Below are 55,948 nucleotides of genomic sequence, written 5' to 3'. Positions count from 1 at the left end.
GAGAAGGTGGAGGCGCAGGTACGCATCGGCTGCGTCCAATGGCGCATCATCGAGGTTGATCTGTGTTGTGAGAACCTCCTGAGTGACGCCGCGAAGGGCGTCGGGGGCTGCGACTGCAGCCAACTCCGCGCGCAGCGGATCATCGCTGCCTTCCAGAGCGCCGAGAACGGGCTGCGGATACCAGGCATCCAATACGGTTCCGTCCTCGGCTACGGTAGCCAGCCCGACACCGGATGCGGTTCGGCCGGCGGGCACAGAGGCGGTCAGGGGAGCGGATGCGGTTTCAGTCATGGCCTCCATTCTACCGAGAGCCTTCCGGGGATCCTGCAACCTCGCGCCCAGTACGCGCTTCCTGGGCTCCCAAACCTCGCGCGCTCGGCCCGGGACCCTCGCCCAGTACGCGCTTCCTGGGCTCCCAAACCTCGCGCGCTCGGCCCGGGACCCTCGCCCAGTACGCGCTTCCTGGGCTCCCAAACCTCGCGCGCTCGGCCCGGGACCCTCGCCCAGTACGCGCTTCCTGGGCTCCCAAACCTCGCGCGCTCGGCCCGGGACCCTCGCCCAGTACGCGCTTCCTGGGCTCCCAAACCTCGCGCGCTCGGCCCGGGACCCTCGCCCAGTACGCGCTTCCTGGGCTCCCAAACCTCGCGCGCTCGGCCCGGGACCCTCGCCCAGTACGCTTGGAAACATGACGGCTTCCGAAATATTGACACTCGACCCGACCGCCGATGTCGCGCAGCTCACGGCGGACATCATGGATATCGAGAGCGTCTCGGGGAACGAGAAAGCGCTCGCCGACGCCGTTGGGGCAGTGCTCCGGTCCTGTGAACACCTTGAAGTTGTCCGGGAGGGTGACTCGCTGATCGCCAGAACCAATCTGGGGCGGCAGGAGAGGGTAATCCTTGCCGGACACCTCGACACCGTTCCCCTCCCGCACGTGCAGGGTTCGCGAGGGACCGTGCCAAGCAGGTGGGAAGGCGACGTTCTCTATGGACGCGGTGCCACCGACATGAAGGGCGGAGTTGCCGTGCAGCTTGCCCTCGCAGTTGCGCTTACCGAACCCTCACGGGACGTCACCTACGTGTTCTACGACCACGAGGAGGTGGAAGCTTCCTTGAGCGGCCTGGGCCGATTGGTAGGGAGCTTTCCGGAGTGGTTGCAAGGCGACTTCGCGGTGTTGCTTGAACCGACCAACGGAACGGTCGAGGGCGGTTGCAATGGCACCGCCCGTTTCGACGTTACGACGACGGGGCGAGCCGCCCACTCTGCGCGCGCATGGATGGGGGAGAACGCAATTCACGGAGTTGCGGAGGTGCTGGTGAGGTTGCGGGACCACGAGCCCGCGACGGTAACGGTTGACGGACTGGATTTCCGCGAGAGCCTCAACGCGGTGCTGATCACAGGCGGAACGGCGGGGAACGTGATTCCGGACCGCGCCGTCGTCGAAGTGAACTACCGCTTCGCACCCGACAAGACGCCCGAACAGGCGGAGGAATATGTCCGCAGTCTCTTGGAGGGCTTCGACGTTGTTCGCACTGACGCCGCTGCCGGTGCGCGTCCTGGCCTGAACCACCCTGCAGCAGCGGAGTTTGTTGCGGCGGTCGGCGAAGAACCGAAACCGAAGTACGGCTGGACCGACGTCGCACGGTTCAGCGCAATGGGAATCCCAGCTGTGAACTTCGGTCCGGGAGACCCACTCCTGGCCCATTCCGATGATGAGCACGTGCACGCCGATGCGATCCGTGCCTGCCTTAAGGCGTTAAACGAGTGGCTCGCCTGATCCCGAAGGTCCAGACGAGCCATCCAATTACAGCTGCGTTCAGCTAAGCTGCTCCGACACCTGTTCCTGTATTCGTCGGATCAGCGACGAGCACTTTTTCGTTCTTGTCCTTGCGCGTCTTTCCTCCGGTCCTGAAACTCAGCAGCCGGGATAGCTTGGTGGCAAGAGAGGTCAGCAGGAAGTTGATGATGATGAAGATCACCGCAGCAACAATGAGTGACTGGAAAATGTTTCCCTCACCCGAGCCAAGGCGCCGCGCATAGGCGAGTAGCTCGGAGTAGGTGATGATGTAGCCGAGCGCAGAGTCCTTCAGGATCACCACGAACTGGCTGACCAATGCCGGCAACATGGCGACCAGCGCTTGCGGGATCTCAATTGCACGCAGCGATTGCGTTCGCGTCATACCAATCGCGAGTCCAGCTTCACGCTGACCCTTGGGAAGGTTGTGGACGCCCGACCGGACCAGCTCCGCAATGACCGATCCGTTGTACAGCGTAAGGCCGAGAATTACTGCAACGAAGGGTGAGTCCTGGGGGCGGAAAATACCGAAGTTGCCTAGCAGCAGCCAGAAGAAGATCATCATGAGAAGCACAGGTACCGCGCGGAAAAACTCGACTACGATCCCGCTGAACCACCGAATCGCGGCCACGTGAGACAGACGTCCTAAACCGAAAATCAGGCCGAAGATAATCGAGGTCACTACGGAAATTGCTGCCGCACGGAGTGTGTAGAAAAGTCCCTCAAGCAGGAAGAACCGCCAAGTGTCCCATTCAAGGAACGGGCTCCATCGTTCCGGTGCAAACTGGCCCTGGGCAGTCAGGGCCACAATCAGATAACCGATGAGTCCGACAATAATGATCGCACCAATAATGTTGCCGATCAGGATGTTGCGGCGGGATTTCGGCCCCGGCGCATCGAAGAGAACCTGCTGTGCGCTCATCGTGCCACCGCCAGTTTCTTTGAAGCCCAGGTAGTGAGCAGGCCGATTGGAATTACAAGAATCACAAATCCAATTGCGAAAGTGAAGAAGATTGGATAGATCACGTCGGAACGGAACTCGATCATTTCCTTCATGACCGTCGAAGTCTCAATTGCAACGGACCCTGCGGCTGCGACCGTCGAGTTTTTGATAAGGGCGATCAGCACGTTGCCAAGCGGCGCAATTGCGCCGCGGAAAGCTTGCGGCAGGATGACAAGCCGGGCGGCTGGCATGAAGCTCAGGCCGATCGCACGGGCTGCTTCCGCCTGACCGAGCGGGACGGTATTCACCCCGCTCCGGATAGCTTCGCAAACAAAGGCCGCGTGGTAAATAGCGAGCCCGAGGATCGCGATGCGGAACAGGCTTACATTGAGGTCCTCATCGAGCGTGAAGCCGAGCTGACCAAACAGGCCAAGGAAACCGAAGGCGAGGATGATGGTCAGCGGGGTATTTCGGAAGACGTTGACGTAGGCCGCGCCAAGCCACTGCAGACTGGCTATGGGCGAGATCCGCATGAGTGCCAGCAGCGTGCCTAGCAGGAACGACCACAGTCCGGCCCAAAGGGTCAGTTGAATGTTGACCCAGAATGCCCCGAGGACATCGTATTCGACCAGGAGGGACAGGTAGTCCTCCATTATTCGGCCTCCAATGCATAGACGAGCGGTGGGACAGCCGTAGCTGCCCCACCGCGATTAGTGTCAATCAGGCGCAGTCATCCGGCGTCGGCGGGTTCAGTTCCGCGTTCGGCTCGTAGTCCACACCTTCGAGGTTGTTCTGCAGGGCCTCTTCCCAGGCGCCCTCTTCAATCATCTTCTCGATTGCGGCGTTGATGTCCGAGCACAGCTCGCTACCCTTGGTGAGCCCTACGCCGTAGCGCTCTTCTGAGAAGGTATTGCCGACGACCTTGAAATCTCCACTTTCCGCGTTGGCAGCAAGCCCAGCGAGGATAATGTCATCGGTTGTAACGGCGTCGATCGCGCCGCTCGCCATGACCGAAACACACTCGGCGTAGCCTGGCTGCTCCACGAGGTTGACCCCGGGGTACTCCTCTTTGATTTTGGTCGCCGAGGTGGAGCCGGTCACGGAGCAGAGATTCTTGCCCTCGAGGTCTTCTGGACCCGAGATGTCGCTGTCAGCGGGTACCAGCAGGTCCTGGCCAGCTATGAAATAAGGGCCCGCGAAGTCGACGGTCTCCTTGCGCGTATCGGTGATCGAGTAGGTTGCGAAGATCATGTCGACCTGCTCGTTGGCGAGCATGTTCTCTCGGTTGGCCGAAGGGGATTCGACCCACTCGATCTGATCCTCGGTGTACCCAAGCTCACCTGCAACGTACTTGGCGACGTCCACGTCGAAGCCGGTGTAGGAGCCGCCCTCGTCGAAGCCGAGTCCTGGCTGGTCAAACTTGATGCCGATGCGGACCGTCTCACCGCCGGCCTCGCCGCCGCCTTCGCCGCCGCCTTCACCGCCGCTCTCGCCTCCGCCGCCGCAGGCGGACAGGGTCAACGCCGCAGCTGCTGCCATTGCTGCGGCTGCATATCGTGTTGTTCGCATGATTTCTCCTCGCGTTCTTTCCTGATTGAAATTCGTAAGTAGTCAGTGGGCCAGGATCTTGCCGAGGAAGTCCTTGGCGCGATCACTCCGGGGGTTGGTGAAGAACTCTTCCGGCTTGGCCTGCTCAACGATCTGGCCGTCCGCCATGAAGATCACGCGGTCCGCAGCCTTCCGGGCGAAGCCCATCTCGTGAGTGACCACGATCATGGTCATGCCTTCCTTGGCGAGCGCCACCATGGCGTCGAGGACTTCGTTGATCATTTCCGGGTCCAGTGCTGAGGTCGGCTCATCGAAGAGCATGACCTTCGGTTGCATCGCCAGGGCCCGTGCAATTGCCACGCGCTGCTGCTGGCCGCCTGAGAGCTGCGCCGGCAGCTTCTGTGCCTGATTGTCGACGCCGACCCTCTTCAGCAGCGACATGGCGAGTTCCTTCGCGGCATTGCCCTTCATACCTTTGACCTTCACCGGCCCCAGGGTCACGTTCTCGAGGATCGACTTATGCGCGAACAGGTTGAACGACTGGAACACCATTCCGACGTCGGCACGCAGTTTGGCCAATGCCTTGCCTTCAGCCGGGAGTTCCTTGCCGTCTATGCGGATCTCGCCGTTGTCGATGGTCTCGAGACGGTTGATCGCACGGCACAGAGTGGATTTCCCCGAGCCTGAGGGACCGATGACCACCACGACCTCGCCGCGCGCGACCTCAAGGTTGATGTCCTTGAGCACGTGCAGTTCACCGAAGTGCTTGTTGACTTTCTTGAGCAAGACGAGTGGCTGTGCTGACGAGTCGGGTGCGGATGCGGACGGGCTCGACTGTGGGTCACGGGTCATACCTAGAATGTAGCGAAAGATTACCCGCTGGCAATACGCCGCTTGATGCAAACCGGGAATCGTGATTCAAGAGCAACCAAAACAGATCCGCACCCACGGACCGCTAGCCTTGAGTTCATGAGTCCTCACATCGGTAACGAGAACCAGCAGCCCGGAGCTTCGAGCGCCCCCACCCGGCGGCGAGGCCAGGTGGAACTTCGACGTGATCAGGCCAAATCGATGCAGTCCGACCGCTATCTTCTGGACTCCGAAGAGGAAACCCCCTTCACCAAGACGGATCCCTGGCGCGTCCTGCGCATCCAGAGCGAGTTCGTGGAAGGGTTCGGCACGCTTTCCGAGCTGGGACGCGCCATCAGCGTCTTCGGGTCTGCGAGGACACCTCGGGACTCGCCGTACTACGCAGTTGGCGAGGAAGTGGGCCGACTGCTCGTCGAGGCCGGTTACGCAGTGATCACGGGTGGGGGCCCAGGCGCGATGGAGGCTGCCAACAAGGGTGCCTGCGAAGCCGGCGGGATGTCTGTGGGCCTCGGCATCGAGCTTCCCTTCGAACAGGGGATGAACGAGTGGGTGGACCTTGGCATCAACTTCAGGTACTTCTTCGCCCGCAAGACCATGTTCGTGAAGTATGCGCAGGGCTTCGTTGTGCTGCCAGGCGGATTCGGGACTTTGGACGAACTGTTTGAGGCGATGACGCTGGTGCAGACACAGAAAGTGACCTCCTTCCCCATTGTGTTGATCGGAACACAGTTCTGGGGCCCGCTGTGGGATTGGGTGCGAAATACGCTCCTAGCCAACGGAATGATCTCCGAAAAGGACCTCTCACTTGTCCATCTCGTTGACGATCCCGCCGAGGCCGTTCGTCTGGTCCTGGCTGACACCGCGGCGCACAGCGGCCCCTGACCATGTCAATCTTCCTGGTGTTGGTCGCCATTCTGATCGTCGGTGCGACTGCCTTCTTCGCAGTGGGAAGGAACCGCGCAGGCAACGCTCCCGCCAGCGTGCGGGAGCCCGGCGTCGTTCCCGGTCTGGTGGAACCGACACCCACGCTGCCCCCAGTACTGCTGCCAGAAAATCCCACAGCGGACGATGTAGGCCGGATCCGCTTCTCACTTGGGCTCCGCGGATACCGCATGGACCAGGTCGACGAAGTTCTTGACCGCCTCGCCTCCGCGCTGGAAGAACGGGACGAGCTCATCACAGTCCTGCGTGAAAAGCGGAGCCCGGGACAAAGCGAAGTACAAGACGAGCCGCAGGACCGGGAAGAGGAGAGCCCATGACAGCTGTGACCGGCAGCGACGGCCGCCTGCGCTGCGGCTGGGCCGTCTCCAGCAGCGACTACGAGCTGTACCACGACACCGAGTGGGGCCGTCCGGTCAACGGCGAGGCCGCACTGTTCGAGCGGATCAGTCTGGAGGCATTCCAATCAGGCCTCAGCTGGATCACTATCCTGCGCAAGCGTGAGGCCTTCCGTGAAGCCTTCGCCGGGTTCAATCCGCAGGCGGTCGCGGGATTCGACGACGACGACGTCGCCCGCCTCCTCGCCGACGCCGGCATAGTGCGCAACCGCGCAAAAATCCTCGCCACAATCGCCAACGCGCGGGCCCTCCTCGCGCTACCGGAGGGGACTACCCTCAGCGGTATCCTCGCAGCACACCAGCCGGCTCCAAAAGCGGCGCCCGCTGGTCTCGCCGATGTCCCCGCCGTCGTGCCGGAGTCCGTGGCGCTGGCCAAGGCGCTGCGTTCGCACGGATTCCGATTCGTGGGGCCCACCACTGCCTATGCCATGCAGCAGGCCACCGGGTATGTGAATGACCACCTCGCCACGTGTTGGGTGCGGGACCGTGTTGCGTTCGGTTCCTGACTCGGCCATTCAGGCACGCCTCCTGGCGGTGGGCCAACGGCTCGCGAAGCTTCCCTGGTGGGCCCACGTGCTGTTCATCTACGCAGCCGCCCGGGCGTTCTCCACCATCGTGCTCGGTGCTGTGGCCTCACGGCAGGTTCCGAGCCCGTGGGCTTCAGCGTCGCCCGGTTATGTGGAGTTTGTGAACTTCTGGGACAGTGGCTGGTACGAGCGCATTTACGACGGCGGATATCCCACCGAACTGCCACGCGGTGACGACGGCGAGGTACTCCAGAACCAATGGGCCTTCTACCCGTTGTTTCCCGCCTCCGTACGATTGGCTTCCCAACTCACGGGAGCAGGGTGGAATCCCACCGCGCCGATTCTCGCCGCGGTATGCGGGGCGCTCGCAGCGCTTGTCATCTACCGCATCTTCCGACTGCGGGCCGACCATCGGGACGCCCTGTGGGCTGTGGCGTTGGTGGCCTTCTTCCCGGTGTCCCCGATACTCCAGATCCCATACGCGGAGTCATTGCACCTGATGCTCCTGGCAGTAGCGCTGTATCTGGTGGTCACCGAGCGGTACCTCTCGGCAATTCCTGTGGTGGTGCTGATGTGTCTCGCACGGCCGGCCGGGGTTCCGTTCGCCGCGATGCTCGGACTGTTACTGCTGGCACGGCTCATGTTCCACCGTGCGGAGACGGCGGCGCTGATCCGGTTGGCTTGCCTCACCGTGTTCTCAGGCCTTGCGGCGCTGGCGTGGCCCTTCGCAGCCTGGGTCGCAACCGGTGTACCGGACGCCTACGTGCAAACCGAGACGGTGTGGCGGGGCACTCACCTGACGGTGTTTGTGCCGTGGGTGGACGTGTCAGTCGAACTGCTGGGGCCGGTGCTTGGGCCGATCACCCTCGCCCTTGTCGCGGGCGGATTTATCGGCGCCCTGCTGTCTCCCGCGGGCCGGCAGCTGGGCCTGCCACTTCAGCTCTGGTGCGGGGCCTATCTCCTGTACCTCGCGGCGTTCTGGAACCCGCAGACCAGCACCTTCCGCGTCCTGTTGCCGCTGTTCCCCCTTGCCCTGGTCGCGGTACTGGCATCCACTTCGCGGGCGTACCGAGGGCTTGCCGTCGCCGTGTTCGCCTGCCTGCAGGTGGTTTGGGTGGCGTGGCTATGGGCCTATTTTCCGATGTTCGAAGGTGCGGACCACTCACCCTGACGGTGTGATATGCACCGCAGGGCGATTCGCCCGGCGCGCAGTTGTACGGGATAATAGGAACGGATGAGCGTACGGGGGATCACTCCACCGTGCATTGTTGACCGCGGCTTACGGCCGCGCACTGTGGAAGGAATACTCTTAATGGCTGCGATGAAACCGCGTACCGGTGACGGACCCATGGAAGTCACCAAAGAGGGACGCAGCCTGATTATGCGGGTTCCGATCGACGGCGGCGGACGCCTGGTCGTGGAGCTCAACGCAGAAGAGGCGGGCAAGCTCAAAGACTGCCTGCTCACGGTCACAGAGTAAAGGGCGAGGCCCCGGCTTGAGCGCCAGCGAAAGTTGGGAGCCCGGTAGTCGCTAACGGGCGAGGGCACCGGGGTAGTCGCTGACGGGCGAGGGCACCGGGCTTGAGCGCCTGAACGCTGGAGGCCGGTAGTCGCCAGAACCAGCAGCCGCCCAGTGGGAGAACTGCTAGGACAGTATTTTGACGGCCATCTGCAAGCCGTTCCCGGCAGGCAGGAGCGCAGACACTAACTGTTCATGGGACCTGAGCGTCTTTCCGACCTGGCGCAGTGTGTTGGTCGATGCTTCGCGGACAGCGGGATCTGCCACCTTTCCGCCGTCGAGCGCGTCATTGATCAAAAGCATTCCGCCGCCTTTGAGCAGACGAACCGCCTGCTCGGCGTAGACCGGCAAGCCCGCTTTGTCTGCGTCGAGAAACACCAGATCGTAGGCGGCATCCGTAAGGCGGGGAAGGACATCCGCAGCCCGCCCTGAGATTGTCCGTGTGCGGTTACCGGGAATTCCTGCTTCCGTGTAAGCCTCTCGTGCGGCACGCAAATGGTCGACGTCTGAATCGATCGTCGTGAGCACCGAATGTTGGCCCATGCCGCGTAGCAGACAGACGCCCGAGACCCCAGCGCCCGATCCTACCTCGACAACCGTCATAGCCTTGGAACCCGCAGCAAGAACGGTCAGTGCTGCTGCAATACCCGTGCTTACGGGTGTCACGCCGAGCTCGTAGGACCGGTCACGCGCGCGCAGCAGCACATCGTCCTCAACTGGCAGGCCTTCCGTGTAGGTCCAGTTGGCCTGCTTCTCCGTGCTCATGAGATTCCGTTCTGTTCAGGAGGATGGAATGGAAGGGGTCGCGCTGCATACGCAAGCGGATTTGTCTTCAGCCTACTGCCGTGGACCGCCGGCACCACGCATCACCGCGCCCTGCTGCTACTCCAGGATCTTCCAGCTACCTTTCAGGTGCATTCGGCAAAATATAGGACGCAAGGCATCCAACAGAGGCGACGCCCCGAATAACTAGCGGAAGGTCGCGGACCTGCAGACTTGCGGGCCGCGCACCAGCTCCCGATTCGAGGGTGAGAGGAGAGAGTCGATGTCTACTTCCCGCGCAGCGGCCAATACAGTCACCACCGGCGAGCAGGATCCTAACGAGGTTGCCTGGGTGGCGCCGTCCTGGGAGGAAGTTGTCCGAGACCATTCCCCCAAGGTCTATCGCCTTGCCTACCGGCTGACCGGCAACAAGTACGACGCGGAGGACCTCACACAGGAAGTGTTCGTACGCGTCTTCCGTTCGCTCGCCAACTTCAAGCCCGGAACCCTTGATGGCTGGCTTCACCGCATTACCACCAATCTCTTCCTTGACCAGGCCCGGCGCAAGAGCCGCATCCGGTTCGACGGCCTCGCGGACGATGCCGAGAGCCGCCTGCCCAGCACCCAGCCGAGTCCGGAGCGCAGTTTCGAGTTCAACAACCTGGACCTGGACGTGCAGGCGGCGCTGGAGGAGCTGCCGCCGGACTTCCGGGCAGCCGTTGTACTCTGTGACCTGGAGGGCCTGGCGTATGACGAGGTGGCTCGCGTGCTTGGCGTGAAGCTCGGAACGGTCCGCTCGCGTATCCACCGTGGCCGGACAATACTCCGGGAGAAGTTGGCACACCGTGATCCCCGCCAAGTCCCGCCCAGCACCACCCGGCTGAACCTGCCTCGGATCGCGGGTGCCCGCTAGGTCCATGCGCCATCCAACGCGTTTTCTCACCGACTACGTCGCCGGTGAACTCGGACCTGTGCGCCAGCGGGCCATCGAGAAACACCTCCTGCAATGCCGACAGTGCAGCCATGCCGTCGAGCAGGAGGCAAGTGTCCGGCACCGTCTCCAGAACGCTGCGACCCCTGACCCTTCAGCCGACCTCTGTGAGCGCATCCTGCTGCAGGCTTCGGATGACTCGAATGCGGCTGGCGGCCCTTCGGCCCGGCCCGGCTCGGAACGGGAGCAGGGCCATCGCGTTCTGAACCCGTCTTTTGCCCACCGTCACCGCACCGCCCTGGCCATCGGTGGAGGCATGGCCGTTGTGACTGCTGCTACGTTGACGGCGGCCTATGCGCTCGGGTCGGAGATTCAACCCGACGAATTCGTCGCTGCGGGAGGTACAGCAGCTGTCTCAAATAGCTGGGAATCTATTGCCGCACAAACGCCTGCATCTCTTTCCGAACCCGAGATTGAACAGCTCCGCGATGACGGATGGTTCTGTCCCGAACTGAAAACAATGGGTTTTAACCTGATTGGCGCGGAAGCGTTGACGGTTGACGGCCGTCCAACGCTGCAGTTGAAGCTTGACGACGGTGAGCACACGCTGACCATCTTCGAGCAGCGCGGCCAGTCGTCAGGTGCAGCGGATGCCGTACCCGTCAACGGAGCAACCGGCAACACTGTGGTGGAGGACGGATTCGAGGAGGTCGGGGGAACCCAGCGGACTGTCTGGGTGCATCCCGGCCGTTCATGGCAACTCGTAATCGACTCCGGCTCCGTAACTTACACAGTTGTTTCCACGCTGCCCATAGCAGACATGCCAAGGACTGTGAGCCAGCTCATGCTTACCGAGCATTCGCAACTCGCTTACTCCCGCCCGGACACCCCGGACGATCCACTGAGCCGCATCCTGCGTGGGCTGGAGAAACTGGCTCGGCCCTCACCGTGACGTAAATCGCTTCCGCCCGTCGTAAGCAGGTAGGCTTCTTCCGTGTTGGGAATCAATGGATACGAGTTCCTCTTGTTGGCGCTCATCGCTGTCATCGTCCTTGGTCCCGAACGTCTGCCCGAATACGCTTCGCAGCTGGCCCAGCTTGTGAAGGGCCTGCGGCGCATGGCCACCGGAGCCCGGGAGCAGCTGCGGGATGAAGTCGGCTCGGATTTCGACGACGTCGACTGGCGGAAACTGGACCCGCGCCAGTATGATCCACGGCGCATCATCAAGGAGGCGCTCCTCGATGACCTTGAGGACGCCATCAAACCAGTGAATGATAATGCTCCCGAGCCGCAGCAGAAATCAATCGGCTCCGCGTCTGTTCCTGGAACCTCTACTTCGACGGCAGCTCCCCGGCTTTCGGCCGGTCAGGCGGCGCCTTTCGACGCCGAAGCGACCTGACCCTCTTCCTGACGAGGAGCCGCTCACGCCAGCTTCGGTGTTACCTTCAGCAGCTTGTCGCTGAGCCCACGGGGCCGGCGGGACAAGTTTGCAGCAATCTGCTTGAGTTCCAGGGCAGCTGGGGAAGACGGTCCGAGAACAACAGGGTTGCCGCTGTCGCCGCCCTCACGGAGGGCGGGTTCCAGTGGAATATGCCCCAACAGCCCGACGTCGTAGCCCACGGTCGATGTCAGCCTCCGAGCAAGTTCTTCACCGCCACCCGAGCCGAAGATCTCCATCCGCTCCCCGCCGGGTAACTCCAGCCAGGACATATTCTCGATCACGCCGGCCACTTTCTGGCCGGTCTGTACCGCCATGGAGCCGGCACGTTCTGCGACGTCAGCGGCAGCAGTCTGGGGCGTCGTAACGACGAGGAGTTCGGCGTCCGGAAGCAGCTGCGAAACGGAAATCGCGATATCCCCGGTTCCCGGCGGCAGATCCAGGAAGAGCACGTCCAGGTCACCGAAGTACACGTCACCGAGGAACTGTTCCAGGGCACGGTGCAGCATCGGACCACGCCAGGCGACCGGCTGGTTGCCCTCTACGAACATGCCGATCGAGATCGCCTTCACCCCGTAAGCTACGGGCGGCAGGATGAGTTCATCCACGCGGGTGGGAGATTGCGTGATTCCCATGAGTGCGGGGACGGAGAAGCCGTAGACGTCGGCATCGACAATGCCGACCCTCAGTCCGTCCGCCGCCATCGCCGTCGCGAGATTGACGGTAACGCTGGATTTGCCGACCCCGCCCTTTCCGCTCGCAACCGCGTACACCCGCGTGAGTGAACCGGGGTCATTGAATGGGATTCGCCGTTTGCCCCCGGCTCCCCGCAGCCGTTCCTTCAGGTCATCCCGTTGTTGCTGCGACATGACGCCCAGCTCAACCGACACCCGGGTTATCCCGTCGATGCCCGCAAGCGCACCCTCAACATCGCGTGTGATGGTCTCACGCAGGGGACACCCTGCGATAGTGAGGAGAACGCGGACGACGACGGCGCCGTCGTCGTTCACTGTAACGCCCTCTACCATCCCCAGCTCAGTGATGGGGCGGCGAAGCTCGGGGTCGATCACGCCGGACAGGGCGTCATGGACTGTGGCTTCCAGTGTCACTGACTGTCCCTCCGCGGCGGAATTTTGGGCAGGACGGCGGTGGTGTCCGATACCCTGCGCTTGGGCTTGCGCTGGGTCGGGGATTCCTGGCCGTCCGGGGACTCCAGGAGTTCCTCAAGAACTGACCTTAGCTCCGAGCGAACGAAGTCGCGGGTGGCGACTTCGCGCAGCGCAATCCGGAGTTCGGCGATCTCGCGCGTGAGGTACTCCGTATCCGAGAGATTCCGTTCGGCGCGCTGCCTGTCCTGTTGGAGGGAGACGCGGTCGCGGTCATCCTGGCGGTTTTGCGCGAGAAGCAGCAGGGGAGCGGCGTACGAAGCCTGCAGCGACAGCATCAGCGTCAGCAGCGTGAATCCGATGGCCGCGCTGTCGAACCGCCATTCCTCGGGTGCCCAGCTGTTGAATGCGAGCCAGACCGCCACGAAGACGGTCATATAGAACAGGAACTGGGGTGTTCCCATGAAACGCGCGAAATTCTCGGTGGCGCTGCCGAAGGCGTCCGGGTTCGGCCGCAATCGGGGGAGCCATCTCTTCCGGCTCTCCCGCGGCGTGTCCAGTCCGCTTGCCACGGTTCTGCTCTTCTCAGCCATTCAAACCTCCCCGCGAACTATCGGGCGTTATGTCCTGGGCACGCCAGTCTTCCGGAAGCAGGTGGTCCAGGACGTCATCTACAGTCACCGCCCCCACCAGGCGGCCGTCGCTATTAACGATCGGCAACGAGTTCAGGTTGTATGTGGCGAGGATTCGCGAAACCTCGCTGATCGTCGCCTGGTCGCCCACCGGTTCCAGATCGGTGTCCACGATGTTTCCCAGCGGTTCAGGAGGCGGGAAACGAAGCAACTGCTGGATATGGACGACACCAAGGTACCGGCCGGTCGGAGTCTCCAGCGGTGGCCGGCAAACGAAGATCGATGAAGCCAGGGCAGGCGTAAGTTCCTCCCTGCGCACGTGCGCCAGGGCCTCCGCGACGGTTGCCTCCGGTGGAAGGATGACCGGGACCGTTGTCATCAGCGAACCCGCTGTATCCTCCTCGTATTCGAGCAGGCGGCGGACGTCTTCGGCGTCGTCCGGTTCCATCAGCTGCAGAAGCTCTTCCTTCTGCTCCTCGGGCAGTTCGTTCAGGAGGTCGGCGGCGTCGTCCGGGTCCATTTCTTCCAGGACGTCTGCCGCGCGTTCGCGGTCCAGTGAGGACAGGATCTGCACCTGGTCATCATCCGGGAGCTCCTGAAGGATGTCCGCGAGCCGCTGGTCCTGAAGCTCACTCGCCACCTCGATGCGGCGCTTTTCGCTCATCTCATGCAGGGCATCGGCGAAGTCGGCTGCCTTCAGATCGTCATGCTGGGCGACGAACTGTGTGGCGGCCTGGGGCTCGGCGGAGTCGCCGTGGAACGCATCAAGCCAGTCGATGATGAGGCGCTCGCCCCTGCGAAGCCCCCGAAGCCGCGACTGCCCGACGCCGCGCCGGATGAAGACCTGGGAAACATGCCAGTCCCCGGAGCGGTCCTTTTCCATGGCGATGTCTTCGATGGTCGCTTCGCCGCTGCCGTCCCGGAGAGTGATCCGGCGGTCGAACAGCTCAGCGACAACAAGCTGTTCCGCACCGCGCTGGTCGAAACGGCGAAGGTTGACCAGGCCGGTACAGATGATCTGGCCGGCATCGATCGAGGTGACACGGGTCATCGGAACGAACACGCGCTTCTTACCGGGAACTTCAACGACGAGCCCAACCACCTGCGGTGTATCGCCCGGGCCACGGTCCAGTACAACGGCATCCCGAAGGCGGCCGAGACGATCGCCCAGGGGGTCGAAAACGTCCAGGCCCAGCAGGCGTGCCACAAAAACGCGCGTCGGATTGCTGCTCACATGCCTAGGCTACTGCCGTTGCCACGCTGGCGCCGTATTGCGTGACAGCACCCACACCGCGGCGCCCGGCCCGATCCAACGGGGACCGGTGCGAGTTCACTGCGAGCGATACAGCAACACAGTGGCCCGGATCTAGGCAAGAATGAAAACATGTCAAACGTTCTTGGACGCACTGCTTCGCGGGATGAGAGCCGTACCCTCCCCAAAGGCGAAACCATCGGCCGGTACAGCTCCTACCTGGATGCGCAGAAAGCCGTCGACTATCTGGCGGACAGCAAGTTCCCCGTGCAGCAAGTCTCCATCATCGGCAATGACCTCAAGACCGTGGAACGGGTGACGGGTCGGCTCAGCTACCCCAGGGTGGCGCTCGCCAGCGCCGCCACCGGTGCCTGGTTCGGTCTCTTCGTCGGGTTCATCCTTACGCTCTTCGGCGGGGACTCGACTTACCTGCCGATCATTTCGTCGATGGCGCTAGGTGCCGTGTTCTGGGTACTCTTCGGCGTGATCGCCTATGCCTTCCAGCGCGGCAAGCGGGACTTTACCTCGACCAGCCAGGTGGTTGCCACGAGCTATGACGTGATCGCGGACCCCTCGGTTGTTGGGGAAGCCCGCCGCATCCTTCAGCAGTTGCCTATAAACGGCAGCCCTGGCAACAGTGCGGGGAACGGTCAGGTCTGGGGTGACCGCACGCAGCAGCCACAGACACCTCAGCAGCCTCCGCAGCGCCCCGAGGGGTGGGGAACCCCTCCGGGACAGCCTCCAGCTGAGCCACCGGCTAACCCCCAGGAACCGGGCCAGCAGGACGGGCTCAGGCCCGAAGATGGCGCGCAGCAGGACCCGGCGAAGCCTGCCACCCGCGGCCAGTTCCCCGACCTGCCCGATGGGCGGCCGCAGTACGGCGTCCGTGTGCCGCAACAGCCAGGGGACCGTGAGCAGGACGCCAACGCCACTACTGGCCAGGACGAGCAGCCGCGTAAGAACTGATCATCAAGACAAGCGGACGGGCAGCCAATCGGCTGCCCACCCGCTTTGTTTGCAGGTCCGTTCGAACCTATTCGCCCGTGGGGCTGAAGATACCGGCCATCCAGGCTTCGACGTCGTCCGCTTCCCTGGGTAGTGCGGCGCTGAGATTGACCGGGCCGTCCGCCGTCATCAGGATGTCATCTTCGATGCGCACACCGATGCCACGGTATTCCTCCGGAACGGCGAGGTCCTCTTCCTTGAAGTAGAGGCCGGGTTCGATGGTGAAGACCATGCCCTCGGTCAGAGTTCCGTCAAGGTACAGCTCGCGCTTCGCCTGTGCGCAGTCGTGCACGTCCATCCCGAGGTGGTGGCTGGTGCCGTGCGGCATCCACCGGCGGTGGTGCTGGCCCTCGGGTGCGAGCACCTCTCCGAGTGATACCGGCAGAAGTCCCCACTGGTCCAGGCGTTCCGCAAGGACGGTGATCGCGGCCTGGTGCACTTCGCGGAACCTGGTACCGATCGTGGCTGCGGCGAAGCCGGCATCGGCTGCGTCCAGCACCGCCTGGTAGACCTTCCGCTGGATCTCCGAGTACTTCCCGCTCACGGGCAGGGTGCGGGTGATGTCGGCGGTGTACAGACTGTCAGCCTCCACACCGGCGTCTAGGAGCAGCAGCTCGTCAGCCTTGACCGTGCCGTTGTTGCGGATCCAGTGCAGGACTGTCGCGTTGTTTCCCGACGCCGCGATGGTGTCATAGCCGAGATCGTTACCCTCTTCACGGGCGCGGGCAAAGAAGGCGCCCTCGATGACGCGCTCTCCGCGCGGGTGCGAAATGGCGCGCGGAAGTTCCTTGACTACTTCGTGGAAGCCATTCACGGTTGCCGCCACGGCCTTGCGCATCTGCTCGACTTCCCACTCATCCTTGATGAGCCGGAGCTCGGACAGTGCCTCGGCCAGCTTGGCATCGAGCTCATCGGATGCTTCAAGGTCCACCCCGGTGTTGATCCGGGACGTGTCAACCAGCGCGTCCGCGTTGAGGTCAACTTCGCGCAGCAGGCGGACACGGATGCCTCCCACCTCAACAACTCCGGCGTCCTTGGTCACCGCGGTCTCCAGGTCGGCAAGGTCAGCTGTCTCCAGCGACAGCAGCGCCCGGACCTCAGCCCTGGACAGCCTGGATCCGATCCAGAACTCGCCGTAGCGGGCGTTCGCGTAGAACTCGGCGCTGTCCCTGCCGGCCAGTTCCCGGAAGTAGAGCGTGGCGTGGTGGTTGCCGCCGTCGTCGCCCTTGCCTTCCTCCGTGGGCTCGAAGACGAGGACTGCATCCGGCTCGTGGTCAACGCCCAGGCCCGTGAGGTGTGCGAACGCCGAATGCGGCCGGAAACGGTAATCGGTGTCATTCGACCGGACCTTCAACGGGCCGGCGGGAATGACCAGGCGCTCGCCCGGGAAGAGCCGGGAAATCTTCAGCCGACGCTGCGCTGCGTAGCCTGCAACTTCCGACTCCGCGGGAAGTTCGGTGGCCTTCGGTGCCCACTTTGAGCCCATGAAGGCTTTGAAGGCGTCGGAGTCCGGCCGCTGTGAGCGGTTCTCGTTGCGGCTGGAAAGGGGCTGTTCTTCCGGCGTGACGGGGGTCGCGTCTTCGCCGTTGCCCGGAGCTGTGGTGGTCGCTGTGGATGGGGTGTTCTCTGCTGTACTCACCGTTCCATCGTCTCACTGGGGGCTTGGCGGGCAAAACCCTCCAGACCGGTCCACCGGGCAAAACACTCAGGTAATTGCCAGCGGATCCTGACGGGAATTCCATCGATATTTTCCTTCGGGGCACCCGGAGGCTTTGTAAGGTAACCCGGGGGCTTGCGAACAGCGCAAGGAACTGGAAGCCACACACCGAAGGACTTATGCCACCGAATACGCCCAGAGCGCGCAACAAGCCACTGGACGGACTGAGAGCCGTTGCTGTTGCGGCCGTCGTCGCCTACCACCTCGTTCCGGCAGGGCTGCCCGGGGGTTTTCTGGGTGTGGATCTGTTCTTCGTCCTCAGCGGTTACCTCATCACCGGGTTGGCGCTGGAAGAGCTACGGATAACCGGCCGCCTCGACCTCGCACGGTTCTGGATTCGACGTCTCCGCCGGATTGTTCCCGCACTGGTTCCCGTGGTCCTCGTCGCCTTCACACTCGTGCTGCTCTTTCCCACCGAGGCGGACCGCACGCTCAAGAGCCAGGCCGCCGGCGCCGCGACTTTCAGCACAAACTGGGTGCAGCTCGCATCCGGTGGTTCGTACTTCGCGGAATCGGAGCCTCCGTTGCTGCTGCACCTGTGGTCCCTCGCGGTGGAGGAACAGTTCTATCTGCTGTGGCCGCTGCTTCTGCTGCTCCTATGGAAAATCGGCGGAGGCCGGATTGGGGCTGCACTTCCGTTGTGGGTGGCATCGCTCGCACTGGGCGGGGCCGTGCTGAGCGCCCTGGCGATGGGTCTTCAATACACGCCGGGCGCCGATCCCAGCCGGTTGTACTTCGGGACCGATACCCATGGTTTCGGTCTGCTCCTCGGTGCCTGGCTGGCGCTGGCCGCCGGGCGTACCACCGTGGTCGTCCCACCGGCGACCGCACGGATGGTGCTTCCTGCAGCCCTGCTGGGGCTCACGCTGTTCTTCCTGATCCTGCACGACGATGGCGCTGCCGCGTACCAGGGCGGCATGTTCGCCTTCAGCGCCGTGTCGGTACTCGTAGTGGCGCTACTGCGCAACGCAACGGGTCCCGCAGCGAGTTGGTTGGCGAGCGCGCCGCTGCAATGGGTGGGCCGGCGTAGCTACGGAATCTATCTGTGGCACTGGCCATGGACGGTGCTCGTGAGTGGCTGGCTGCCCGCCGGCGCGGATCAATGGGCTGCCGCCGTCGTCGTACCACTCACGCTGATGTGCGCTGCCGCCAGCTGGCGCTATCTTGAGCAGCCGGTCCTCGCTCACGGGCTGAAGGGCTCTGTAAGGGGCGTCCTAGGTCGCTGGCGTGGCGGAAGCGTCCAGCCTGCCCTGGTGAGCGGAACCGCCGCCATTGCCTCGGTATCGGTCCTGGCAGGTACGGCGGTTGCCGTTTCGCCTCCCTCGACGCAGCTCGAGGAACAGTTGGAAGCAGGACAGGCGGCAGCACGGCAAGCGGCAGCGGCGGTGAAACACACGCCTTCACCGTCCGCAGCTCCGGTGCAGCCCGCTCATCCGCAGCACCCGCCGTCGTCCCCCAAGCCGCCCGGATCCGAACACGCTGTGCTCGACGGCTCGGCCATGACCGCGCTGGGCGACTCGGTCATGCTCGCCGCGGCGCCGCAGCTGGTAGCGCAACTGCCCGGGATCGATGTGCGTGCCGAGGTCGGCCGGCAGATGGGTGAGGCTCCAGCCCTGGTTGAGGCGCTGGAACGTGAGGGGTTGCTGAGGCAGGTTGTCGTCGTCGGGCTCGGCACGAACGGCGATTTCGATCCGTCGGTACTCGATGACCTTGCGCGGGCTGTCGGCCCGGACCGACGGCTGATCCTGGTGACGGCACACGGACCGCGGGACTGGGTTGGCGCGGTGAACGACAAGCTACGCTCCTTTGCTGCAGCCCGGCAGAACGTGGAACTCCGCGACTGGAACCAAGCAGCCGGCGAGGTCCAGGACTTTGCCGACGACGGAATTCACCCGGGGCCGCACGGAGGCCAGGTCTACGCTGAGCTCGTGCGTTCCGGACAATGACTTAGGAGTTGTCCGACGTACAGTTGTTTGGTGAGAATCGACCTGCACACCCACTCGACGGTGTCCGACGGCACCGAAAGCCCAGCGGACGTGGTCCGCGCGGCCGCTGCCGCAGGACTCGACGTGGTTGCGCTCACCGACCATGACTCGACAGCCGGTTGGGCGGAAGCAGGCCGCGCAAGCAGGGAACTGGGGTTGGCGCTCGTGCCCGGAATGGAGGTGTCCTGCCGGACGGACACCGGCATCAGCGTCCATGTGCTGTCCTACCTGCATGACCCCACCCATCCGGCGCTCCTCGCGGAAGTGGAACGTTCCCGGGACGCCCGCCTGACCCGGGCCGAACGGATGGTGGAGAAACTTGCCGTGGACTACCCAATTTCCTGGGCGCACGTGCTCGAGCACGTAGCTGTTGGCGCGACGATCGGCCGGCCACACATTGCGGACACGCTGGTTGCGCTTAAGGTTGTTGCCAGCCGGAGCGAGGCCTTCGCGCATATCCTCAGCGCCCGGTCACCGTACTGGGTGAGCCACTACGCACCGAACCCGGCTGACGCCGTCGAACTGGTCCGCGCTGCGGGCGGGATCCCCGTGTTCGCCCATCCCGTCGCCTCCTCACGCGGACGTATCGTGGACCGCGGCGTCACGGAGGAGATGATCGGCGCAGGACTCCTGGGGCTGGAGATCGAGCACCGGGACAACCCCGACGAGGGCCGGGGCGAGCTTCGCGCGATCGCCGCGCAACACGACTTGCTGGTTACCGGATCGAGTGACTATCACGGCACGGGAAAACCCAACCGGTTGGGCGAGAACCTGACACGGCCCGAGGTCCTGTCGCGTATGGAGCAGCTCGCGACCGGTAGCCGCGTCATCCGGTAGCGGCCGGCTCCTCGTCCGCTGGCTGAACGGCTCCGCACCAGGGGGCAAGCCGGTTTTCCATGACATCAATGGCCTGGCGGTTACTGTCGATGCACACGAACCGCCGTCCAAGTTTCCCGGCCACAGCGCCCAGCGTTCCGGAGCCGGCGAAGAAATCGAGCACCCAGTCCCCGGGCCTGCTGCTGGCCGTCACGGCGCGCCGGATGAGGCCCTCGGGTTTCTGGGTGGGATAACCCGTTTTCTCCCGCCCGGTGGGGGAGACAATGGTGTGCCACCAGACATCCGTTGGCAGCTTGCCGAGGGCAGCCTTCTCCGGGGTGACCAGGCCGGGCGCCATGTACGGCTCCCTGTCGACGTCGGCGTTGTTGAAGTAGTAGCGATCAGGGTTCTTCACGTACACGAGGATGTTGTCGTGTTTGGCCGGCCACTTGCGGCGCGCACGGGCACCGTAGTCATAGGCCCAGATGATCTCGTTGAGGAAGCAATCCCGCCCGAACAATGCGTCAAGCATGACCTTCGCGTAGTGCACTTCCCGGTAGTCCAGGTGCACGTAGAGCGTGCCGTCATCGGCCAGGAGCCGCCACGCCTCGGTGAGGCGTGGCGCGAGGAACTCCCAGTAGTCCTCGAAGGCGTCGTCATAGCTGGCGAGAATCCCCTTGACGGTCGAATAGCTGTGCCCTTTGAAGCCGACGCGGTCTCCGGCGCCGGGCGCACTGCGCACCATGGAGGTCTGCTGCCTGCGCTGCGAGCGGCCCGTGTTGAACGGCGGATCCACATAAATCATCGTGAATGCACCGTCCGGCAAACCGGGAAGGTACTCGGCGTTATTGGCCTCCACAACGAGGTTTGGCCCGTCCGGCCGCCAGGCCGGAGGGGCCGCCGCATCCTGCACGGGGCTTTAGGCCTCGGGAGCGGACTTGGGAACTACCTCGCCGTTACGACGGCGGGTGCGGCTCCGGTTCCGCTTCGGACGGTCAGCAGGTTTGGAAGCCTCGCCCTCGGTGCGTTCCTCGCCATTTGTCCCGGGTCCACCCGATCGACGACGGCCGCCGCCATTCTCCGCGGAGCCGCCCTGCCGGCTGCGGCCTCCGCGTCCACTGGACCCGGAGCCTGAAGCCGAACGGTTCTTCTTGCCGGTCTCGCCGAGATCCTCGATCTTCTCCGCATTGATGCCGGCGAGGGTGCGCTGGCTTCGGGGAAGCCGGCCTTTGGTGCCTTCGGGAATGTCGAGGTCGGTGTACAGGTGCGGGGAGGATGAGTAGGTTTCCACAGGCTCTGCCTGATCCAGGCCCAACGCCTTGTTGATCAGGCCCCACCTCGGCACGTCGTCCCAGTCCACGAACGTGATGGCGGTGCCCTTCTTGCCGGCACGGCCGGTGCGGCCCACCCGGTGAAGGTACGCTTTCTCATCCTCGGGGCACTGGAAGTTGATGACGTGGGTAATGTCCTCCACGTCGATGCCGCGCGCTGCAACCTCTGTAGCCACCAGCACATCGATCTTGTCGCCACGGAACGCACGCAGCGCCTGCTCACGCGCACCCTGTCCGAGATCGCCGTGGATCGCGCCGGCAGCGAACCCGCGGTCAACGAGTTCCTCCGACAGTTTCGCGGCGGTCCGCTTGGTCTTGGTGAAGATGATGGTCCGGCCGCGACCCCGAGCCTGCAGGATCCGTGCGACCACTTCGTCCTTGTCCAGGTTGTGCGCGCGGTAGATGACCTGGCGGATGTCCTTCTTGGTGGCGCCGTCGTCCTCCGGGTCCGCCGCGCGGATGTGCGTGGGGTGGGACATGTAGCGGCGGGCCATCGCGACCACCGGGCCGGGCATGGTGGCTGAGAAAAGGAGCGTCTGGCGTACCGAGGGAGTAGCCGCCATGAGCGTTTCGACGTCCGGCAGGAACCCGAGGTCCAGCATTTCGTCGGCCTCGTCCAGCACAACGATGCGGACGTTCTTCAGGGACAGAATCTTCTGGCGGTACAGGTCGATCAAGCGGCCGGGGGTGCCGACTACAATCTCCGTGCCCCTCTTCAGGGCCTCAACCTGTGGCTCGTAGGCGCGGCCGCCATAGATGGTCACGATGCGGGCGTTGCGCTTCTTCGCGGCCTTCGTCAGGTCATCCGCGACCTGCACGGCCAATTCGCGGGTTGGAACCACCACGAGTGCCTGCGGGGCTCCCGGAGCGGGGAGGCGGTCATAGCCTTCGTCGGACGGGCCGACGACGCGCTGAAGCGCGGGGACACCGAATCCCAGGGTTTTGCCGGTGCCGGTCTTCGCCTGGCCGATGATGTCGTGGCCGTCAAGGGCGATCGACAGGGTCATCGCCTGGATGGGGAAGGGGTGCACAATGCCAGCGTCGGCAAGGGACTCGACGATGTCGGCGCGGACCTTGAAATCCGCGAAGGTCTCGGCCGCTTCATGGTGGGGTTCTTCGGTGCTGACCAGCGTTTCCTCGACGAAGATTTCGTCGTCGCTGTTGTCCGCATGGAGGTGATGATTGTCTGTGGTCACTCTTACTACCGTTCAATTAGGCACTGCTGCCGCCGGGCTCAACGCCGGGCCGGTCACGGCCCGCCGGAGCAGGGTGGAACAGGGCGTCCAGTGGAAGCCGATCGCGGGCTATCAACTGCGGCCCGGAAGCGGATCGGTCCGCTTCGAGCTGGGAAACTCAAGATCGCGTAGGTATTGCGGGTCGGTTTGCGCCGGTAAGCCGCATGTTGGGAACGAAAGTTCCTGGAACTGCGACGGACCGGGAGTGCAAGCAAGAATTATTACTGAAACGACCGGGCATCCATTACTACGCAGTCAAGTCTACCCTGCTGCCCGCTTGCTTTCCGACGACGGCGCCTCCTGAGTCGCGCCTTCCGCCAGCTCAAAGCGAACTTCCCGCCGGTCGATGTCCGCAGCCACCAGCCGAACCCGGACTTCCTCACCGGCCGTCATCACGCCGTCGCAGCGTCCTTCGACCGCGGGCTCGGCAATCTGGATGACACCGTGCGGACTCCCGTTCCCGTTGTTGTTTCCGTTTTTGCCGCTGGTCCCGTTGGGCGGGTTGGGCGGTTTGGACCCCGTGATCACGACGGCGGGAAACTCCTCCCCTACGCGATTGCTGAGCAGTGCGGCCTCAACCGCGGCAATCGCGCCGCTCTCCAGCCGCGACGCCAATTGGTTCGACGAAGACATCAGAGAATTCAGTTCAGGAAGCGCATCCCGCACCCAGGAGGGCACATCCCGTCCGGCGCACAGCGCCTCACACGTGATGAGGACAAACCGGTCTACGAGCCGCCGTAGGGGAGCGGTGGTGTGGGCGTAGGGCGCAGCGATGGCCGCCTGCTCCACGGCTTCCGGGAGTTCGCCGTCGAACGCGGTGTAACCCGCCCCCCGGAACAGGGAAGCCGCCGCGTGCATCAGGGAAAGCTGCCGCGGGTCGGTGGTGTCCAGGCTGCGCAGGAACTCGCCGTAGGGGAGATCGTGCGGCCAGGCACGTCCCAGAGCACGCGCCTGGTGCCGGAAGCGGGCGAGCGAGGTTTCATCCGGTGCCGGCATGGTGCGCAGGATTCCCACACCGCCCTTGAGCATGATTTCCGCAGCCGCCATCCCGGTCATCAGGGAAAGCTGGGCATTCCAGTCCTCCGCAGGCAACGGGGGACGAGCGAGAATGAAGTACCTCTCGCCGTCGTGCGCGATCTCCTGTTCGGGGAGGTTGAGGCTTGCTCCTCCACGTTCCTTTTCCAGCCCGATCCGCAGGTTTCCGATCTCCTTGAGCAGTGTGAGGTTCTCGGCGGCTCCGCCTGAATCGATGTCCTCCTGCACCTGCTCATAAGTCAGCTGTGCGCGGCTGCGGATCACAGCGCGTTCGACGACGACGGACTCCACTCGGGCGGCGGCATCGAGGACGAACTCCCAGACGTACGCCGAACGGTTGCGACCGGGTAGCAGGCTGGCGGCATCCTCTGCAATGACTTCCGGATGAAGGGAGATTCGACCGTCGGGCGCGTACATCGTCTGGCCCCGCCGTCGTGCTTCGGCGTCGATGGCGCCTCCCGGTGCAACGAAAGAGGGCACATCCGCAATGGCGTACCAGACACGGTAGCCGGCCGCATGCCGTTCGAGGTGGAAAGCCTGGTCCAGATCGGTGGAACCGAGCGGGTCCACGGTGATGAAGCCCAAAGCGGTCAGATCCCGCTCCGGCAGCACCTGCTGCTCCACAGCCCGCTGTGCCTCCTCGCGCACCTCCGGCGGGAACTCGGCGTGCAGCTCCAGTTCTTCCCGGAGGCCCTCGAGCGCAGCGGTGAGCTGGGATTGGGAATCCCGGTTGCTCAGATCCAGATGCGAATACGGCACAAATCAAACCCTAATACACGTCATCCACGTGCTGACGCGCCGTCTGCGCCACATTCCGCAGAACCCGCACCAAATTCCACTCAGCGCACCGGCTCCGACGGGTTCGCACAGCACAGGTACCCTTAAGCGCATGGCAGCTTTGGACTCGCAGACCCCGACGGCGGGACCATCCGCACGCACCACGGGAATAACGTCCCCGGACATGGGCACCCTGAACAGGTTCGTCGTCGACCTTTTCGGCGTCATGGCCTACGGAGAGCTCTCAGCCTTCGAGCGGCTGTCCTCGGATGCACGGTTCTCCCCGACGCTGCGTGACAGGGCAGCGCTGGGACGCCTCGCCGTCACGGAGTTCGAGCACTTTGAGATGGTCAGTGCGCATCTGGCCGGACTCGGCGTCGATGTGGAGGAGGCGATGCGTCCCTTCCAGGGGTCGATCGATTCCTTCCACGAGCGCACCCGTCCAGCAGACTGGTACGAGTCCCTGATGAAGGCATACGTCATCGACGCAATCTCGGGTGACTTCTACACGGCGCTCGCCGGCCGCCTGGATGAGGCTACCCGCGAACTCATCGGCCGCATCCAGTCGACCACGGAGCAGGGGGGACTGCTGCAGTCACGGTTGAAGGCCGCGCTGGCCGACGATCCTCGGCTGGCCTCCCGGCTGGCCCTGTGGGGGCGTCGCCTCGTGGGCGAGGCGCTGACGCAGGCCCAGCGCGTAGGGATCGAGCGGCAATTCCTCGGCGGGCTGCTCTTCCAGGGAACGGCCGAAGACCAGGAACGCGAGACCGTCCAACTGTTCGCCCAACTGACACGCAACCACTCACGACGGATGAGCGCGCTCGGCCTGACCGCCTGACCCGCTCACGAGAGTATTTACTCGGGAAGTTCAGCCCTGATCCGTGCCGCCGCCTCCGCAGGGTCATCGGCTTCGGTGATCGCGCGAACGACGACGACGCGCCCCGCCCCGGCTTCGACCACCTCGCCGATATTTCCCAGGTCAATCCCGCCGATGGCGAACCACGGTTTCAGCTCCCGGCCCTGCTCGGCGAGCGATGCCTCAAGACTGGCGGCAGAACGGACCAGATCCAGGCCGACCGCGGCCCGCCCGGGTTTGGTCGGGGTCGCCCAGACGGGCCCGGTGCAGAAGTAATCCACTTCCTTGTTCGACGCTGCGGCCTGGACCTGCTCGGGTGAGTGCGTTGAGAGCCCCAGCACACCGCCGTCGTGCAGGAACGGCTGCGCAAGGGCAGGAGGCAGGTCTCGCTGACCGATATGAAGGACGGGTGCGCCGCTGAGGGCAGCGATGTCTGCCCGGTCATTCACACCCCACAGCTTCCCGTGTGAAACCGCCGCCGCGCGGAGGACCTCAAGGAGCTCAAGTTCCTGCGCTGCCTCAATGGACTTGTCCCGTAGCTGAATGATGTCGACGCCGCCGGCAAAGGCGGCATTGACGAAGTCGCCGAAGTCCTGCTGTTTTCCGCGGGAATCCGTGCACAGGTATAGCCGGGAGGTTATCAGTTGCATACCACCTACAATAAAGGGGTACTGCGGGAGCCGCGGTGTCCGGACACGGGCACACTGGCTGAGAGGGCGTTCGGCGCCGACCGCGTTGTGAGAACAACGAACCTGATCCGGGTCATGCCGGCGTAGGGAAGGGCCTTTCTTGGAAGCTTCAGTGGATGTCGCCGTCGTCGGCGGTGGAATCGTGGGCCTCGGCATCGCCTGGGAGGCGGTTCGCAGGGGACACTCGGTGACCCTGATCGATCCGGCTCCGGCAACGGGTGCCACCCGTGCCGCGGCAGGGATGATCGCACCCGCCAGCGAGCTGCACTACCGCGAGGAACACCTCCTCGAACTCACCATGGACTCCGCCCGCAGGTATCCCGAGTTCATCACTTCACTCGCCTGGACCGGGATTGACCCCGGCTACCGCAACACCGGCACGCTGGTGCTCGCCGTGGATGGCGCCGATCGTCAGGCGCTCGCGGACCTGCGGACCGTACAGTCCGCGCACGGGTTGGACGTCGAGCAGATCTCGGTGCGTGAGGCGCGCCGTAGCGAGCCGATGATCGGACCCGCGGCAACCGGAGCATTCCGCGCGGGGGAGGATCACCAGCTGGATCCCCGCAAGCTCGCAGCGTCCCTGCACTCCGCTGTCTTAGCGCGCGGAACCATTCTTGCGGCGACCGCCAGCGCACTGGAGCGGAACGGCGATCGCGTGATCGGGGTGAAACTGCACGACGGCGGTACAGTGGCGGCACGCCACACCATCGTTGCGAACGGGCTGGCTGCCTCTGAACTTACGCACCTGCCCGTTCAGCTGCCCATGCGCCCGGTGTACGGCGACATCTTGAGGCTGCGTGTACCGACGTCCCTCCAACCCCTGCTCACCCATACCGTTAGGGGACTGGTCCGAGGGCACGCCGTCTATCTGGTGCCGCGCGCCGACGGAACGGTGGTCCTCGGCGCAACGATCCGTGAGGACGGCAGCAATGCAGTGTCGGCCGGCGGCGTGTACCAGTTACTGCGTGATGCACAGCAGCTGGTACCAGCGGTGGCAGAGCTGGAACTCGAGGAGATCCTGTGCCGCGCCAGGCCGGGCACGCCGGATAACGCACCACTGCTTGGCGGCGTGCCCGGGGTGGACGGACTCCTCATTGCCACCGGGTTCTTCCGTCACGGGGTTCTGCTGACTCCGGCGGCTGCGGCTCTCTGCGTGGACCTGCTGAAGGGCAAACCGGTACCACCAGGAATCGAACGCTATCGACCGGACCGGTTCGGGAAAGGACAACAATGAACATCACACTCAACGGGAAGGCTTCCGAAACCTCGGACGCAGACCTGCTGGCGCTGGTCTCGAACGTCACCGGCAGGAAGCTTGCTCCAAGTGGCCAGCCGATCGACGGCGCGAGGCTCGGGCTGGCAGTTGCAGTGAACGCCACAGTGGTTCCGCGCAGCCAGTGGGCAGAACGAGAGCTTACCGAAGGCGACGACGTTGAACTCGTCACCGCAGTACAGGGAGGATGACATGCAATCGATCCAGACAGAACTCACAACCGATGCGCTGGTGATTGACGGTGTGCCACTTGGCTCGCGGTTGATCATGGGGACCGGCGGAGCGCCCAGCATCGATGGACTCGCCGATGCGCTGGCCGCCTCCGGAACGGAACTCACCACGGTGGCAATGCGGCGGTACAGTCCGCAAGCCGGAGCCTCGCTGTTCCAGTTGCTCAGCGAGCGTGGCATGCGGATCCTGCCGAACACGGCCGGCTGCTTCACAGCCCGCGAGGCTGTGCTCACCGCCGAATTGGCACGGGAGGCGTTGGAGACGAACTGGGTGAAGCTGGAAGTGATAGCCGATGAGCAGACGCTTCTGCCCGATGCGGTAGAACTCGTTGAGGCCACGGAATCGCTGGTGGCCCGCGGCTTCACAGTGTTTGTCTACACGAACGACGACCCGGTGCTTGCCCTGCGGCTGGAACAGCTTGGCGCCGCCGTCGTTATGCCTTTGGGCGCTCCCATTGGAACCGGGCTGGGGATCCTCAATCCGCACAACATCGAACTCATTGTGTCCCGGGCTTCCGTGCCGGTGGTGCTCGACGCCGGTATCGGGACTGCCTCGGATGCCGCCCTCGCCATGGAACTTGGCTGTGACGCCGTGCTGCTGGCGACCGCCGTTACCCGGGCCCAGGACCCGGTAGCTATGGCCGCTGCCTTCCGGCATGCCGTCATCGCAGGGCGCCTGGCCGCGGGGGCAGGACGTATACCCAGGCGCGAGCATGCACTTGCGTCATCACCCTTCGCTGATCGGGCGGACCTTTAGGGGACCTGCCTCAGCGCTGTTTGAGGATCGCGGTCATGGCGTCGGCATCGGCTTTCTCGCGGTGCCGGCCAAACCACCAGGCCGCCACCACAGTCAGGGCGAGTGCAGCCACCAGCGGGAGTAGCCAGGCCAGCCAGAACAGTTCCGGATGATAGCCAAGGCCAGCGAACTGCAGGATGATCCACATCAGCAGCGCCGATCCCAGGCACACACCCGGCAAGAGGAACAGCCCGTACCGGTGGTGCCTTCGATCGGCGAACCAGACGCCGAACCCCAGTGTGATGGCGACGCCTGTAACGACAATCAGTGAAACCATGACAGCCAACCCTGGAACGTCCGTTAGAGAGCGCCGAACCCAATGCGACGGGACTCGGGCTCCCCGATCTCCACGTATCCGAGGACACCCGAGGGCACAATCACCTGCCGGCCCTTGGAGTCGGTCAGGCGAAGCTCAGCGCCGCCGTTCATAGCCTTGGACACAACATCCGCGACCTCGTCCGCCGTCTGGTTCGATTCCAGGACGATCTCACGGTTGACGTTCTGGACGCCGATCTTGATTTCCACAGCTGGGCCTTTCTGATTGTCGAGATGAATAATTCCTAAGCACCTTGGTTGCGGGCGCCAGGAGCACTTCCTGCGCCGCCGTACCCAAGGGAAATCTAACTCACATTTCCTTGGGGAACCGGCTGATTCCGCGCCAAGCTAAACGATAGATGAGCTCGCTGGCGGCATCGATGTCCAGGCTGCCGTCCGTCTCGAGCCAGTACCGGGCACTCACCTGAGCCATACCGGCCATTGCCCGGCCCAGAAGCGTTGCCTCCAGATGCGAAAGGCGGGTATCACCCGAAATTACTCCAGCGATCGCATCGGCGAAATGGGCGTTGAATTCCTCAAGCCGGCGGCTCACATCCGGATCATTATTGAGATCCGACTCGAAAACGATTCGGTGTGCCTGACTGTCCTGGGCAATGAACTGGAAATAGGCGCGCATAGTGGCGTGCACACGCTGCTTATTATCAGTGGTTGACTGCAAGGCATCCACCAGCAGCTCGGTCAACGAGGCCAGATGGCTCTCCAGCAGGGCCAGGTACAACTCTCTCTTGCCAGGGAAGTGCTGATACAACACGGGCTTGCTGACCCGCGCCACCTCCGCTATTTCGTCCATGGCTGCGCCGTGATAGCCGTTCGAGACAAACACCTCGTGGGCGGCGCGCAGCAGTTGGCGTCGTCGCTCATCCCGCGGCAGCCGCATGGCTTTGCCGCTCGCCGGTGCTTCTGAGCTCACGTGTCCAGGGCTTTCGGTTGTCTGACTCGGGTCCGCCGTTTGAAAGCGGCGGTGCGTTCCAGTCTACCCGCGCGTAACAAGTAAGAAGTCCCGACGGCAGAGATCCGTTAACCCCGCGCGTGCCCGGTTTGGGAGGTGCCCAGCGCAAGGTTGCGCGACGGCGGCTGACAGGGCATACATTGAACCATGAGCTCTTTGAACGGCGCCCCGGGTCCTTTGGTTGAACCCGCCGGCGAACTCACCCGCGAGGAAACCGAGCGCTACTCCCGCCACCTCATTCTTCCCGAATTCGGCATTGAGGCGCAGAAGCGCCTGAAGAACGCGCGCGTGCTGGTCATTGGAGCGGGAGGCCTCGGTTCGCCCGCGCTGCTGTACCTGGCGGCAGCCGGTGTGGGCACACTCGGAATCGTGGACGACGACGCCGTGGACGTATCCAACCTGCAGCGGCAGGTAATCCATGGAATGGGTAACGTTGGGCAGGCCAAGGCGCTGTCCGCGGAGCAGAGCATCTCCGAGCTCAACCCGCACGTATCGGTGATTCGGCATGAGGTGCGCCTGGACTCAGGCAACGCACTGGATATTTTCCGCGGCTACGACGTCATACTCGACGGTACGGACAACTTCGCAACGCGCTACCTTGTGAGCGACGCCGCTGAAATCCTCGGCAAGCCCTATGTGTGGGGCTCGATCCTCCGTTTCGACGGCCAGGTGAGCGTGTTCTGGCCGGACCCGTCGGTTGGCGGGCCGAGCTACCGCGATCTCTACCCGGAAGCGCCCCCGCCCGGAGCGGTGCCATCCTGCGCCGAAGGCGGCGTGTTGGGCGTGCTCTGCGCGCAGATCGGCTCGGTCATGGTCAACGAGACGATCAAGCTCATTACCGGAATCGGCACCACCCTGCTGGGACGGGTGCTGGTCTTCAACGCACTCGACATGACCTGGCGCGAGCTGAAGGTGCGCCGCGACCCTAATGCTGCAGCGATCACCGAGCTGACAGACTATGAGGCCTTCTGCGGACTGGCTCCACCGGCAGGCGGGGTTGACGACGGCGTTCCATCCGTCACCGTTGCCCAACTGGAGGAGCTGCTTCAGCAGCGGGCAGCGGGAAGCCGCGAGTTTGACCTGATCGATGTCCGCGAACCGGGGGAGTATGACATCGTCCGCATCGACGGAGCCACCCTGATTCCACAGAACCGGATCCTGACCGGAGACGCCGAGATTGATCAGGAGCGGGAAGTGTACGTCCATTGCAAAGCCGGAACCCGGTCGGCCAACGTGGTGCGTCACCTGCGTGAACGCGGGGCACGGAAGGTCTATAACGTTGACGGCGGCATCCTGCAGTGGGTGCGCGAGGTGGAGCCGGAGAAACCGGTGTACTAGGAGGACCGGCACTGAGCGGCCATAATATCGGCAGTTCAGTACTGCGTTCTCAGGCGGAGTCCGCCCGCGCTTCCTCGTTCTGCTGAACCGGGCACCCCTGCTGAGCCGTATCCGTGGCGGCTTCCTCGGGCTCGATGCCGTACAGGGCCTCAAGGGCTGCCGTGTATTCTTCCTGGCGGCCCTCAGCGGCCAGTTCACGTGCCCTCACGGTGGGGACGTGGAGAAGCTGGCGCACCATACGCCGCAGGGCGAACTCGACTTCCTCTGCCGCAGCCGTGCAGCCGTGCTGCGCGCGGACGCGTGCCATCTCCGCGTCGAGTACCTGTTGTGTGTGCTTGCGCAGCGCCACGATCGCGGCGTCAACCGAGCGCGCAGTAACCTGCTCCTGGAACGCGTTGGCGGCCTTGGACACCAGAACACCTGCCTGGCGCAGGGATTCGGCCTGTTCCTCGGGCGCGGCGAGGCGAACGGACTCAAGGGTGATGAGTTCGACGTTCTCCACGGTGTCAACTGCAGGGTCGAAGTCGTGGCTCAGGGCAAGGTCCACGATGACCAGGGTGCGCGCCACGCCCGCACGGAGTTCACGGATGTCGGAGGCTTCCACGCGGCGTTCGCTGCCACTGCAACCGATGACGATGTCGGCCTCCCGGAGTGCCGCCCGCACGCTTTCGTCCGTCAGGGCTGTTCCGCCACGGCTGGCAACGAAGCTTTCGGCGCGGCCGGATGGCGAGAAGACAGCGATGTCCGTGCAGCCGCGCTCCCGAAGCAGGGCCATCGTGGCGCCGGCATAGGCACCGGTGCCGAAGACCACAACCGACTTGTCATCCAGGTTGGGGGTGCTGGAAAGATCAGCTGCGAGGTCGAGCGCCACCGAGACGATCGACCGGCCCCTGCTGCCGAGCGCGGTTTGGGCGCCTACATCCCGTGCGGTCCGCGAGGCGGCCTGGAACAGGCGGACAAGCCCTCCGCTGGCTGTTCCGGAGCCCTGCGACTCGATCAGGGCACGGCGGACCTGCCCCGCAATCTCACGTTCGCCGACGACCGCAGAATCGAGACCGGAGCTGACACTGAAGAGGTGGCGCGGAACGTCCTGGCCGGTAAGGGTGGTGAAGGAACCTGAAACGGTGGTCTTGGGGAGCCCGGATTGCGCGCTGATCGCTGTAATGATGGAGGAGCGTGCGGCTTCGATGTCCTGTTCGGAGGTCGCTTCCCCGTAAATTTCGAGGCGGTTGCACGTAGCCAGCGACACGGCCCCGGACAGTGCCGCGCTGTCTTGAAGCGCGGACGATGCCACCTGGGACGCCCCGACGCTGAGGCGGGCAACGGTCTCCAAGTCGATATCTGAGTGGGTCGCAACCAGGGAGAAGTAGTTCACAGCCCCTCCAGCATAGCCAAGATGGCTGCCCTGCCCCTAATAGGCAAGCCTTAGTCCCAAGGTCTTCCCAAGCCGTCAGTTTCCCTGCTTTTCCGCATGATCACAACGAAATTACTGGCTCGCGGAGATGGAACGCAATGGTGTACGGCGAGTGATTTCGGACACCAGGAGTGGGCGCAGTTATCCAAGCGCAGCGAACTTCGGCAGAATCAACGTATGACCCTCAGCCCTTCACACCCGCTCCTGGACGGCCGCACGTCAAACTCGCCGCTCGTCGAGTCGTATCGCGGCAACCTCCCCTCCCGCCGGCCGGTGTGGTTCATGCGGCAGGCGGGACGCTCACTGCCCGAATACCGCGAATTGCGTGAGGGCACCGCAATGCTCGATGCCTGCCTCAACCCGGACATGGCTGCCGAGATCACGCTGCAGCCGGTCCGGCGGCACGACGTTGACGCAGCGATCTTTTTCTCTGACATCGTGATCCCACTCAAGCTTGCCGGCGTCGGCGTCGACATCGTTCCCGGAGTAGGACCGGTCCTGGACAAGCCGATCCAGACGGCTGCGGACGTCGCCGCGCTTCCTGAACTCACGGACGAAGCCCTCGAACCGATACGCGAGGCCGTCGCGAAAACAGTTGCGGAGCTCGGAAGCACGCCCCTGATCGGGTTCGCAGGCGCGCCCTTCACGCTCGCCGCCTACATGGTTGAAGGAAAGCCTTCGAGGGACCATCTCGGGCCGCGCACCATGATGCACGCTGACCCCTCGACCTGGAGTGCCCTCACTGAATGGGCGGCAGATGCCTCCGGTCGTTTCCTGCGGGCACAGCTTGAGGCCGGTGCGAGTGCCGCACAACTTTTCGACTCCTGGGCGGGCTCCCTGGGCCTCGCGGACTACGTGGAGCACGTGGCGCCCGCCTCAACCCGGGCCCTGGATCACGTACGGGGACTCGGAGCGCCGCTGGTGCACTTTGGTACCGGCACCTCGGAGCTGCTCGTGGCCATGCGCGACGTCGGAGTGGACGTAGTCGGCGTGGACTATCGGCTGCCGCTGGATGAGGCCAACCGACGGCTGGGAGGTTCGGTCGCGTTGCAGGGCAATATCGATCCGGCCCTGCTGTCGGCGCCATGGGAAGTCCTGGAAGCGCACGTCCGTTCAGTGCTCGACGCCGGAGCGTCAGCGCCCGGCCACGTGGTCAACCTCGGCCACGGAGTGCCGCCGGACACCGACCCCGAGGTGTTGACGAAGGTCGTCACACTGATTCACTCGGTGCCGCCGGCACGATGAGCCGCCAGCCCGCTGCCAACCTGGCGCCCGCCGTCGTCGTCATCGGCGGGGGCATTGCCGGCCTGTGCGCCGCGCACGAGCTCACCAAAGCCGGCCTGGCGGTTCGTGTTCTTGAGTCCGCGCCGACTTTCTGCGGAAGTGTGGGCAGCCACGAGCTGGCCGGCCTTACGCTCGACGCCGGTGCCGAGTCCTTCTCGACGCGATCGGACACCGTTCCTTCCCTCGCGCGCGAGCTCGGTCTCGGCGCCCTGGTGCGCAGCCCCAATCCTGTGGGCGCATGGCTCTACCTCTCGACCCCTGGCGGCGAACCCTTCGCGATGCCACTTCCCAAAACCGGGCTGCTTGGCATCCCGGCGGACGTGCGCGACCCGGAGCTGACCCGGCTGATCGGTCGTGCAGGCAGCGTCCGTGCCGCACTCGACCGTGCACTGCCGTTGGGCGGCCTCCTGAACGAGCAGCAGCTCAGCCTCGGTGCGGTGGTGCGGGCGCGGATGGGGGCCGAGGTGCTGACCCGGCTTGTCGCGCCCGTTGTGGGCGGCGTCCTTTCGGCAGATCCTGACGACCTCGACGTCGACGCCGCCGTACCGGGCCTGCGTGCAGCCATGCGCAAATACGGTTCACTGGGGGCGGCCGTCGGCGCGATGCGGAAGGCAGCACCCGCAGGTTCGGCCGTAGGCGGCCTTGAGGGCGGCATGGGGCAACTTGCGTCCGCGCTCGCTGTGAGGCTGGAGCGGGACGGCGCGCAGCTGACCTCCTCCGCCCCGGTGCTGGAGCTCAGCCGGGGCGCGGGCGGCTGGACCGTCAGGATGGACACGCAGACCCTCAGTGCGGACGCCGTAGTGGTGGCGACGGACGGCCCCAGCGCCGTCGATCTTCTTTCGCCCACGCTTATGGAGCTTGAGGCCGACCGGCCGGCGGTGGTGCCCGGTGTTGCGCTGGTGAGCCTGGTTGTCGACGTACCTGAGCTTGACGCCGAACCACGAGGAACCGGCGTCCTGGTTGCAGCAGGCAGCCCCGGTGTACGGGCGAAGGCGCTTACCCATGCCACCGCGAAATGGCCCTGGCTGGCCGAGCGAACCGGGCCGGGCAGTCATGTGCTGCGGCTCTCCTACGGCAGGGCCGGGGAGGACCGTACGGCGCAGGAAACGGATGCCGAGCTGTTCCAGGCAGCACTGCACGATGCCTCGATGCTGCTCGGCGTCGAGGTGGGGGAGGCCGACGTCGTCGACTGGGATGTTGTCCGCTGGAACAACGCGCTGCCGCATGCAACGCTCGGCCACCGCGACCGCGTGGCCCGCATCAGGGCCGTGACGGCAACCCAGCGCGATCTGGAGGTCACCGGTGCCTGGCTGGCCGGGACCGGGCTGGTTGCGGTTATTGACGACGCACGCAAGCGCGGCGCGGCCCTCGGACGGCGGATGGCCGCGCGGTAGCACCGCTCTGTGTGACATTGATAACCTTCTACAGGCTGTAGAACCCATCAATTTTCGAATTAGCCGCTGACAGGAGCAGACTGGATTCATGAGCGAGATTGCAGGCCCGGCCGCCACCAACACAACCTCCCGCACCGATTCCACATCGGCTTCCACTTCCGGCGACGACGCCGCAGCGACGCAGTTCTTCACTCTCTGGACCGTATTCAAGCGCTCGGCAGGAACACCGGACGACGGCGCGGCGCTGGAAGCCGCTGTCACTGAACTCGACGGCGCCCAGGTTACCGTCCGCGGCTTCTACGACGTCTCGGCCATGCGCGAGGACGCGGACATCATGGTCTGGCTGCACGGGTCCCGCGCCGAAGACCTGCAGGCCGGGGTGAGGACCCTCCGCCGCACGGCAACCTTCGCCGGTGCCGAGATCGCGTGGTCCGCCATGGGCGTTCACCGCGATGCTGAGTTCTCCAAGAGCCACTCGCCTGCCTTCTCCCGCGGTGTCGAGCCGAGCACCTGGGTCTGTGTCTATCCGTTCGTTCGTTCCTATGACTGGTACATCCTCCCCAGTGAGGAACGCCGCGAAATGCTGTACGACCATGGGATGAAGGGCCGCCAGTACCCGCAGGTGCTTTCCAATACGGTGTCGTCCTTCGCACTCGGCGACTGGGAATGGATCCTCGCTCTGGAGGCCCCCGAGCTGGTCGACCTGGTGGACCTCATGCGCCACCTTCGTGAGACGGAGGCCCGCCGCCACGTCCGTGAGGAAATCCCGTTCTACACCGGCCGACGCATCGACGCCCGTGAGGTTGCCGAGGTGCTTCGATGAGCACGCACACTTTCCATCCCCTCGACGGCGTCGATGAAAACGGCCGCATGGCGCCCAAGAAGTACGACGCCATCGTCCTTGCCTCCTTCGGTGGGCCGGAAGGGCAGGAAGACGTCATCCCCTTCCTGCGCAACGTCACCCGCGGCCGGGGCATCCCCGACGAACGACTCGAAGAGGTATCCCACCACTACCGGGCCTTCGGCGGTATCAGCCCCATCAACCGGCAGAACCGTGAGCTCCAGGCTGCCATGGAGGCAGAACTCGCCCGCCGGGAAATTGACCTGCCGGTGTTGTGGGGCAACCGAAATTGGGAGCCCTTCATTGCCGACACACTCAAGGAAGCGTACGACGCCGGTTACCGCCGCATCCTCGCCGTCACCACGAGTGCCTATTCCTGTTACTCCAGCTGCCGCCAGTACCGCGAGGATTTGGGGATGGCGCTCGTGGAAACGGGCCTTGACGGCCGGCTTGAGGTGGACAAGGTCCGCCAATACTTCGACCATCCCGGCTTTGTCGAGCCCTTTGTTGAGGGCGTGACAAGCGGCCTCGCGTCGGTGCGGGCCCGGCTTGCGGCGGACGGCGAGTCCGATGCGCCGATCCACATCATGTTCGCTACCCATTCCATTCCCACCGGGGATGCCGAGGCTGCAGGCCCTCGAAATGCCGACGGCGGCCCCGCCCTCGAAGACGGCGCCTACGTGGCGCAGCACCTGGCGACGGCGCAGTCCGTACTCGACCGTGTACCGGAAGCTGCCGACTGCGAATGGTCCCTGGTCTACCAGTCCCGCTCCGGTGCACCCCACATCCCGTGGCTCGAGCCGGACATCAATGACGCACTGGGCGATCTTGCTGCCAAGGGCGCCAAGGGAGTGGTCATTGTGCCGCTCGGTTTCGTGAGCGACCACATGGAAGTGGTCTGGGACCTTGACACTGAAGCACTCGCGACCTGCGCCGAGCTCGGTCTGACTGCTGAGCGCGTGCCTACACCGGGGACCCATGCCAAGTTCGTCTCGGGTTTGATCGACCTGGTGAGTGAGCGCACAGCGGACAGCACAATCCTCGACCGCCCGGCTACCACGGACCTGGGGCCCTGGTTTGACGTGTGCCGCCCCAATTGCTGTGCGAACCGGCGCGGTGAGAAGCCCACAGTGGCGGGGGCGGACTCGACGGTCGGTCTTCCTGAAGCAGGACGGGCATGAGCAAACCCGTCCGGGTGGGAACCCGTGCCAGCGCGCTGGCACTGACCCAGACCACCACCGTGGCGGAGTCGCTGGCCGCTCTTGGCGGGTTCGACTATGAGCTGGTGCGCGTCAGCACCACCGGGGACGTCAACCGTGCCTCGCTGTCCCAAATCGGCGGAACCGGTGTATTCGTCGCCGCCCTGCGCGAAGCGCTGCTCGATGACACCTGCGATATCGCGGTGCACTCACTGAAGGACCTGCCAACCGGCCAGGCGGAGGGCCTGAGCGTGGCCGCCGTCCCTGAACGCGCCGACATTCGTGACGCCCTGTGTGCCCGTGATGGACTGACGCTCGCCGGACTTCCCGTGGGAGCGAGCGTGGGTACGGGTTCGCCACGACGGGCCGCGCAGCTCCGGGCAGCCCGTCCAGATCTCTCCGTGATCGATATCCGCGGCAATGTGGATACGCGGCTTGGTCGTGTGGCGGGGCTCGTAGAGGGCGGGCCAGGCGACCTCGACGCCGTCGTCCTGGCCGCAGCGGGCCTGTCCCGCCTCGGCAGGCAGGACGTCATTACGGAGTTCCTGGATCCGGCGCTTATGCTGCCCGCGCCGGGCCAGGGCGCGCTTGCCGTCGAGTGCAGGACCGACGACGCCGGTTCCTCACCATTTGCGGACGCACTCCGACAGTATGACCACCTGCCCACCCGCCTCGCAGTCACCGCGGAACGGGCTGTGCTCCGGCGGCTCGAAGCGGGTTGCACTGCGCCGATCGGCGCGCACGCGGCGCTGACCGACGGTTCGCTGATCCTGGAAGCTGTCGTGTGCAACTCCGACGGCAGCCGCCTGCTGCGGCGCACCCGGAGAACGCCGGAAGCCACCGTTGAAGGCGCCGAGGCGCTCGGTGTCCTGTTGGCGGAGGAGCTGCTCGATTCCGGCGCAGCGGAGATCGCCGGGCTCACGGCCTGATCCATGACCGCCGATACCGGCAGGGCTGCACTGGATGGGGTACGGGTGGCGCTGCTGCGCACCCCGGAACGCGGCGCAGCCATGGCGGAGGAACTCGAACGCAGGGGAGCGGACACTGTCCTGGTGCCGCTCATCGCCTGGGAGTTCCCCGAGGACACTACCGAGTTGGATCGCTTCCTCCGGGCCGCGTCCACGTATGACTGGGTTGTACTGACCAGCGTGACCACCGTCCGGGTGCTTCACCGGCGCGCACTCGTGCTCGGGACCGAGCTGTCCGAGTTGCTTCGCGGCGTCCGGGTTGCCTGCGTCGGATCGGCTACGCGCACTGCCCTTCGGGAACTGGGCGTGTTGGCAGCCGTAGTGCCGGCAGTGGACCAATCAGCGTCAGGCCTGTTGGAGGCACTGCCCGCGCACCCGGCCCGGGCCCTGCTGCCGCAGTCCGACCTCGCCGCAGCAACACTGGGCGAGGGACTAGAGCGGCGCGGCTGGACCGTTGACGCCGTGACAGCGTATGCAACCGTCGACTATCCGGCCGCGGCAGATCGGCGTGTTCCGGATTCCGGGGAACCAGGGGAGTCCGGGAAACCGCGAACTGAACTGGCCGGTGAAGAACTTGTTCGTGAGATCGCGGCGGGGACTATCGACGTCGTCGTCGTGACCTCTCCCAGCACGGCTGAGCGCCTGCATGCCATCATGGGAGAGTTGCCCGTTGGGCTTGTGACAGTCGCAATCGGCCAACGCACCGCGAACGACGCCGCGGCGATTGGCCTGCGGATAGACGCGGTGGCTGCTACGCCGGGGCCTGCCGGTATCGCGGATGCGGTGAGTGCCGCCGTCGCCAATCAACCAAGGAAAGGGTAACGCCATGAGCTTCCCCCAGCACCGGCCGCGCAGGCTGCGTTCCACGAAGGCGATCCGGCGGCTTACCGCCGAGCACCGCCTCAGTGCTCCCGACCTGATCCTGCCCGCGTTCATCCGCGAAGGATTGACCGAACCTGTGGCCATTTCGTCGATGCCGGGCGTGGTGCAACACAGTACCGAAACGTTGAAGCGGGCCGCCGCGGAAGCCGTCGGGCGCGGAGTGGGCGGAATCATGCTCTTCGGCATCCCCGCCGAGCGCGATGCGACAGGTAGCGCCGGACTGGATCCGAACGGGGTGCTGAACCGGGCGATCGCGGACGTACGCGCCGAAGTCGGCGATGATCTGGTGGTCATGAGCGACGTATGCCTCGACGAGTTCACGGATCACGGCCACTGCGGTGTTCTCGCCGCCGATGGCACGGTGGACAACGATGCCACGCTGGAACTCTACGGACAGATGGCCGTAGCGCAGGCGGATGCCGGTGCCCACGTACTCGGACCCTCAGGCATGATGGACGGCCAGGTCGCCGTGATCCGCCAGGCCCTTGACGCGGCCGGCCATCAGGAGACCGCGGTGCTCGCGTATGCCGCCAAGTACGCCTCGGCGTTTTACGGGCCCTTCCGGGAAGCAGTGGATTCCCAGCTGACCGGAGACCGCCGCACCTACCAGATGGACGCCGCGAACCGTCGTGAGGCGCTGCTGGAGGTGGAGCTGGACCTTGAGGAAGGTGCTGACATGGTCATGGTGAAGCCGGCCATGAGCTACCTCGACATCGTCGCAGACGTTGCCGCCATGTCTCCCGTACCTGTCGCGGCTTATCAGATCTCCGGCGAGTACGCCATGATCGAGGCCGCCGCCGCGAACGGCTGGATCGACCGCCGTCGTGCAATTGAGGAATCGGTGCTCGGCATCAAGCGTGCCGGGGCACAGATGATTCTCACCTACTGGGCATCGGAACTGGCCGTCTGGCTGAAAGAGAGCGAGTAATGACAACTTCCGAGGAACTTTTCACACGCGCACAGACGCTCATGCCCGGCGGCGTCAACTCGCCGGTGCGGGCCTTCGGCTCGGTCGGCGGGACGCCGCGCTTCCTCGTCTCGGCGCAGGGGCCCTACGTCACGGACGCGGACGGACGCGAGTACGTGGACCTCGTCTGCTCCTGGGGGCCGGCCCTGCTGGGTCACGCACACCCGGCCGTCCTGGAGGCGGTTCACCAGGCAGTGGACCGCGGACTCTCCTTCGGCGCTTCGACGCCGGCCGAAGCGGACCTCGCGCAACTCGTCCAGGAACGTGTTCCCGCCGTCGAGCGACTCCGCATGGTGTCCACCGGTACCGAAGCGACGATGACCGCTGTCCGGCTCGCCCGCGGGTTCACCGGACGTAACCTCGTCGTGAAGTTCGCGGGCTGTTATCACGGGCACCTCGATGGGTTACTCGCCGCCGCAGGCTCGGGCGTTGCGACGCTCGCGCTGCCCGGTTCGGCCGGCGTAACGGACGCGACGGCCGCCGAGACGCTGGTCCTGCCCTATAACGACGTCGACGCCGTCGAAGCCGCTTTCCGGGAGCACGGCCCTGCAATCGCCGCCGTCATCACCGAGGCAGCGCCGGCGAACATGGGCGTGGTGGAGCCGGCCCCTGGATTCAATGCCGCACTGTCACGGATCACCACCGAACATGGTGCGCTGCTCATCGTGGACGAGGTGCTGACGGGGTTCAGGGTCGGAGCCGGCGGATACTGGGGGCTGACTGGACGCCATGAAGGCTGGACACCGGACCTGTTGACGTTCGGCAAGGTCATCGGCGGTGGATTGCCGGCCGCAGCCCTCGGCGGACGTGCCGAGATCATGGACTATCTCGCTCCGCTGGGACCGGTCTACCAGGCGGGCACCCTCTCCGGGAACCCACTTGCGATGGCTGCGGGAGTCGCCCAGCTGACCCACGCTACAGATGAGGTCTACCGGCACATCGATGCCCGGTCGCTGGAACTCTCCGGTGCGTTGTCCGAGGAACTGAACCGCGCCGGCGTCGACCACTCCATCCAGCGTGCCGGCAACCTCTTCAGCGTCGCGTTCGGGACCTCTGCACGGGGCGTCACCAATTACGCCGACGCGCAGGCGCAGGAGACTTTCCGGTACGCCCCGTTCTTCCATTCCATGCTCGACGCCGGTGTGTACCTGCCGCCGTCGGTCTTCGAAGCCTGGTTCCTCTCTTCGGCGCACGACGACGCCGCGATGGAGCGGATCCTTAGCGCGCTTCCCGCCGCAGCACGGGCAGCCGCAGCTGCCGGAGCAACGCCACCGGGGGTCTAGCCCACCGGGTGTCCAGTAGGCTTCTCCGAATAAACGAACGGCCGGTGGCTGCTCTTCACGAGCAGCCATCGGCCGTCTTCGAATGCAGGAAGCCTAGAAGGCGGGCGTTACGTCGCCGCTTGGCCAGGTCTCTTCGATGTACTGCTTGACCTCGGGGGAGTGCAGCAGTTCCTCCAGCTTGGCAATCCGCGCATCGCCCTCCGACGAGATATTCCAGGCCAGGAAGTTCGCATAGGGGTTGTTCTCGACGGATTCCACGACGAGGGCATTGTCGGTACTGAGGCCGGCGTCCAGGATGTAGTTCCCGTTGATGATTGCCAGGTCCACCGTGGGATCCTGCAGGTCATTGAGCAACAGCTCAGGCTGGTTCTCAATAAACTCCAGACCCTTCGGGTTCTGTTCCTCGGTCAGGGCGAGCACCGAGGCGTCGGCCTCGATGTTTTCGAGCAACCCAGCCTCCTGCAGCAGCGTCAGGGCGCGCGCCTGGTTGGAAGGATCGTTTGTGATGGCAACGCGACCGCCGTCAGGGATAGCTGAGGCGTCGTCGTGCTTCTCTGAGAATGCCGCGTATGGCTCAATGTGCACGCCTTCGCCGTGCGCAAACTCGTACCCCTGGCTCTCGACCTGACTCTCGAAGTACGGCAGGTGCTGGAAGTAATTGGCGTCCAGGTCACCTTCGCTCAGGGCGATGTTGGGGGTGGTGTAATCATCGAATTCCTGGATCTCGATCTCGATGCCGGTCCCGTCTGCGAGGTTGTCCCGCACAAACTCGAGGATCTGGGCGTGCGGCACCGGGCTCGCGCCGACGGTCACCGTCGCCGGGTTCGCCGGGTCCAGGGTCTCGACGGCGGCGGGAGCGCTGTCCGTCGCGCCGCATGCTGAGAGGGTGAGAAGTGCGGCCAGTCCGGCGGCCGCAAGGGAGAACTGCTGACGCATGGTTTTAGTGCGTTCCTTTCGTAGTACCGGCACGTCCGGTCGGGTGGACCGTGTGCCGAAAGGGTGGCGGCCGGCGGCTACCGGCCGTCGTTAGTCCCGCTCAGGGCGGGCCGGGCTCAGGGCGTACCGACGACGTCGTCGTGCGCGGAGGTATCGCGGATGTGGTGATCGACGGTGCGTTCATGCCGCTTTCGGGCCGTTCCCGCGGTAGACGCGGTACGGTGGTCAACCCGCTGCGCCAGGCGGTCACCCACGAGCTGGATCACCTGGACGATGATCACGATGATCACGATGATCACCACCATGACAGTTGTGTCGAAGCGTTGGAGGCCGTAGTTATACGCAAGCCTCCCGAGCCCGCCCCCTCCGATAATTCCGGCCATGGCGGAGTAGCCCACCAGGGTGACCAGGGTGGTGGTGAAAGCCGAGATCAGCGCCGGAAGTGCCTCGGGGATCAGCACCTTGGTGATGACCTGCAGGCGTGTGGAGCCCATCACGAGTGCCGCATCGATCTTTCCTGATGACACGTCGCGCAGGCTCGTTTCGACCAGGCGCGCGAAGAATGGAATGGTGCCGATACTCAATGACACAGACGCTGCGACAGGACCGATCGAGGAGCCTGTGAGGAACCGGGCGAGCGGTATCAGGGACACCATGAGAATGGCGAAGGGAATGGAACGGGTGATGTTGACAATCACATCGCTCACGATTCGGTTGGTCAGAGGCATGGGACGAAGACCGTCAGGGCTGCTGGCGTGCAGGAACACGCCGAGCGGCAGGCCGATCAGGAGCGTGAACAGCCCGGAGATGCCAACCATCTGCAGGGTTGCCGCGAACTCCTCGGGCAGCGCTTCGGTGATTCCTGGGTTCGTGAAGAGGTCGTCGAGGAGGTTCACGCCGCCACCTCCACGTGCACGCCGGTGCTCTCAAGGTAGTCCGTGATTTCGGTCAGCGGTACCGCTGACTCCACCTCTACCCGCAGCCGTCCAAACCGGCTGCCGCCCAGGGTTTCCACCGTGCCGGCCAGGACATTGATATTCGCGTTGAACCGCCGCGTCAGTTCGGACAGGACTGGCGCTGAGGCGGTGTCCCCGACGAGCAGCAACTCCAGTTCGGGCAACGCGCGGTCACCCTCGCTGCGTGCCAGCGGCATGAGGGATCTACCGAGCGAGCCGTCGCGGTTTCCTACGACATCCCGCAGGGGACCGTGTTCGATGATCCGGCCGCGTTCCAGCAGCGAGACCGAGTCGCAGATCCGCTTGACCACGTGCATTTCATGCGTGATGACCAGAACGGTCAGGTCCAGCGTTTGGGTCAGCCGGCGGATCAGCGTGAGGATGTCCTCGGTAGTTGCCGGATCGAGCGCCGAGGTGGGCTCATCGCAGAGCAGAAGGTCAGGGCCCGTGGCCAGCGCGCGGGCAATGCCTACGCGCTGCTTCTGGCCGCCGGATAGCTGCGACGGGTAAGCATCCGCGAATTCAGACAGGCCCACGAGGGACAGCAGCTCAGCTACTTTCCGGCTGGTCTCCGCCTTCGGCGTCTTCACCAGTTCCAGCGGGTGCGCCACGTTCTGTGCGGCCGTCCTCGAATCCATCAGGTTGGCGTGCTGGAACACCATGCCGATGCGTCGGCGGGCAGTGCGGATTTCCGAGTCCTTGACGCGGGTGAGCTCACGGCCATCGATGACGACGGCGCCCGACGTCGGACGGTCAAGCAGCGTAAGGCAGCGGACAAGAGTGGACTTGCCTGCTCCTGAGTGGCCGATGATGCCGTGAATTGATCCTTTGGGCACCGACAGGGTGACGTCGTCGAGCGCAGTAATGGTTCGACCTCCCTGGCGGTAGGTCTTGCGCAGATTGGTAACTGTAATCATGGATCCTCGTGCTGTCCGTGGGCCGCAGGGTCGCTGCGGGCTTCCGCTCCGTCCGGGCATGAAAAAGCATCGACAGACGCGTTGAACAGGGATGTCCTGAGGGGGTGTCGTCGACTATCCGGAGCATTGCTCCGGACGCGCTGCGATGCTTTTTCATTGTGGCACGGTCGAAAGAAGTGACTGAAATTTAGTGCTCAGAGTCACGTGAATTGAACCGATGGGGACGGAGAGGGACGATGATCGAAGAATCTGCGGTGTTTGGCGGAATTAGGATGCGACGGCTGGCCAGCGCCCCTCGACTACCGCTTCGGGATCGGTGCGCCGGAGGTATTCCTGGAAGCTCGCAGCCTGTCTCAGTGCCCACACCACCTGGGACTCGTGGAGATCCGTCGCTGGGCGTCGCAGCTGCGCGAACCGATCAGCGAGTACCGCGGCGACACCCAGCGTTGCCATCACGTCCGCAGCCGACGTGTGGGCACGGGTTAGTTCCACACCGTAGTGATCGCACATGGCACTCAGCGTGCGCTTGCCCCGCCGATAGCGGTCAGCATGCTTGTCCATCACATAGGGATCAAGCACAGGCCGCGGATCTGGAATCCGGACCCCGTGCCGCAAGCCCTCGCAGGCCAGGACGGTGAAGTCGTAACGGGCGTTGAAGGCCAGGACCGGAATCCCGCCTTGAAAGTACGAACCGATAACACGGGATATTCCGTCTACAACCAGCGCAACCGGTTGGCCAAGTGTTGCAGCAGTCCGGGTGTCCACTCCATGGATCGCCGCGGCTTCCTCAGGGATGGGAACACCCGGGTCCGCGAGCCACTCATGGTGCTCGAGCACCTCCCCACGCCCATCCACCAGGATGATCGAGGCCGTGACAATGCGCGCGGTGAGAGGGTTGCGACCCGTAGTTTCGAGATCGAATGCCGCCCGGGGTAATTCATGCCAGCTGCTCATGGTCCCGACGGTATAGGCCGCGTCCGACATTTCCGGCGACGGCTCGCCCGACCGTTCCTAAAGCGGCTCCCAGCACTCGCTGGCGCTCACGCCGGGGCCCTCGCCCACTACGCGCGTAATGGGCTCCCAGCACTCGCTGGCGCTCACGCCGGGGCCCTCGCCCACTACGCTGGATTGATGGCCGGATTGATGCGCGAACGCAGCGACGATTACGCGGAAGCGGTCCTCGACATCGTGCGGTTGATACCGCCCGGGAAAGTGCTCACCTACGGCGACATTGCAGAGATCCTCGAACAGGGCGGCCCCCGCCAGGTCGGAGCCGTGATGGCTCTGGGAAGCGAAGTGCCCTGGTGGAGGGTGATCCGCGCCGGAGGGAAACCTCCGCACGGACTCGAAGCGGCCGCGGTCGAACACTACAGGCAGGAGTCGACACCCCTCCGCCACCCCCGCGCGGGAGGTGCGGCGACGCACGGCCTGGGCTACCTCGTTGACATGAAAACTGCCAGATGGAACCCCGAACCGGTCGATCAGGAGCAGCTGCAGGGCATCCGGAAGCGCCTGGCACGGCGCTTGCGTGGCAGCGGGGAGGAATTGTCCGAGCCGGATGATGCAATGAACCTATGAACAGCCGAACGTCCGTGAACCCTGGTTCCAATCAGGTCTCGGAGCAGCCCGCTGCGCTCCGGCTCCCAATCGCTGCATCGGGTGCACGTTGTGCACGGGAAGAGTTTCGGCCGAGCCCGGATCAGCAGCAGGTCCTGGATCTCGGCAGTGGGGCTGGGCCGGTGCTGGTGCTTGGAGGACCTGGTACGGGGAAAACACAGCTCCTTGTAGAGGCCGCGGCCAACAGGATCGTCCAGGGTGAGCTGGATGCGGCCCGGATCCTGATCGTTGCCCCTACGCGTCTGGCAGCCGCGCGGCTCCGTGATGATTTGACCACACGCCTTGACCGCAGTTTGAGTGCCCCGCCGGCGCGCACCTGGTCCTCGTATGCGTTCGACCTCATCCGGCGGGCACGCGTCGCCGGTCTCCTCCCCGAACTCTCACGGGCCCCGCGGCTTCTCTCCGGTGCCGAGCAGGATCTCATCATCAAGGAGTTACTGGAAGGCCACCGCAGGCTCGGCGTCCTGCAATCCCGCTGGCCGGAGAGCCTCCAGCTGGCACTGGGGACGCGCGGGTTCCGGCAGGAGGTGCGTGAGCTGTTTGACCGGGTCAGCGAATACAGTTTGCACGCCGAAGACCTGGCGGACTTCGGCAGAAGGTTTGACCGCCCGGACTGGACGGCGGCCGCCGGCCTCTATCGCGAATACCGTGACGTCCTGGACCTGCGCATGCCTGAAGCCTTCGATCCCGCGGGAATTCTCACCGCCGCCCGGGGGATACTGGAACACAATCCCGAATTTCTCGCAGCGGAGCGCAGCAAGTACGGGCTCATTCTTGTCGATGATTACCAGGAGTCCAACACTGCCATCCATGCGCTGTGTGGAGTGATTGCGGAGGGCAAGGACACCATTGTGACGGCGTGTCCGGACACCGTGGTCCAGGGGTTCCGCGGTGCACGTCCGGAACTCGCAGGCAGGCTTTCGGAGGTGCTGGGGGAGGACCTGCGCACTATGGCGCTGACCACCTCCCACCGCCTGCCCGCGTCCATCGCATCCGCGTGGTTCTCCGTCGCCTCCCGCACACCGGTGGCTGGGACCTCCGTGCGATACCGCAACCTCGAGGAGCGAAACGCGCCGGTGCCCGCTGTCGCTGCCCGCGACACAGCCAATGCGGGTACTGTCTCGGCACACGTGGTTGATTCCGGTTACCACGAGCACAGGTATATAGCCCAGCGAATCCTCGAAGCCCATGTCGAGCAGGAACGCAGCTTCGACGACATCGCTGTCATTACCCGGACAGGCGCTCATGTTTCCGAACTTCAGCGGTACCTCGCCGCTCAGGACATTCCGGTCAGCGTACCGCCGGCCGAGCGCGCTATTCGTGATGAGCCGGCGGTACAACCCCTGCTGGACATCCTGGCGGTTCTCACTGGTGCGCGGGAACTCGAGGCAGAACTCGCCGTTTCCATCATGACGTCGCGGATCGGCGGTTCGGGAGCCCTTGAGATACGGCGCCTCAGACAGTTGCTCCGTCGCGAGGAACGACTGTCCGGCGGCGAACGCGATTCTGACCACCTGATTGTCGACGCCCTGAGCGCCGGAGCGGTTGATGACGCCCGACCGCAGTTCCGGCCGGTCCGCAGGCTCTCCGCAATGCTGGCTGCCGGGCGCGCGGCACTCGAAGACGGCGCCGGCACACCGGAGACCGTCCTGTGGGCCATATGGTCCGCCTCCGGTCTGTCTGCCCGGTGGGAGGAGGCGGCATTGAAGTCCGGCCTCTCCTCCGCGAGGGCTGACCGCGACCTGGACGCCGTCGTCGCGCTGTTCGAGACAGCCGAGAGGTATGTCGACCAGATGCCCGGAGCGCCCACCACAGGATTCCTCGAATACCTGCTGAGCCAGGAGCTACCGATGGACACGCTCGCCGCGCGTGCCCAGAAAGGTGCTGCTGTAGCGATCATGACCCCGGCAGCAGCGGCCGGCAGGCAGTGGCCGTTCGTCATAGTTGCCGGTGTGCAGGAAGGCGTGTGGCCCAACCTGCGGATTCGGGGTGAGCTACTGGGCTCCGGTGACCTGGTGGCGTTATTGGAACACGGCCCGGAGTTTCGGCGGTACCGGGACCCGCACGGCCTCATGCAGCTCACCCGGGCAGATGAGCTTCGAAGTTTCTCCGCGGCGATCAGTCGGGCTGCCGAGGAACTCTTGTGTGTCGCAGTGGATTCGGAGGACCTCCAACCATCCTCGTTCCTCGACATCGTTGACCCGCTGCCGACGGGGCAATCCACTCGTCCGCGGACTGTGGTGATGCGGCCGCTGACACTGCGGGCGCTGGTTGCCGAGTTACGCAAATATGCTCAGCAGCCGGACCGCCACCCGGACCTTGCAACGGAAGCTGTGCATCATCTCGGTGTCATGGCGCACCACGAACCTGAGGTGCCTGGTGCCCATCCGGACCAGTGGTGGGGGCTGGCGAGCCTGTCCTCCACCGAGCCTGTGGTTCCGGCTGATGCCCTGATCCCGGTGTCGCCATCCAAGGTGGAAGCAGTTCTGGCGTCGCCTCTGAACTGGTTCGTTTCGGCTGCCGGAGGGGAGCGGCCCACTGACTTTGCCCGAACACTGGGAACCCTCGTGCACTCGATCGCGCAGGATCTGCCGGATGCCACCGGCAATGAGTACGCGGCTGAGCTCATCCGCCGCTGGCCAACACTGGGGATGAAGGACACCTGGGAAGGAAAGGCTGACTTACGCCGCGCTGAACAAATGGTCAGGAAGTTGGGTGGGTACCTGGTCGAGATGCGCCGAGCCGGACGCACTCTTGAGAGTACGGAAGTGGACTTCGACGTGGAACTGCCCGTCACAGTGGAAGGTGTCGAACGCATCGCGCGTTTGCGTGGCCAAGTGGATCGTCTTGAGCTCGACCATGACGGACGCCTGTTCATCATCGACTTGAAGACCGGAAAATCAGCCCCGCAAGCAGAGGATGTCGCACAACACGCACAGCTCGCCGCCTATCAGGTTGCCGCTACGGAAGCCGGGTTTCAGACCCCCGATACTGCAGGAACAGCAGCTGTCGGCGGGGCGGCGCTTGTCCACCTGGGTACCGCCACCAAGGGGCCGAAGGTGCAGGAACAGCCGCCTCTCGGGTCGGATGATTCCTGGGCTCACGAGATGATCGAGCAGGCGGCGGGGCTGATGTCGGCGGTTGAGTTCGACGCCATCCACGATCCGAAGCGCTCAGGCTATGGACCTCCCGCGTGCAGGCTTCCCGAAATCTGTCCACTGTGTGCCGAGGGCAGGCAGGTGACCGAATGAGTGTGAAAGCATCCTCATCGCTTGACCATGATGCGCTGGATGGGAGCCTGTCGGCGGAGAATCTGGCCAGGCTTCTTCAGTCTGAGGCTGGCGCACAGGTGCTCTATCCGACCGATGAGCAGGTACTCATCATCGAGGCGCCACTGCAGCCGTTGCTCGTGCTCGCCGGTGCGGGATCCGGCAAGACCAAGACGATGGCTGACCGGGTTGTCTGGCTTGTCGCCAACAAGCTGGTGCGGCCGGAGCAGATCCTGGGGGTCACCTTCACCCGTAAGGCGGCAGGCGAACTAGCCGCCCGGATTCGGCAGCAGCTCGCCGCGCTCTATCGGGCGCAGGGCGAGGCTGAAACCGACACCCTGGACGAGCACCTGGAACCATCCATCTCTACTTACCATTCCTATGCCAATGGCATCGTCCAGGACTACGGGCTCCGGATCGGTGTCGAGCGTGATGCAGTCATGTTGGGTTCGGCACAGTCCTGGCAGCTCGCCAGCAGGATAGTGGAGTCGCATACGGGCGCCTGGGAACACATCACCGCCGCGAAGTCGACGCTGACGAACGCCGTTCTCACCATGGCTTCGGAGTGCGCCGAGCATCTTGTGGAACCGGCCAAGGTCCGGCGGGCGCTTGTGGAGCACATCGATGCTATCGGCGTACGTCAGTTCCAGGCGGGCAAGACCAAGCCACCAACCCAGGGCGTCGAGAAGCTCCTCAACAAGCTCCGTACGCGAATCACGGTCACCGAACTCGTCGAACGCTACTCCGCCGCGAAGCAGCAGGGCGGACAGCTCGACTTCGGTGACCTCGTATCGCTCGCTGCCCGCATCGTGAGTGAGGTGCCCGAAGCCGTACAGGTGGAACGGCAGAAATACGCCGTGATCCTGCTGGACGAGTTCCAGGACACATCCCACGCCCAAATGGTCCTGTTTTCCCGGCTCTTCGGCGATGGCCGTTCCGTCACGGCGGTCGGAGACCCGCACCAGTCCATCTATGGTTTCCGGGGTGCATCGGCCGGACAGCTCGGAACGTTCAGAACCCGTTTTCCAATCTCCAGGCCGGACACGCTGACCCCAGCACCCGTAGTCAACCTTTCGGTCGCCTGGCGCAACTCAACCAGTATCCTTGCCGCAGCCAACGCAGTATCCTCACCGTTGAACGTTCCCCCGCCGTGGATCGGCGAACAACACCGGCTCGAAGTCCCACGCCTGCAGCCCCGGCCCAAAGCTCCTCGGGGTGAGGTCTACCTCGCCCGCTATCTGAGCGAGAGCGCATCCGATGCGCAGCCCGCATCCCATCCGACGGATCCAATGAGCGATGAAGCGTCGGCACTCACACGCATCATCGAGGCGCAGCGGCGCCGGTCCTTCGACGTGGATGAGGCAGGCAGTCTTCTACGGCCGACGATCGCCGTGCTCTGTAGGGGACGGCGCCAGTTTGAAGCCCTGCGCCGCGCGTTGACCTCAGCGGGTCTTCCCGTCCAGATCATCGGGCTTGGAGGGCTCCTTCGAACGCCCGAGGTCATCGAGATACTCTCGGTGCTGCGCGTCCTTGGTGATCCGGAGCGTTCGGACGCCATGATGAGGCTTCTGGCAGGCGCCCGGTGGCGGTTGGGCAGTGCCGATCTGATGGCCCTCGGAGACTGGGCGCGGCAACTAGCTCACGATCGCGACGTTCGGCTGAATGAGCTGCGAACACGCAGCGAGGCTGCGCAATCAACCGGCGATGAGCTTAAGCGTGAAGAAGATGCGGGTCCGTCCGGTTCAACACCCGCCCCAATCGAAGAATCCCAACCGGCAAGTCTGGTTGACTCGGTTGACCACCTGCCGCCGCCTGGATGGGTGTCCGGGAACGGCAGGAGCCTCTCGGAGGCGGCCCGGTCCCGGTTGATCCGCCTGCGGAACGAACTGCGGCGCCTCAGGGAGTCGGTTGGGGACGATCTCCATACCCTGATCGGCGAGATCGAGCAGACGCTGCTGCTGGACATCGAACTGGCGGCCAAGCCGGGCGTGAGCATTCATGAGGCGCGTCGGAACCTTGATGCCTTTGCTGATGCGGTCAGCGGGTTCGTGTCCACATCGGAGCGCGTGGATCTGCCTGCCTTCCTCGCGTGGCTGGAAGCGGCGGACGCAGAGGAGGACGGCCTGCCGGTGACCGCCCTCGAAACCAGTCGGGAATCCGTACAGTTACTGACCGTCCACGCTGCAAAGGGGCTCGAATGGGACGTCGTCGTGGTTCCGGGCATGAATGAAGGCGCGTTCCCGAGCGGGTCCGATTCCCGATGGAGCTCCGGAGACGCCGCCATTCCATGGCCGCTCCGGGGTGACGCTGCGGAACTGCCCCAATGGGACTGGGATCAGCCGGACCAAAAGACGTGGTTGGAAAGCGAGAAACTATTCGCAGAAGACGCCGGATCCCACACCGAGCGGGAAGAGCGGCGACTCGCTTACGTCGCACTGACCCGCGCCCGGCATGTTCTGGTCTGTTCCTCATCGGCCTGGGGAGGAGGGCGCGCCAAGCCGACCGCGCCCTCAAGCTACCTGGAACAACTCAGGGAACTGGCGGCAGCTGGTGAGCGTGGCTACACGGAACTCGCATGGATCCAGGACAGCGAGGTGGGAGATAGCAATCCCGCGCGGGCAGCGAGCGAACGCGCGGCCTGGCCCACCGACCCCCTGGGGATGCGTCGCAACGCAATGGAGGAGGCAGCTGCCGCCGTTATCACGGCAGCAGAACAGAGGAAATCGATCGGCCAGCACCATTCCACAAATCAGGCGCAGAGCCGGTGGGCCGAAGAGGTCCGAAAGGCGTTGGCAAGGGCATCCGAGCGACGGTCAGTGGCCCCCGTGGAACTTCCAACCCACATTTCTGCGTCACTGATGGTCGAGTTGGCCGAAGACAGCTCTGCCGTGGCTCGGCGCCTGAGGCGGCCTGTGCCGCGTCGACCCGGTACGGCAGCACGCCGGGGTACCGCATTCCACGCCTGGATCGAGGAGTATTACGGGGCAACCGGGATGCTCGACCTCGGCGAGTTCCCCGGTGCCGCAGACACGTTTGTCGATCAGGGTCTGGGTCTTGAGGCACTCACCGATAACTTCAAGCGCTCCAGCTGGGCTGCCAGAGCACCGCACGACATCGAGATACCGGTGGAGACCCGGGTTGATGCCCTCGTTGTCCGGGGCCGCATAGATGCCGTGTTCCAGGACGACGACGGCAGCTGGGACCTGATCGACTGGAAGACGGGACGTCCTCCCGGACCCCGGGACCGCGACGCGAAAGCAGTCCAGCTGGCCGTCTACCGGTTGGCATGGTCACGTCTGCTGGACGTTCCCCTGCGGAGCGTGCGCGCTGCTTTCTACTATGTCAGCGACGATGTGTTGGTGCGGCCACACGATCTTGCGGACAGCGACGCGCTCGAACGCATCATCCGGAGGGCCACAGCGGGAGCATCGGCAAGCCACGCGCAAGGATCTGGCCAACGCCAAGAATGAACGGCCGTCTACGCCCGGGCAGGCGTTCGGCTCGTAATCGCTCAGGGCTGGCGCACCACGGGCAGGGCTGAGGTCTCGGTGCTGTCATGGTGAGCCGCTCCGGAATGCGTCGTATCGGCGCTCTCCGGAATGTCTCCGTCCCCTGCGCTGCCAGTGCGTGGATCGTCGTCGTCTTGCTGCGCATGGCCGGAGTCGGAGTCGGACTCAGCGTCGGGCTCATATCCGAATCCTGCCGGGGTGTCCATGTCAGACTCCGCCAAGGCTTCCGACGCGGCCGCCTCCTCTGCTGCAAGGTCGGCCGAAAGTGAATGCATCATGTCTTCCGCCTCAGCCACCATGGTGTGGTCATCGAGGGCGAGGCCGCGGACCATCCACTGGGCCAGCGCAAATTCCGCCGCCAGCGCGGCGCGGCGCAGCAGATGCTCATCTGCCGCATCCGAGCGCGCCGCCAGGTAGGCGGCATGGACGCGGTCGGCGAAATCGGCGTCGTGCGCTGCAGCGAGCCACGCGAAATCGTCTGCGGGGTCTGCCACCGTCAAATCGGTCCAGCCCGTAACGGCGCAGACCCGTCCCGCGGAGAACAGCAGGTTGTCTTCGTGGAGGTCCCCATGCACTACCGTCGGATTGAACCGCCAGAGCGTCACGTCCTCAAGGGCATGCTCCCACCGGCGCAGCAGATCAGACGGAATCCGTCCCGTGGTCGCAGCCTGGTCGAGCTCGTTGAGTCGGCGCTGCCGAACCTCGTTGGCTTCATAGCCGGGAAGGTCTGCCTCGCTGACCAGGGTCCGTGGCAGTTCATGGATGGCGGCGATCGCACGGCCGACTTCAACGGCCAGGTCCTTCCCGCCGGCAGTGAGCTCCTCCAGTGACCGGGTTGATCCTTCGATATGCGAGTACACGAATGTCCGTAAGTCACCCAGACGCACGGTGCCCGCGACGTGCGGAATGAGGAACGGAATCTCGGCGCGGACCGCGGGGGTGAAGGCGCGCAGAACCTGAAGTTCTGTCTCAAGGCGCATGCTTGCCTCGGCATGCCGGGGCGCGCGCACGCGCCACTGCTTTCCGGCCTCGTCGACCAGCAGCGCCGACTCGAAATCCGCGGGGTCGTCGGGGGCGCCTGAGACGCCGGTTGGGGCCAGCCCGGGCACGGCCGCACTCGCAAGGGCGGCGAGTTCCATCGGAGATCGTTTCACACTCTCAACCGTAAGGGCGCTGACCCGTCGCCTCGAAGGTACGACGACGGCGAGTCGCCGCTCGCGTCCCACTATTCCTCCAGATCGATCCTCCGAATGTCTTTTTGGGGGCGCGGGATCGTACCGTAGAACCATGAGCCAAGCAGTAGGCATCTCCAGCCTTCCACCCCTCGGATCCCTGCCTTTGGCGCGGGGGACAGCCGACCGCGGGTCGGCGCTGCGGATGGCTCCCGAGCTTTTCGACCGGCTGTGGGAGCAACCGGAAACCCGTGTTCTCCACTTGGCGGACCAGCGCGCCGCCGTGCGTGAGAACCGGTTGCTGCTGCAAAGTGCAGCGGAGGTGGAGCGTCCGGCGAATCCGATCTACCTTGGAAGCACCGTCGAAGCTGACCCTGAGGTTCCGGCAGGAACCCACATCGTTCTCGTCGAGCATCAGAGTCCGCAGGCCTCCATTGCACCGGAGGACAGCTGGCTGGGGTTGCGCACGGCGGCTTCAGTGCTGGTAACCCAGGAAGCCGGGCTCCTGGTCGAAGCAGTCGCAATTTCGAACTGGCACGCCAACCACACCCACTGTCCGCGCTGCGGCCAGCGCACTGAACCCACGGAAGGTGGGTGGGTGCGCCGGTGTCCGGCGGACGAGAGCCTGCACTACCCCCGAACAGATCCGGCGATCATCGTGACGGTGACTGATGAGGAAGACCGGTTACTGCTCGGCTCGTCAACGGCGTGGCCGGACAACAGGTATTCCACCCTCGCGGGTTTCGTCGAACCGGGGGAATCGCTGGAAGCCGCGGTTATCCGGGAGGTGGAGGAAGAATCCGGGATCGTAGTGCACTCACCGCAGTACCTGGGTTCGCAGCCCTGGCCGTTCCCGGCGTCCCTGATGCTGGGTTTCACCGCCAAAGCTGCGCACGCGGAGCCGGTTCCGGACGGCGTCGAAATCAAGGACGTGCGCTGGTTCAGCAGGGCCGAGATCTTTGAGCAGGTGAAGGCGGAACGCATCTCGATTGCCTCAGGGGCATCCATTGCGCGGGCTTTGATCGAGCATTGGTACGGCGGTCCGCTGGATGAAGAGCCTGCCGCCGGGAGGCCGTAGTGGAGAGTTCGGTCGAGGAACAGATTCTGTCCGGGTTGGACGATGAACAGCGGGCCGTCGCGTCACAGCTGACCGGACCGTTGTGCGTGCTCGCGGGAGCCGGAACCGGCAAGACGCGCGCCATCACCCACCGCATCGCCTACGGCGTGCACAGCGGGGTGTACAAGCCGCAGCAAGTACTTGCAGTGACTTTCACAGCGCGGGCGGCGGCGGAGATGCGAACCCGGCTGCGGGATCTCGGAGCGCAAGGCGTACAGGCCCGGACCTTCCATGCCGCAGCCCTTCGGCAATTGCAGTACTTCTGGCCGCAGGCGGTGGGTGGCTCCCTCCCGGCCCTCGTGGACCACAAGGCACAGCTCATTGCGGAGGCGTCCCGGCGATTGCGCCTCAGCACCGACCGGGCGAGCATCCGCGACCTGGCGGCGGAGATCGAATGGGCAAAGGTGTCGATGCTCACGCCCGATACGTATGCTGAAGCCGCTGTCGGTCGCGCCGAGCCGGCCGGCATGGATCCAACCACGGTGACCCGCCTGTTCGCTGCCTATGAGGACCTCAAGGTGGACCGCAACGTGATCGACTTCGAGGACGTGCTGCTGATTACTGTGGGCATCCTCCAGGAGGACGAGAAGGTTGCGGCAACGGTCCGGTCGCAATACCGGCACTTCGTGGTGGACGAGTACCAGGACGTTTCACCCCTCCAGCAGCGGCTCCTTGACCTGTGGCTGGGGGAGCGGGAGGAGCTGTGCGTGGTGGGGGACGCGAGCCAGACCATCTACTCCTTCACCGGAGCAACGAGCACCCACCTGCTCGAATTCACCGCCCGGCACCGGCAGGCGCAGGTCATCAAACTGGTGCGCGACTACCGTTCGACACCGCAGGTCGTCCATCTGGCGAACTCGCTGCTTGCCGCACGCACGGCGGAGGGAGAACGCCGTGGAAACCGCGGCACCTGGGCAACTCCGCTCCAGCTCATCGCACAGCGCCCCGCGGGCCCGGCGCCCACCTTCACCGAATGCAGTGATGACGAAGCCGAGGCCGCCGATGTTGCCCGGCGCATCAGCGTCCTGCTCAACGAAGGAGTGCTCGCCAGCGAAATCGCGGTGCTGTACCGGACCAACGGCCAGTCAGAAGCGTACGAGCAGGCGCTCGCCGCAGCGGGGATCGGTTACCAGCTTCGGGGTGGGGAGAGGTTCTTCGCCCGTCGTGAGGTTCGGGACAGCCTCCTTCAGCTTCG

At 64.6% G+C, this 55,948-nt stretch carries 53 protein-coding genes (2 of these 53 cut by a window edge); 30 read left to right on the top strand and 23 right to left on the bottom strand.

What is annotated here, in order from left to right:
• On the bottom strand, positions 1–291 hold the 5' end (the start) of the coding sequence (dapD, locus tag BJ994_RS10580; protein WP_167993946.1) for a 2,3,4,5-tetrahydropyridine-2,6-dicarboxylate N-succinyltransferase. The gene continues 678 nt to the left of window position 1, outside the view; 291 of the gene's 969 nt are visible here — the first part of the coding sequence; its start codon is at positions 289–291; its stop codon lies beyond the left edge, outside the window.
• A 394-nt stretch (positions 292–685) separates the two neighbouring features.
• Between dapD and dapE the strand changes: the two genes are divergently transcribed.
• Complete coding sequence (gene dapE / locus BJ994_RS10575; RefSeq protein ID WP_167993944.1) at positions 686–1,777, top strand: succinyl-diaminopimelate desuccinylase; 1,092 nt, start codon at positions 686–688, stop codon at positions 1,775–1,777.
• 43 nt (positions 1,778–1,820) lie between these two features.
• Here the strand turns inward: dapE and BJ994_RS10570 are convergent, their stop codons facing one another.
• The 4 genes from BJ994_RS10570 to BJ994_RS10555 all read right to left on the bottom strand — a co-directional run bounded on the left by BJ994_RS10570 (position 1,821) and on the right by BJ994_RS10555 (position 5,138).
• Complete coding sequence (locus BJ994_RS10570; RefSeq protein WP_167993942.1) at positions 1,821–2,717, bottom strand: amino acid ABC transporter permease; 897 nt, start codon at positions 2,715–2,717, stop codon at positions 1,821–1,823.
• The gene (locus BJ994_RS10565) at positions 2,714–3,391 is read right to left on the bottom strand and encodes an amino acid ABC transporter permease (RefSeq protein ID WP_167993940.1); all 678 of its coding nucleotides are present in this window, start codon (positions 3,389–3,391) and stop codon (positions 2,714–2,716) included. Before BJ994_RS10565 ends, BJ994_RS10570 begins: the two co-directional genes overlap by 4 nt.
• A gap of 67 nt (positions 3,392–3,458) precedes the next feature.
• Complete coding sequence (locus tag BJ994_RS10560; protein WP_167993938.1) at positions 3,459–4,307, bottom strand: glutamate ABC transporter substrate-binding protein; 849 nt, start codon at positions 4,305–4,307, stop codon at positions 3,459–3,461.
• Between the two features lie 42 nt (positions 4,308–4,349).
• Positions 4,350–5,138, bottom strand: coding sequence for an amino acid ABC transporter ATP-binding protein (locus tag BJ994_RS10555; RefSeq protein ID WP_167993936.1), 789 nt, complete (start codon positions 5,136–5,138; stop codon positions 4,350–4,352).
• A 117-nt stretch (positions 5,139–5,255) separates the two neighbouring features.
• Here BJ994_RS10555 and BJ994_RS10550 point away from each other — a divergent pair, with 117 nt between their 5' ends.
• The 5 genes from BJ994_RS10550 (at position 5,256) to BJ994_RS10530 (ending at position 8,500) form a co-directional block, all read left to right on the top strand.
• Complete coding sequence (locus BJ994_RS10550) at positions 5,256–6,038, top strand: LOG family protein (protein ID WP_167993934.1); 783 nt, start codon at positions 5,256–5,258, stop codon at positions 6,036–6,038.
• A 2-nt stretch (positions 6,039–6,040) separates the two neighbouring features.
• The gene (locus BJ994_RS10545) at positions 6,041–6,415 is read left to right on the top strand and encodes a DivIVA domain-containing protein (RefSeq protein ID WP_167993932.1); all 375 of its coding nucleotides are present in this window, start codon (positions 6,041–6,043) and stop codon (positions 6,413–6,415) included.
• Entirely contained in the window at positions 6,412–6,999 is a 588-nt protein-coding gene (locus BJ994_RS10540; protein WP_167993930.1) for a DNA-3-methyladenine glycosylase I, read from the top strand. The genes BJ994_RS10545 and BJ994_RS10540 overlap by 4 nt, the downstream gene beginning before the upstream one ends.
• Positions 6,947–8,191 (top strand): hypothetical protein, encoded by a 1,245-nt coding sequence (locus BJ994_RS10535; protein WP_245192284.1) that lies wholly within the window; start codon positions 6,947–6,949, stop codon positions 8,189–8,191. Before BJ994_RS10540 ends, BJ994_RS10535 begins: the two co-directional genes overlap by 53 nt.
• Positions 8,192–8,332: 141 nt before the next feature.
• The gene (locus tag BJ994_RS10530) at positions 8,333–8,500 is read left to right on the top strand and encodes a DUF3117 domain-containing protein (RefSeq protein WP_167993928.1); all 168 of its coding nucleotides are present in this window, start codon (positions 8,333–8,335) and stop codon (positions 8,498–8,500) included.
• Positions 8,501–8,665: 165 nt separating this feature from the next.
• On the opposite strand, the gene BJ994_RS10525 is transcribed toward BJ994_RS10530, so the two are convergent.
• Positions 8,666–9,304, bottom strand: a complete 639-nt coding sequence (locus BJ994_RS10525; RefSeq protein WP_167993926.1) for an O-methyltransferase — start codon at positions 9,302–9,304, stop codon at positions 8,666–8,668.
• Between the two features lie 280 nt (positions 9,305–9,584).
• Here BJ994_RS10525 and sigE point away from each other — a divergent pair, with 280 nt between their 5' ends.
• Genes sigE through BJ994_RS10510 form a run of 3 tightly spaced genes read left to right on the top strand, consistent with a single transcriptional unit; the run spans position 9,585 to position 11,631 of the window.
• Positions 9,585–10,214, top strand: coding sequence for an RNA polymerase sigma factor SigE (gene sigE / locus BJ994_RS10520; protein ID WP_167993924.1), 630 nt, complete (start codon positions 9,585–9,587; stop codon positions 10,212–10,214).
• Between the two features lie 4 nt (positions 10,215–10,218).
• Positions 10,219–11,184 (top strand): anti-sigma factor family protein, encoded by a 966-nt coding sequence (locus tag BJ994_RS10515; protein ID WP_167993922.1) that lies wholly within the window; start codon positions 10,219–10,221, stop codon positions 11,182–11,184.
• 42 nt (positions 11,185–11,226) lie between these two features.
• On the top strand, positions 11,227–11,631 hold the full coding sequence (locus tag BJ994_RS10510) for a twin-arginine translocase TatA/TatE family subunit (RefSeq protein ID WP_167993920.1): 405 nt from the start codon (positions 11,227–11,229) through the stop codon (positions 11,629–11,631).
• Positions 11,632–11,654: 23 nt separating this feature from the next.
• On the opposite strand, the gene BJ994_RS10505 is transcribed toward BJ994_RS10510, so the two are convergent.
• The 3 genes from BJ994_RS10505 to BJ994_RS10495 are packed head-to-tail and all read right to left on the bottom strand — an operon-like array spanning position 11,655 to position 14,642.
• The gene (locus tag BJ994_RS10505) at positions 11,655–12,779 is read right to left on the bottom strand and encodes an Mrp/NBP35 family ATP-binding protein (protein WP_342450355.1); all 1,125 of its coding nucleotides are present in this window, start codon (positions 12,777–12,779) and stop codon (positions 11,655–11,657) included.
• Positions 12,776–13,369: a DUF1003 domain-containing protein gene (locus BJ994_RS10500; protein WP_167993918.1), complete on the bottom strand. Its 594-nt coding sequence runs from the start codon at positions 13,367–13,369 to the stop codon at positions 12,776–12,778. Before BJ994_RS10500 ends, BJ994_RS10505 begins: the two co-directional genes overlap by 4 nt.
• Positions 13,362–14,642 (bottom strand): magnesium transporter MgtE N-terminal domain-containing protein, encoded by a 1,281-nt coding sequence (locus tag BJ994_RS10495; RefSeq protein WP_167993915.1) that lies wholly within the window; start codon positions 14,640–14,642, stop codon positions 13,362–13,364. The genes BJ994_RS10500 and BJ994_RS10495 overlap by 8 nt, the downstream gene beginning before the upstream one ends.
• Positions 14,643–14,792: 150 nt before the next feature.
• On the opposite strand from BJ994_RS10495, the gene BJ994_RS10490 reads away from it, so the two are divergent.
• Positions 14,793–15,626 (top strand): YflT domain-containing protein, encoded by an 834-nt coding sequence (locus tag BJ994_RS10490; protein WP_209066780.1) that lies wholly within the window; start codon positions 14,793–14,795, stop codon positions 15,624–15,626.
• Positions 15,627–15,693: 67 nt separating this feature from the next.
• On the opposite strand, the gene BJ994_RS10485 is transcribed toward BJ994_RS10490, so the two are convergent.
• Positions 15,694–17,304 (bottom strand): aminopeptidase P N-terminal domain-containing protein, encoded by a 1,611-nt coding sequence (locus BJ994_RS10485; RefSeq protein ID WP_167993906.1) that lies wholly within the window; start codon positions 17,302–17,304, stop codon positions 15,694–15,696.
• A gap of 197 nt (positions 17,305–17,501) precedes the next feature.
• On the opposite strand from BJ994_RS10485, the gene BJ994_RS10480 reads away from it, so the two are divergent.
• Both BJ994_RS10480 and BJ994_RS10475 read left to right on the top strand, forming a co-directional pair.
• Positions 17,502–19,328: an acyltransferase family protein gene (locus BJ994_RS10480; protein WP_167993904.1), complete on the top strand. Its 1,827-nt coding sequence runs from the start codon at positions 17,502–17,504 to the stop codon at positions 19,326–19,328.
• A gap of 30 nt (positions 19,329–19,358) precedes the next feature.
• On the top strand, positions 19,359–20,204 hold the full coding sequence (locus BJ994_RS10475; protein ID WP_167993903.1) for a PHP domain-containing protein: 846 nt from the start codon (positions 19,359–19,361) through the stop codon (positions 20,202–20,204).
• Here the strand turns inward: BJ994_RS10475 and BJ994_RS10470 are convergent.
• The 3 genes from BJ994_RS10470 to BJ994_RS10460 all read right to left on the bottom strand — a co-directional run bounded on the left by BJ994_RS10470 (position 20,194) and on the right by BJ994_RS10460 (position 24,543).
• On the bottom strand, positions 20,194–21,096 hold the full coding sequence (locus BJ994_RS10470; RefSeq protein WP_167993902.1) for a DNA methyltransferase: 903 nt from the start codon (positions 21,094–21,096) through the stop codon (positions 20,194–20,196). The two genes, BJ994_RS10475 and BJ994_RS10470, sit on opposite strands and share 11 nt — an antisense overlap.
• Positions 21,097–21,102: 6 nt before the next feature.
• On the bottom strand, positions 21,103–22,710 hold the full coding sequence (locus tag BJ994_RS10465; RefSeq protein WP_167993901.1) for a DEAD/DEAH box helicase: 1,608 nt from the start codon (positions 22,708–22,710) through the stop codon (positions 21,103–21,105).
• 300 nt (positions 22,711–23,010) lie between these two features.
• The gene (locus BJ994_RS10460) at positions 23,011–24,543 is read right to left on the bottom strand and encodes an RNB domain-containing ribonuclease (RefSeq protein WP_167993900.1); all 1,533 of its coding nucleotides are present in this window, start codon (positions 24,541–24,543) and stop codon (positions 23,011–23,013) included.
• A gap of 202 nt (positions 24,544–24,745) precedes the next feature.
• Here BJ994_RS10460 and BJ994_RS10455 point away from each other — a divergent pair, with 202 nt between their 5' ends.
• Positions 24,746–25,399, top strand: a complete 654-nt coding sequence (locus BJ994_RS10455) for a ferritin-like fold-containing protein (protein WP_167995970.1) — start codon at positions 24,746–24,748, stop codon at positions 25,397–25,399.
• A gap of 17 nt (positions 25,400–25,416) precedes the next feature.
• Here the strand turns inward: BJ994_RS10455 and thiE are convergent, their stop codons facing one another.
• Positions 25,417–26,067: a thiamine phosphate synthase gene (gene thiE / locus BJ994_RS10450; protein WP_167993899.1), complete on the bottom strand. Its 651-nt coding sequence runs from the start codon at positions 26,065–26,067 to the stop codon at positions 25,417–25,419.
• A 139-nt stretch (positions 26,068–26,206) separates the two neighbouring features.
• Between thiE and thiO the strand changes: the two genes are divergently transcribed.
• From thiO to BJ994_RS10435, 3 genes are read left to right on the top strand one after another with little or no spacing between them, the layout of a single operon-like run.
• Complete coding sequence (gene thiO / locus BJ994_RS10445; RefSeq protein ID WP_167993898.1) at positions 26,207–27,340, top strand: glycine oxidase ThiO; 1,134 nt, start codon at positions 26,207–26,209, stop codon at positions 27,338–27,340.
• Positions 27,337–27,570 (top strand): sulfur carrier protein ThiS, encoded by a 234-nt coding sequence (gene thiS, locus BJ994_RS10440; RefSeq protein ID WP_167993897.1) that lies wholly within the window; start codon positions 27,337–27,339, stop codon positions 27,568–27,570. The genes thiO and thiS overlap by 4 nt, the downstream gene beginning before the upstream one ends.
• Position 27,571: 1 nt before the next feature.
• Positions 27,572–28,366: a thiazole synthase gene (locus BJ994_RS10435; protein WP_167993896.1), complete on the top strand. Its 795-nt coding sequence runs from the start codon at positions 27,572–27,574 to the stop codon at positions 28,364–28,366.
• A 10-nt stretch (positions 28,367–28,376) separates the two neighbouring features.
• Here the strand turns inward: BJ994_RS10435 and BJ994_RS10430 are convergent, their stop codons facing one another.
• From BJ994_RS10430 to BJ994_RS10420, 3 genes are all read right to left on the bottom strand, one after another.
• Positions 28,377–28,682, bottom strand: coding sequence for a hypothetical protein (locus BJ994_RS10430; RefSeq protein WP_167993894.1), 306 nt, complete (start codon positions 28,680–28,682; stop codon positions 28,377–28,379).
• 23 nt (positions 28,683–28,705) lie between these two features.
• Positions 28,706–28,930: a DUF3107 family protein gene (locus BJ994_RS10425; RefSeq protein WP_167993892.1), complete on the bottom strand. Its 225-nt coding sequence runs from the start codon at positions 28,928–28,930 to the stop codon at positions 28,706–28,708.
• Between the two features lie 100 nt (positions 28,931–29,030).
• Positions 29,031–29,618 (bottom strand): TetR/AcrR family transcriptional regulator, encoded by a 588-nt coding sequence (locus tag BJ994_RS10420; RefSeq protein ID WP_167995969.1) that lies wholly within the window; start codon positions 29,616–29,618, stop codon positions 29,031–29,033.
• A 219-nt stretch (positions 29,619–29,837) separates the two neighbouring features.
• On the opposite strand from BJ994_RS10420, the gene moeB reads away from it, so the two are divergent.
• On the top strand, positions 29,838–31,028 hold the full coding sequence (moeB, locus tag BJ994_RS10415; protein ID WP_167993890.1) for a molybdopterin-synthase adenylyltransferase MoeB: 1,191 nt from the start codon (positions 29,838–29,840) through the stop codon (positions 31,026–31,028).
• A 49-nt stretch (positions 31,029–31,077) separates the two neighbouring features.
• Here the strand turns inward: moeB and BJ994_RS10410 are convergent, their stop codons facing one another.
• On the bottom strand, positions 31,078–32,403 hold the full coding sequence (locus BJ994_RS10410) for a glutamyl-tRNA reductase (RefSeq protein WP_167993888.1): 1,326 nt from the start codon (positions 32,401–32,403) through the stop codon (positions 31,078–31,080).
• 216 nt (positions 32,404–32,619) lie between these two features.
• On the opposite strand from BJ994_RS10410, the gene hemE reads away from it, so the two are divergent.
• The 8 genes from hemE (at position 32,620) to hemL (ending at position 41,260) form a co-directional block, all read left to right on the top strand.
• Positions 32,620–33,687 carry a uroporphyrinogen decarboxylase gene (hemE, locus tag BJ994_RS10405; RefSeq protein ID WP_167993886.1) on the top strand — a complete coding sequence of 356 codons (1,068 nt, stop codon included), beginning with the start codon at positions 32,620–32,622 and terminating at the stop codon, positions 33,685–33,687.
• Positions 33,684–35,120 (top strand): protoporphyrinogen oxidase, encoded by a 1,437-nt coding sequence (gene hemG, locus BJ994_RS10400; RefSeq protein ID WP_167993884.1) that lies wholly within the window; start codon positions 33,684–33,686, stop codon positions 35,118–35,120. Before hemE ends, hemG begins: the two co-directional genes overlap by 4 nt.
• Before the next feature lie 88 nt (positions 35,121–35,208).
• Positions 35,209–35,943 carry a hydrogen peroxide-dependent heme synthase gene (gene hemQ, locus BJ994_RS10395; protein ID WP_167993882.1) on the top strand — a complete coding sequence of 245 codons (735 nt, stop codon included), beginning with the start codon at positions 35,209–35,211 and terminating at the stop codon, positions 35,941–35,943.
• A complete protein-coding gene (locus tag BJ994_RS10390) occupies positions 35,940–37,142 on the top strand; it encodes a ferrochelatase (protein ID WP_167993880.1) in 1,203 nt (400 codons plus the stop codon). The genes hemQ and BJ994_RS10390 overlap by 4 nt, the downstream gene beginning before the upstream one ends.
• The gene (gene hemC, locus BJ994_RS10385) at positions 37,139–38,089 is read left to right on the top strand and encodes a hydroxymethylbilane synthase (protein WP_167993878.1); all 951 of its coding nucleotides are present in this window, start codon (positions 37,139–37,141) and stop codon (positions 38,087–38,089) included. Before BJ994_RS10390 ends, hemC begins: the two co-directional genes overlap by 4 nt.
• Before the next feature lie 3 nt (positions 38,090–38,092).
• On the top strand, positions 38,093–38,950 hold the full coding sequence (locus tag BJ994_RS10380) for a uroporphyrinogen-III synthase (protein ID WP_167993876.1): 858 nt from the start codon (positions 38,093–38,095) through the stop codon (positions 38,948–38,950).
• A gap of 4 nt (positions 38,951–38,954) precedes the next feature.
• Positions 38,955–39,938, top strand: a complete 984-nt coding sequence (hemB, locus tag BJ994_RS10375) for a porphobilinogen synthase (protein WP_167993874.1) — start codon at positions 38,955–38,957, stop codon at positions 39,936–39,938.
• On the top strand, positions 39,938–41,260 hold the full coding sequence (gene hemL / locus BJ994_RS10370) for a glutamate-1-semialdehyde 2,1-aminomutase (protein ID WP_167993872.1): 1,323 nt from the start codon (positions 39,938–39,940) through the stop codon (positions 41,258–41,260). Before hemB ends, hemL begins: the two co-directional genes overlap by 1 nt.
• Before the next feature lie 93 nt (positions 41,261–41,353).
• Here hemL and BJ994_RS10365 read toward each other — a convergent pair whose 3' ends face one another.
• The 4 genes from BJ994_RS10365 to BJ994_RS10350 all read right to left on the bottom strand — a co-directional run bounded on the left by BJ994_RS10365 (position 41,354) and on the right by BJ994_RS10350 (position 45,023).
• Positions 41,354–42,196: a MetQ/NlpA family ABC transporter substrate-binding protein gene (locus BJ994_RS10365; RefSeq protein WP_167993870.1), complete on the bottom strand. Its 843-nt coding sequence runs from the start codon at positions 42,194–42,196 to the stop codon at positions 41,354–41,356.
• A 116-nt stretch (positions 42,197–42,312) separates the two neighbouring features.
• Positions 42,313–43,092, bottom strand: coding sequence for an ABC transporter permease subunit (locus BJ994_RS10360; RefSeq protein WP_167993868.1), 780 nt, complete (start codon positions 43,090–43,092; stop codon positions 42,313–42,315).
• Positions 43,089–44,069, bottom strand: coding sequence for a methionine ABC transporter ATP-binding protein (locus tag BJ994_RS10355; RefSeq protein WP_167993866.1), 981 nt, complete (start codon positions 44,067–44,069; stop codon positions 43,089–43,091). The genes BJ994_RS10360 and BJ994_RS10355 overlap by 4 nt, the downstream gene beginning before the upstream one ends.
• Positions 44,070–44,336: 267 nt before the next feature.
• A complete protein-coding gene (locus BJ994_RS10350) occupies positions 44,337–45,023 on the bottom strand; it encodes a 3'-5' exonuclease (protein WP_167993864.1) in 687 nt (228 codons plus the stop codon).
• A 177-nt stretch (positions 45,024–45,200) separates the two neighbouring features.
• Here BJ994_RS10350 and BJ994_RS10345 point away from each other — a divergent pair, with 177 nt between their 5' ends.
• The 3 genes from BJ994_RS10345 to BJ994_RS10335 are packed head-to-tail and all read left to right on the top strand — an operon-like array spanning position 45,201 to position 52,425.
• Positions 45,201–45,647: an MGMT family protein gene (locus tag BJ994_RS10345; protein ID WP_167993862.1), complete on the top strand. Its 447-nt coding sequence runs from the start codon at positions 45,201–45,203 to the stop codon at positions 45,645–45,647.
• Complete coding sequence (locus BJ994_RS10340) at positions 45,644–48,937, top strand: ATP-dependent helicase (protein ID WP_167993860.1); 3,294 nt, start codon at positions 45,644–45,646, stop codon at positions 48,935–48,937. The genes BJ994_RS10345 and BJ994_RS10340 overlap by 4 nt, the downstream gene beginning before the upstream one ends.
• On the top strand, positions 48,934–52,425 hold the full coding sequence (locus BJ994_RS10335) for an ATP-dependent helicase (protein WP_167993858.1): 3,492 nt from the start codon (positions 48,934–48,936) through the stop codon (positions 52,423–52,425). The genes BJ994_RS10340 and BJ994_RS10335 overlap by 4 nt, the downstream gene beginning before the upstream one ends.
• Positions 52,426–52,466: 41 nt before the next feature.
• On the opposite strand, the gene BJ994_RS10330 is transcribed toward BJ994_RS10335, so the two are convergent.
• Positions 52,467–53,618 (bottom strand): phosphotransferase, encoded by a 1,152-nt coding sequence (locus tag BJ994_RS10330; RefSeq protein ID WP_167993856.1) that lies wholly within the window; start codon positions 53,616–53,618, stop codon positions 52,467–52,469.
• A gap of 133 nt (positions 53,619–53,751) precedes the next feature.
• On the opposite strand from BJ994_RS10330, the gene nudC reads away from it, so the two are divergent.
• Complete coding sequence (nudC, locus tag BJ994_RS10325; RefSeq protein WP_167993854.1) at positions 53,752–54,714, top strand: NAD(+) diphosphatase; 963 nt, start codon at positions 53,752–53,754, stop codon at positions 54,712–54,714.
• Positions 54,714–55,948: the 5' portion of a UvrD-helicase domain-containing protein gene (locus tag BJ994_RS10320; protein ID WP_167993852.1), read on the top strand. The gene runs 871 nt beyond the window's last position; 1,235 of the gene's 2,106 nt are visible here — the first part of the coding sequence; it begins with the start codon at positions 54,714–54,716; the stop codon falls past the right edge of the window. Before nudC ends, BJ994_RS10320 begins: the two co-directional genes overlap by 1 nt.

Origin of the sequence: Arthrobacter pigmenti (genome assembly GCF_011927905.1) — a bacterium.
Lineage (GTDB): Bacteria > Actinomycetota > Actinomycetes > Actinomycetales > Micrococcaceae > Arthrobacter_D > Arthrobacter_D pigmenti.
The sequence above is the reverse complement of the archived record's forward strand: the minus strand, read 5'-3'. Positions and strand labels throughout refer to the sequence as shown.

What these genes read in the sequence shown, in the direction of transcription:
- BJ994_RS10340 (WP_167993860.1), top strand. Translation starts at nt 45,644, where the DNA reads ATGAACAGCCGAACGTCCGTGAACCCTGGTTCCAATCAGGTCTCGGAG.
- BJ994_RS10515 (WP_167993922.1), top strand. Translation starts at nt 10,219, where the DNA reads ATGCGCCATCCAACGCGTTTTCTCACCGACTACGTCGCCGGTGAACTC.
- BJ994_RS10500 (WP_167993918.1), bottom strand. Translation starts at nt 13,369, where the DNA reads ATGGCTGAGAAGAGCAGAACCGTGGCAAGCGGACTGGACACGCCGCGG.
- BJ994_RS10555 (WP_167993936.1), bottom strand. Translation starts at nt 5,138, where the DNA reads ATGACCCGTGACCCACAGTCGAGCCCGTCCGCATCCGCACCCGACTCG.
- BJ994_RS10535 (WP_245192284.1), top strand. Translation starts at nt 6,947, where the DNA reads ATGACCACCTCGCCACGTGTTGGGTGCGGGACCGTGTTGCGTTCGGTT.
- BJ994_RS10390 (WP_167993880.1), top strand. Translation starts at nt 35,940, where the DNA reads ATGAGCACGCACACTTTCCATCCCCTCGACGGCGTCGATGAAAACGGC.
- BJ994_RS10490 (WP_209066780.1), top strand. Translation starts at nt 14,793, where the DNA reads ATGTCAAACGTTCTTGGACGCACTGCTTCGCGGGATGAGAGCCGTACC.
- sigE (WP_167993924.1), top strand. Translation starts at nt 9,585, where the DNA reads ATGTCTACTTCCCGCGCAGCGGCCAATACAGTCACCACCGGCGAGCAG.
- BJ994_RS10570 (WP_167993942.1), bottom strand. Translation starts at nt 2,717, where the DNA reads ATGAGCGCACAGCAGGTTCTCTTCGATGCGCCGGGGCCGAAATCCCGC.
- hemB (WP_167993874.1), top strand. Translation starts at nt 38,955, where the DNA reads ATGAGCTTCCCCCAGCACCGGCCGCGCAGGCTGCGTTCCACGAAGGCG.
- BJ994_RS10530 (WP_167993928.1), top strand. Translation starts at nt 8,333, where the DNA reads ATGGCTGCGATGAAACCGCGTACCGGTGACGGACCCATGGAAGTCACC.
- dapE (WP_167993944.1), top strand. Translation starts at nt 686, where the DNA reads ATGACGGCTTCCGAAATATTGACACTCGACCCGACCGCCGATGTCGCG.
- BJ994_RS10335 (WP_167993858.1), top strand. Translation starts at nt 48,934, where the DNA reads ATGAGTGTGAAAGCATCCTCATCGCTTGACCATGATGCGCTGGATGGG.
- BJ994_RS10560 (WP_167993938.1), bottom strand. Translation starts at nt 4,307, where the DNA reads ATGCGAACAACACGATATGCAGCCGCAGCAATGGCAGCAGCTGCGGCG.
- thiS (WP_167993897.1), top strand. Translation starts at nt 27,337, where the DNA reads ATGAACATCACACTCAACGGGAAGGCTTCCGAAACCTCGGACGCAGAC.
- BJ994_RS10350 (WP_167993864.1), bottom strand. Translation starts at nt 45,023, where the DNA reads ATGAGCAGCTGGCATGAATTACCCCGGGCGGCATTCGATCTCGAAACT.
- hemE (WP_167993886.1), top strand. Translation starts at nt 32,620, where the DNA reads ATGACCCTCAGCCCTTCACACCCGCTCCTGGACGGCCGCACGTCAAAC.
- hemG (WP_167993884.1), top strand. Translation starts at nt 33,684, where the DNA reads ATGAGCCGCCAGCCCGCTGCCAACCTGGCGCCCGCCGTCGTCGTCATC.
- moeB (WP_167993890.1), top strand. Translation starts at nt 29,838, where the DNA reads ATGAGCTCTTTGAACGGCGCCCCGGGTCCTTTGGTTGAACCCGCCGGC.
- BJ994_RS10545 (WP_167993932.1), top strand. Translation starts at nt 6,041, where the DNA reads ATGTCAATCTTCCTGGTGTTGGTCGCCATTCTGATCGTCGGTGCGACT.
- BJ994_RS10565 (WP_167993940.1), bottom strand. Translation starts at nt 3,391, where the DNA reads ATGGAGGACTACCTGTCCCTCCTGGTCGAATACGATGTCCTCGGGGCA.
- BJ994_RS10525 (WP_167993926.1), bottom strand. Translation starts at nt 9,304, where the DNA reads ATGAGCACGGAGAAGCAGGCCAACTGGACCTACACGGAAGGCCTGCCA.
- hemQ (WP_167993882.1), top strand. Translation starts at nt 35,209, where the DNA reads ATGAGCGAGATTGCAGGCCCGGCCGCCACCAACACAACCTCCCGCACC.
- BJ994_RS10355 (WP_167993866.1), bottom strand. Translation starts at nt 44,069, where the DNA reads ATGATTACAGTTACCAATCTGCGCAAGACCTACCGCCAGGGAGGTCGA.
- thiE (WP_167993899.1), bottom strand. Translation starts at nt 26,067, where the DNA reads ATGCAACTGATAACCTCCCGGCTATACCTGTGCACGGATTCCCGCGGA.
- BJ994_RS10430 (WP_167993894.1), bottom strand. Translation starts at nt 28,682, where the DNA reads ATGGTTTCACTGATTGTCGTTACAGGCGTCGCCATCACACTGGGGTTC.
- BJ994_RS10345 (WP_167993862.1), top strand. Translation starts at nt 45,201, where the DNA reads ATGGCCGGATTGATGCGCGAACGCAGCGACGATTACGCGGAAGCGGTC.
- hemL (WP_167993872.1), top strand. Translation starts at nt 39,938, where the DNA reads ATGACAACTTCCGAGGAACTTTTCACACGCGCACAGACGCTCATGCCC.
- BJ994_RS10455 (WP_167995970.1), top strand. Translation starts at nt 24,746, where the DNA reads ATGGGCACCCTGAACAGGTTCGTCGTCGACCTTTTCGGCGTCATGGCC.
- nudC (WP_167993854.1), top strand. Translation starts at nt 53,752, where the DNA reads ATGAGCCAAGCAGTAGGCATCTCCAGCCTTCCACCCCTCGGATCCCTG.
- BJ994_RS10365 (WP_167993870.1), bottom strand. Translation starts at nt 42,196, where the DNA reads ATGCGTCAGCAGTTCTCCCTTGCGGCCGCCGGACTGGCCGCACTTCTC.
- BJ994_RS10550 (WP_167993934.1), top strand. Translation starts at nt 5,256, where the DNA reads ATGAGTCCTCACATCGGTAACGAGAACCAGCAGCCCGGAGCTTCGAGC.
- BJ994_RS10540 (WP_167993930.1), top strand. Translation starts at nt 6,412, where the DNA reads ATGACAGCTGTGACCGGCAGCGACGGCCGCCTGCGCTGCGGCTGGGCC.
- BJ994_RS10480 (WP_167993904.1), top strand. Translation starts at nt 17,502, where the DNA reads ATGCCACCGAATACGCCCAGAGCGCGCAACAAGCCACTGGACGGACTG.
- BJ994_RS10435 (WP_167993896.1), top strand. Translation starts at nt 27,572, where the DNA reads ATGCAATCGATCCAGACAGAACTCACAACCGATGCGCTGGTGATTGAC.
- BJ994_RS10380 (WP_167993876.1), top strand. Translation starts at nt 38,093, where the DNA reads ATGACCGCCGATACCGGCAGGGCTGCACTGGATGGGGTACGGGTGGCG.
- hemC (WP_167993878.1), top strand. Translation starts at nt 37,139, where the DNA reads ATGAGCAAACCCGTCCGGGTGGGAACCCGTGCCAGCGCGCTGGCACTG.
- BJ994_RS10420 (WP_167995969.1), bottom strand. Translation starts at nt 29,618, where the DNA reads ATGCGGCTGCCGCGGGATGAGCGACGACGCCAACTGCTGCGCGCCGCC.